This is a genomic window from Burkholderia sp. MSMB2157WGS, from assembly GCF_001532755.1.
Lineage (GTDB): Bacteria > Pseudomonadota > Gammaproteobacteria > Burkholderiales > Burkholderiaceae > Burkholderia.
Genome location: NZ_LPJG01000014.1, coordinates 55,788 through 113,458, shown reverse-complemented (window position 1 = coordinate 113,458; position 57,671 = coordinate 55,788). Strand labels below are relative to the sequence as shown.

The following is a 57,671-nucleotide window of genomic DNA, read 5'->3' as shown; positions in this document are numbered from 1 at the left end:
TGGCTGTACGTCGATGTCGTGCAGCCGCTCCTCTTCAAGTTCAACCTGATGGACTATGACGAGGACACCTACGACGCGCTGTACTGGGTGATCATCGGCGCGCTGCAGATGGTGCTGATGTTCGCGCTGCTGCGCCCGCTCGAGGCGCTGCTGCCGGTCGAGCGCTGGAAGAACCGCCGCGCGGTCCGGGTCGACGTGATCTACACGGCGATCTCGAAGCTCGGCATCTACACGCTGTTCTTCTTCTTCGCGCTGCAGCCGGTGTTCGACAGCTTCCAGGCGTGGCTGCGCCTGCATGGCGTCGCGAACGTCAACCTCGACTATCTGTGGCCGGGCGTGACTTCGCAGCCGATCGTCGCGTTCGCGATCTACCTCGTCGTGCTCGACTTCGCCGGCTACTGGTATCACCGCTGGCAGCACAAGTTCGGCGTCTGGTGGGAGCTGCACGCGGTCCATCACAGCCAGCGGCAGATGTCGCTGTGGTGCGACGACCGCAACCACCTGCTCGACGACGTGCTCCAGTCGTGCTTTTTCGCGGCGATCGCGCTCGTGATCGGCGTGACGCCGTCGCAGTTCGTCGTGCTGACCGCGGTCACCAACTTCCTGCAGAGCATCCAGCATACGAATGCGCGGCTGTCGTACGGCCGCATCGGCGAGCGCCTGCTCGTCAGCCCGATCTTCCACCGCCGGCACCATGCGGTCGGTTACGGCCACGAAGGCACCAAGTACGGCTGCAACTTCGGCGTGCTGTTTCCGTGGTGGGACATGATGTTCGGCACCGCGTCGTGGAACCGCACGGTCGAGCCGACCGGCATCCGCGAGCAGGTCGAGGGCGTGTCCTATGGCGACGGCTTCTGGTCGCAGCACGGCCTCGCGTTCGTGCGGATCTTCCGGCGCCTGTTCCCCGCGAAGCGCGGCGCAGCGTCGGCCTGATCCCGATCCGTCCGCTCTCCCGTTGAACGACGCTTGCACGCGGCCCGCATGCGCTTTGGCGCATGCGGGCCGTGTGGTTTATCCTTTCCCCGTTTTTCTCCGTCAATCCAGACTCCCCAGGCTCGCATGAACGATTTGCTGCGTTCCTTCGTCCGGGCGCTCGCCAGCGCGCTGCACCCGCGCATGCTGTGGCTCACCCTGATGCCGTTCGTCGTGTCGGCGCTGCTGTGGGGCGCCGTGCTGTGGTTCTCGTGGCAGACATTGCTGGACCTCGCGCGCGGCGCGCTCGACGGCTTCGTGCTGACGGCCGCGCTGTATCGCGCGTTCGATGCGATCGGCATGTCGCAGTTGCATGCGGTCGTCGCGCCGTTCGTGGTCGTGTCGCTCGCCATTCCGCTGATCGTGCTGACCGTGCTGCTGCTGATCGCGACGATCTCGATGCCGGTCGTGATCAAGCACCTGTCGAACCGGCAGTTCGCGGCGCTCGAGCCGAAGCGGGGCGGCACCTTCTTCGGCAGCGTGTTCAATTCGCTCGGCGCGGCGATCGTCGGCGTCGTGCTGCTCGTCGTGACGATCCCGCTGTGGCTGATTCCGCCGTTCTTCGCGTTGCTGCCGCCGCTGATCTGGGGCTGGCTCACGTATCGCGTGATGACTTACGATGCGCTCGCGCTGCATGCGAGCCGCGACGAGCGCCGCGCGCTCGTGCGCCGGCACCGCTGGCCGCTGATCGGCATCGGCGTCGCGACCGGGCTGCTCGGCACCGTGCCGACCTTCGTGTGGGTGTCGTCGGTCTGGATGATGGTGCTGTTCCCGTTCGTCGCGGCCGCCATGATCTGGGTTTACGCTTTCATCCTCGTCTTCTCGGCGCTGTGGTTCGGGCACTACTGCCTGCGCGCGCTCGAAGACCTGCGCGCGAGTGCGCGCGCCACCGCAATCGACATGGGGCAGGCATGAGCATCGGGATCATCATCATCGGCGACGAAATCCTGTCGGGCCGCCGGCAGGACAAGCATCTGGCGAAGGTCATCGAGCTGCTCGGCGCGCGCGGCCTCGCGCTCGACTGGGCCGAATACGTCGGCGACGATCCGGCGCGCATCACGGCGACGCTCGCGCGCGCGATCGCGTCGGGCGACATCGTGTTCTCGACGGGCGGGATCGGCGCGACGCCGGACGACCACACGCGCCAGTGCGCGGCGGCCGCGCTCGGCGTGCCGCTCGAGCTGCATCCGGAAGCGAAGGCGCTGATTGCGGAGCGGATCCGCGAGATGCACGCGGATCCGGCCGCACCGGTCGATTTCGAATCGCCGGAAAACCAGCACCGTTTCAACATGGGCGTGTTCCCGGCCGGGGCGACGATCATCCCGAACGGCTACAACCGGATTCCCGGCTTCTCGGTCGGCCATCTCCATTTCGTGCCGGGCTTTCCGGTGATGGCGTGGCCGATGATCGAATGGGTGCTCGATACGAAGTACGCGCATCTGCATCATGCGACGCCGCATGCCGAGCGTTCGCTGTACGTGTTCGAGCTGCCGGAATCGACGCTCACGCCGTTGATGGAGAGGATCGAGCGGGATTTCCCGGGCGTGCGCGTGTTCAGCCTGCCGAGCGTCGGCGACGCGGAGCGCGGCGGCATCTACGCGCGCCGTCACATCGATCTCGGCGTGAAGGGCGAACCGGAAGCGGTCGCAGCCGCGTTCGTGAAGCTGCGCGAAGGCGTGCATCTGCTCGGCGGCGACGTCGTCGAGCCCGATGCGCCGCACGCCTGAGCGGCCTGCCACGCTGTCGTACCAAAAGCAACGGGCCGCGCAACGCGGCCCGTCATCGGCATGTCATCGCCCGGCTCGACGATGAGGCTGTCGCAACCGGTGGCCTCGGCGCGCCGTCAGGCGCCGATCCACGGCAGTTTGCGGAAGCACCAGCCGTCGACGGTCTTGCGGTGGCCTTCGGCGTCCTTCGCGCCCTCGAAGCCTTCGAGCAGGTCGAACGCCTTCGTGTAGCCGGCCTGCGCGGACGCGACCGCGGCGAGCTTCGAGCGCGCGGCGCTGCGGCACAGGAACAGGATCGGCGTATCGGCCGGCAGGGCCGCCTTCAGTTCGTTGACGAATTCGGTGTTCGGCACGCCGCCCGGGTAGCGCGTCCATTCGATGTGCAGGTACTGGCCGTCGCCGACGAGCGGGCGGCCGATCCAGTCGAGCTCGGCGCGCGTGCGCACGTCGACGAGGCGCGCCGACGGGTCGAGCTGCAGCAGTTCGAATGCCTCGACCGGCAGCAGCGCGCCGGCGTAGTCGAGCGCGCCCTGGGCGCGGCGTTCGTCGGCCTTCGCGTAAAGCTGGTCCAGCGTACTCATGGCAGGGAGTCTCCGTATCGGTCAAACGATCATTCTAGCGCGGCGGGGCGGTACGGACGTTCGCGCGACCTGCGCCGCATGCACGGACCACGGATTCACCAAAAGAGTGCAGAATGGCGCGCATGCACCAGAATAACCCGGCTGCGCCGCCGCATCCCGAAGATTGCACCACGGAGGTGCGATCCGGTCGGCGGCGGTGCGGCCCCGAGCCCTGCAATTGCGCAGGCGAGCCCCGCTGCGGCGCGGGCCGGCGCGATCCGCGTCGGTTTTGCGATGGTTGGCACGGAAGCTGCTATATAGAATTCGGTCGAATCGGGGCGCGCTGCGCCAAAGCAAGACCCCGGTCAGCTCGATAAACGAGGCGGTTCCCAGTCCGCCGGAATTGTTCAATCAGGAGAAGAGGTTATGAGTAAAACCGTCGCCGACGTCATGCAGCTCGTGAAGGACGAGGACGTCAAGTTCGTCGATTTCCGCTTCACGGATACGCGCGGCAAGGAACAGCACGTGTCGGTGCCGGTTTCGGCGTTTGACGAAGACAAGTTCGAAAGCGGTCATGCATTCGACGGTTCGTCGATCGCGGGCTGGAAGGGCATCGAGGCGTCGGACATGCTGCTCATGCCGGATCCGAGCGCTGCGTTCATCGACCCGTTCTATGAAGAATCGACGCTGGTGCTGACCTGCGACGTGGTCGAGCCGGCCGACGGCAAGGGCTACGAGCGCGACCCGCGTTCGCTCGCGAAGCGCGCGGAAGCCTACCTGAAGAGCACGGGCATCGGCGACACGGCCTACTTCGGTCCGGAGCCGGAATTCTTCATTTTCGACTCGGTCCAGTGGAACACGGACATGTCGGGCTGCTTCGTGAAGATCAACTCGGAAGAAGCGCCGTGGTCGGCAGGCAAGGAATTCGAAGGCGGCAACACGGGCCACCGTCCGGGCACGAAGGGCGGCTACTTCCCGGTCGCGCCGGTCGACACGTTCCAGGACATGCGCTCGGAAATGTGCCTGCTGCTCGAACAGCTCGGCATCCCGGTCGAAGTGCACCACCACGAAGTGGCGGGCCAGGGCCAGAACGAAATCGGCACGAAGTTCTCGACGCTCGTGCAGCGCGCGGACTGGACGCAATGGTCGAAGTACATCATCCATAACGTCGCGCATTCGTACGGCAAGACGGCGACGTTCATGCCGAAGCCGGTCGTCGGCGACAACGGTTCGGGCATGCACGTTCACCAGTCGATCTGGAAGGACGGCCAGAACCTGTTCGCGGGCAACGGCTATGCCGGCCTGTCGGAACTGGCGCTGTTCTACATCGGCGGCATCATCAAGCACGCTCGCGCGCTGAACGCGATCACGAACCCGACGACGAACTCGTACAAGCGTCTGGTCCCGCACTTCGAAGCACCGGTCAAGCTCGCGTACTCGGCACGCAACCGGTCGGCATCGATCCGCATTCCGCACGTGTCGAACCCGAAGGGCCGCCGTATCGAAACGCGCTTCCCGGACCCGATGGCGAACCCGTACCTGTTGTTCTCGGCGCTGATGATGGCCGGCCTCGACGGGATCCAGAACAAGATCCATCCGGGCGAAGCAGCGGACAAGAACCTGTACGACCTGCCGCCGGAAGAGGATGCAAAGATCCCGACCGTGTGCGCGGGTCTCGACCAGGCACTCGAGGCACTCGACAAGGATCGCGAGTTCCTGACGCGCGGCGGCGTGTTCACGGACGGCATGATCGACGCGTACCTCGGGCTGAAGGAGCAGGAGCTGGCGAAGTTCCGCATGACGACGCACCCGATCGAGTTCGAGATGTACTACTCGCTCTAATCGGCGATGGCGCTTCGATTCGGCGCCGTCATGCCGGTTCGTTCCCGTCGCGCGGTGTGCGGCGGGAGCGGCGGAGTCTGAAAGGGGACGGCGTCCGGCCGTCCCTTTTTTGTTCCGACGATTTTCATTTTCTGCCCGGTGAGGCGCGACAAGCACGCAGATGGTTCTGAAGAATCTGATCAAGGCGAAAACGGGGCAGCCCGAACGGCTGACGGACGACGAGCGGCTCTCGCGCTCGGGTCTGCTGGCGGGGCTCGAAGCGCTGCCGACGGTCGTGCTCGTGCTCGACCGCAAGACGCTGCGGATCGCGTTCGCGAACCCGTCCGCGGAGGCGATGCTCGACATCTCGCGGCGGCAGCTCGCGCAGCGGCCGTGGGGCGAAATTTTCCCGAACGCGAACGAGCTGGCATCGACGATCACCGCGATCGGCCAGGAACGCTTTCACGCGACGCACCTCGATACCGTGCTCGACCGGCCCGGCCGGGAGCCGCTGCATGTGCACGCGATCGTCGGCTTCCTCGAGACCGCGCCCGATTTCGTGCTCGTCGAGCTGTTCGAGAACGAACGGCAGTCGCGCACCGATCGGGAAGAGCGCATCCACGACCTGACCGCGGTCAACAAGCAACTGATCCGCAACCTCGCGCACGAGATCAAGAACCCGCTCGGCGGCATTCGCGGCGCAGCCCAGCTGCTCGAATTCGAACTGGGCGAGCGCGAGCGCGGCGAGTTGCGCGAATACACGCAGGTGATCATCAAGGAGTCCGACCGCCTGCAGACGCTCGTCGACCGGTTGCTGGAGCCGCACCGGCATCCGCATATCGTCGGCGACGTGAACATTCATGAAGTGTGCGAACGCGTACGCGCGGTGATGCTCGCGGAATTCCCGCGCGGGCTCACGATCGAGCGCGATTACGACGTGAGCGTGCCGGACCTGCGCGGCGACAAGGAGCAACTGATCCAGGCGCTGCTGAACATCGTGCGCAACGCCGCGCAGGCGCTGCGCGAACGGATCGCGCAGGGCGACGCGAAGATCGAGCTGCGCACGCGCATCGCGCGCAAGGTGACGATCGCCAAGCGCCTGTACCGGCTGGCACTGGACTTGCACGTGATCGACAACGGGCCCGGCATTCCGGAAGAGATCCGCGACCGGATCTTCTACCCGCTCGTGTCCGGACGCGACGACGGCAGCGGCCTCGGCCTCACGCTCGCGCAGACGTTCGTGCAGCAGCACGACGGGATGATCGAGGTCGAAAGCCGGCCCGGACGTACCGAATTTCAGATTCTGCTGCCGCTCGACCATTGAGCGGCGACAGTGCGATTCACCGGATTTCCCCATATCTGACCGACCTATGAAGCCGATCTGGATAGTAGACGACGACCAATCGATCCGCTGGGTGCTCGAAAAGGCACTCGCCCGGGACAGCTTCGCGACGAAGAGCTTCGCGAACGTGCGCGACGCGCTGGCCGCGCTCGACCACGAGACGCCGCAGGTACTCGTGTCCGACATCCGGATGCCGGGCGGCTCGGGCCTCGAGTTGCTGCAGGCGATGCACGAGCGGCTGCCGGGCCTGCCCGTCATCATCATGACGGCGTTCTCCGATCTCGACAGCGCCGTCGCGGCGTTCCAGGGCGGCGCGTTCGAATACCTCGCGAAGCCGTTCGACGTCGACAAGGCGGTCGAGCTGATCCGCCGCGCGGTGGAAGAAAGCCTGCGCGGCGGCGCGCCGCAGGACGAGCGCGTGGCCGACGCGCCCGAGATGCTCGGCCAGGCGCCCGCGATGCAGGACATGTTCCGTGCGATCGGCCGGCTGTCGCATTCGGCCGCGACCGTGCTGATCACCGGCGAGTCGGGCACCGGCAAGGAGCTCGTCGCGCGGGCGCTGCACCGTCACAGCCCGCGCGCGAACGGGCCGTTCATCGCGCTGAACACGGCGGCGATTCCGAAGGACCTGCTCGAATCCGAACTGTTCGGCCACGAGCGCGGCGCGTTCACCGGCGCGCAGACGACGCGGCAGGGCCGCTTCGAGCAGGCCGAGAACGGCACGCTGTTCCTCGACGAAATCGGCGACATGCCGTTCGACCTGCAGACGCGCCTGTTGCGCGTGCTGTCGGACGGGCAGTTCTATCGGGTCGGCGGGCACAACCCGCTGCGCGCGAACGTGCGCGTGATCGCCGCGACGCACCAGAATCTCGAGTCGCGCGTGCGGCAGGGGCTGTTCCGCGAGGACCTTTACCACCGGCTCAACGTGATCCGGCTGCGCCTGCCGCCGCTGCGCGAACGTAGCGAGGACATCGCGCTGCTCACGCGCCACTTCCTGCAGAAGAGTGCACGCGATCTCGGCGTCGAGCCGAAACGCGTGTCCGACGACGCGCTCGCGTATCTCACGTCGCTGCCGTTTCCCGGCAACGTACGGCAGCTCGAGAACCTCGCGAACTGGCTGACCGTGATGGCGCCCGCGCAGACGGTCGAGATCAAGGACCTGCCGCCCGACCTCGTGCCGGCCGGGGCGCCGGTCGTCGCGTCGGGCGACGGCGCGGACGTGCACGGCAGCGGCGGCCACGCGGCGGCAGCGCCTGCCGCGATCGGCGCGGCGCCGCCCGCCGCCGTGCCCGTCGCGAGCACGGCGAACGGCAGCGCGCCGGCCGGCTACCCGCTGTGGGAGCACGGGCTGCGCACCGAGGTCGCGCGGTTGTTGCGCGAGAACTCGGCCGACGTGATGGACGAGCTCGCGCGTCGCTTCGAAGCGGCCGTGATCCGCGAGGCGCTCGACTTCACGCGCGGCCGCAAGGTCGAGGCCGCGGAGCGGCTCGGCATCGGTCGCAACACGATCACGCGCAAGATCCAGGAACTCCATCTGGAGCCCTGATCGGGCACGATGCGCGGCATGCGCGGGTTCGCGCATGCCGCGATCGGACATAATCGCGGTTTGCACGCAGCTTGCCATTCCGTCGATCCACCATGTCCGATTCCTTCCGCTGGCCCGCCGGGGCCGACCCGTTCCGTTTCCTCGAAGCGCTCGACAGCAAGCGCGCCCGCACGTGGGTCGACGAGCAGAATGCGCGCACGCACGCCGCGCTGCGCGACGACGACGCGTATCGCGCGCTGACCGCGCGTCTCGCGAAAGCGTATCTGCCGCGCGAACGCCCGGTGATTCCGACCCGCTGGCGCGACTGGGCGTACGACCTGTGGCAGGACGATCTCCATCCGAAGGGACTGTGGCGCCGCACGCGCTGGGCCGACTGGCGGGCCGGCCAGCCGGCCTGGGAAACGCTGCTCGACGTCGACGCGCTCGGCGTCGAAGAGGGCGAGTCGTGGGTGTTCGAGCAGGAGGCGATCCTGTATCCGGACGGCGATCGCGTGCTGTTGTCGCTGTCGCCGGGCGGCGCCGACGCAGTCGTCGTGCGCGAATTCGACCTCGTCGCGCGCCGTTTCGTCGACGGCGGTTTCACGATCGACGCGCCGGGCCATCACACGGTCGGCTGGATCGATCGCGACACCGTCTACGTGAGCTGGGATCGCGGCGAAGCACATGCGACCGCCGCCGGTTATCCGTATGAAGCGCGGCGCTGGGTGCGCGGCACGCCGCTCGCCGACGCGCCCGTCGTGTTTCGCGGCGAGCCGGACGACATCAGTGCGGGTGCATGGTACGACCCGATCGACCGCCGTCACGTCGCGTGGCGCAGCGTCGATTTCTTCGACGCGCACGCGTATCGGCTGACCGACGCCGGCGAGTGGGCGCGCTACGACGTGCCGACGCATGTCGAGGTCGGGTTCTGGGAAGGCTGGCTCGTGCTGGAGCCGCGCCTCGACTGGGATTGCGACGGCGTGCGCCACGCCGGCGGCTCGCTGCTCGCGATCCGCGAGCAGGCGTTCCTCGCCGGCGCGCGCGAATTCACGACGTTGTTCGCGCCGCGGCCGACGACGTCCGCCTGTACGTGGACGCACACGCGCACGACGCTGATCGCGAGCTGGCTCGACGACGTGCACAACCGCACGATGCTGTGGCAGCCGCGGCAGGCCGACGACGGTGCGTGGACGTGGGACGCGCGGCCGTTCGACTGGCCGGGCGAGGCGCAGATCGACATCGAGCCCGTCGAATCGACGCTGAACGACGAGGTGTACGTCGATGTCGACACGTATCTCGATCCGCCCGAATGCTGGCTGGCCGATCTTGCCGATCGCGCGGACGATGCGCGGTCGCGCCGCGTGCTGCTCGACCGGCCGCCGGTGCAGTTCGACGCGGCCGGGCTCGTCGTACGCCGCGCGAGCGCGCGTTCGCGCGACGGCACGGTGGTGCCGTACACGCTGATCGGGCCGCGCGATGCGCTCGACGTGCCGCAAGGCGGCGCGCGCGTCGCGCGGCCGTGCCTGCTGTCCGGCTATGGCGGCTTTGCGATCCCGAATCTGCCGGGCTACAGCGATGCGTTCGGCATCGGCTGGCTCGAACGCGGCGGCGTGATGGCGTTCGCGCACATCCGCGGCGGAGGCGAATTCGGGCCGCGCTGGCACGTCGACGCGCAGCGCGAACACCGGCAGCGTTCGTTCGACGATTTCATCGCGGTCGCCGAGGATCTGGCCGCGACCGGCGTGACGACCGCCGCGCAACTCGGGATCGAGGGCGGCAGCAACGGCGGACTACTGGTCGCCGCGTGCATGATGCAGCGGCCGGAGCTGTTCGGCGCGGTGCTGTGCCGCGTGCCGTTGCTCGACATGCAGCGCTATCCGAAGCTGCACGCGGGCGCCGCCTGGCTCGACGAATACGGCGACCCCGACGATCCGCGCGAAGGCGCGGCGCTGGCCGCGTATTCGCCGTATCACCGCGTGCGTGAAGGCGTCGTGTATCCGCCGTTGTTGCTGACGACGTCGACCCGCGACGATCGCGTGCATCCCGCGCATGCGCGCAAGATGGCCGCGCGCATGCAGGCGCTCGGTCACGAGCGGGTGTGGTACTGGGAGAACACCGACGGCGGCCACGGCAGCGCCGACGATCTCGAGCGCGCGGAAGCCGACGCAGCCGAATTCGGCTTCCTGTGGGCCCATCTCGGGCCGGCGCCCGCGCGGCGCTGATCGCGCGCGGGCGCTTGCGCGATCAGCCGACGATCGCGACGACCGGCGTGTGGTCGGACGGCTGTTCCCACGTGCGCGGCGTGCGATCGACTTCGCACGACGCGCAGGTCGCCGCGAGCGCCGGCGACAGCAGGATGTGGTCGATGCGCAGCCCCGCGTTGCGGCGGAACGCCATCATCCGGTAGTCCCACCACGTGAAGGTCTTCTCGGGCTGCTCGAAGCGGCGGAACGCATCGACGAAGCCGAGTTCGATCAGTTGCGCGAAGTGTGCGCGCTCCTGCGGCGACACGAGGTTCTGGCCTTCCCATTTCGCGGGATCGTGCACGTCGCGGTCTTCCGGTGCAATGTTGTAGTCGCCGAGCAGCGCGAGCTTCGGGTAGCGCTGCAACTCGGTGCGCAGCCACGCTTGCAGCGCGTCGAGCCACTGCATCTTGTAGACGAACTTGTCGGAGTCGAGCGCCTGGCCGTTCGGGAAGTAGGCGGACACGATGCGCACGCCGTCGACCGTCGCGGCGATCACGCGCTGCTGCGGATCGTCGAAGCCCGGGATGTTGCGCACGACGTCCGACTCGTCGACGGCGAGCGTGTCGCGCACGAGGATCGCGACGCCGTTGTAGGTCTTCTGGCCCGTGAACCAGCTGCGGTAGCCGGCTGCCTCGAGATCGGCGCGCGGGAATTTCTCGTCCGGCAGCTTCAGTTCCTGCAGGCACAGCACGTCGGCTCCGCTTTGCGCGAGCCAGTCGAGCACATGCTGTTTGCGGACATTGAGCGAGTTGACGTTCCAGGTGGCGATTTTCATGAACGGAAGGGTGTGTGCGGCGTGAATGCGAAGGCCGCCATCTTACCGCGAGCATGGGGTGCGAACGCGCGCGTCATGCAGCGTCGCGCACGTGTCCCGCGTCGGCGCCCGGGCAGTGGATGCAGAAATTGTGACAAAAGTATTGACGTGAGTACTTCCTCACCCTATAATTTATTTCTCTGACGCGGGGTGGAGCAGTCTGGCAGCTCGTCGGGCTCATAACCCGAAGGTCACAGGTTCAAATCCTGTCCCCGCAACCAAGCACACCAGACGATGTGCAGCGCAATTGACCGATGCGCACTTCGTCGACAAAAACCCGGCTCCATGCCGGGTTTTTTGTTTTCAGCGCCCGCCCGTTATTTCCGCGCGCCCGCGCGCCCGCGCGCCCGGGTTCCCGGGCAGGAAGCCGTTCTCGAGCGGATAGAGCGTCGTGCCGACCCGCGTGGCCGTTGCGTTCGGCGTGCCCGACCGCACCGCGCACTGGTCCTTGCCCGTATTCAGCCGCATCCGGCGGCGATGGCGATACGCGGCGGCGCGCGTCGTTCAGCGCGCCGCCCACTCGACGGCCGCCTTCGCATGCAACGCGGTCGTATCGAATACCGGCAGCGGCGAATCATCCGCGCCGATCAGCAGCGTGATTTCCGTGCAGCCCAGGATCACGGCCTGGGCGCCGCGCGCGGCCAGTCGGTCGATGATCGACACATACGTCGCGCGCGATGGCGCCGAGACGACGCCGTGGCACAGCTCGTCGTAGATGATCCGGTGCACGTCGTCGCGCTCGCGTTCGTCCGGCACCAGCACGTCGAGCCCGAACTTCCCGCGCAGCCGCTCCGCGTAGAACGGCAACTCCATCGTGTAGCGCGTGCCGAGCAGGGCGACGCGCTCGACGCCCGCGTCGCGCAGCGCGTTGCCGGTCGGATCGGCGATGTGCAGGAACGGCAGCTTCACCGCGGCTTCGATCGCGTCGTGCACGCGATGCATCGTATTGGTCGTGAGGACGACGAGATCGGCGCCGGCCGCTTCGAGCTGGCGCGCGGCATCGGCCATCCGTTCGCCGAGTGCGACCCAGTCGTGCGTGCGCTGCAGCGCTTCGATTTCGGCGAAGTCGACCGTGACCAGCACGCTTTTCGCGTTGTGATGCCCGCCGTGCAATGCCTTCGAGTGCCGGTTGATCATCCGGTAGTACTCGGCCGACGATTCCCAGCTCATGCCGCCGATCAGTCCGATCGTCTTCATCCGTCACCTTTGCGTTTCGTGTGTCGCGGCAGACGAGTATAGGCGCCGCTGCCCGAACCCGGCCGATACGATCCGCGCAAATCGGGCCGGTACGGCGCAGCCGGCAGTGGACGTACGCGGCAGTTGAAACCGGCACTGTGTTTTTGTACAGTATCGGCACCGTGAGCCCGACCATCATTTCGCCAGCCTATCCGCACGCGCCGCCGCCGGGCGACGCGCTGCCGCGCGCGCGCAAGATCATTCACTGCGATTGCGACTGCTTCTACGCGTCGGTCGAGATGCGCGACGACCCGTCGCTGCGCAACCGGCCGCTCGCGGTCGGCGGCCGGCCCGACCAGCGCGGTGTGATCGCGACCTGCAACTACGAGGCGCGGCGCTACGGCGTGCATTCGGCGATGTCGTCGGCGCTGGCGATGCGCAAGTGTCCGGACCTGCTGATCCTGCCGTCCGCCATGGACAAGTACCGTGCGGCATCGCGGCAGATCATGGCGATCTATCGAGACTACACGCCGGACGTCGAGCCGCTGTCGCTCGACGAGGCGTACCTCGACGTCAGCGGGTCGGAACGTTGCCAGGGCAGTGCGACGCTGATTGCGCGCGAGATCCGCGAGCGGGTGCGCGACACGGTCGGCGTGACCGTATCGGCGGGCGTCGCGCCGAACAAGTTCATCGCGAAGATCGCATCCGACTGGAACAAGCCCGACGGACTGTTCGTCGTGCGGCCGCACGAGATCGACGCGTTCGTCGCGGCGTTGCCGGTGCGCAAGCTGCACGGCGTCGGCAAGGTGACGGCCACGCGGCTCGATCGGCTCGGCATCCAGACTTGCGCGCAGTTGCGCGACTGGCCGCTGATCGACCTGCACCGCGAGTTCGGCGCGTTCGGGCGGCGGCTGTACGAACTGTCGCGCGGGATCGACGAGCGGCCCGTGCAGGCCGATCAGGAGCGCAAGTCGGTCAGCGTCGAGACGACCTACGTGACCGACCTGACGACGCTTGAGCAATGCGCGGACGAAATCCGCCGCCTCGTCGTGCAACTCGACGCGCGGATCGAGCGCGCGGGCGCCGCGCGTTCGATCCGCAAGCTGTACGTGAAGATTCGCTTCGCCGATTTCCAGCGCACGACGGTCGAGTGCGTGGCCGACGCGACGAATGCCGAGACGGCCGTCACGCTGCTCGCGAAGGGGTTGTTGCGGCGCGCGCAGCCGGTGCGGCTGCTCGGCGTCGGCGTGCGTATCGACGAGGACACGGCCGAGCGCCACGGGCAATTCCTGCTGTTCGACGACGAAGCCGACCACGTGGAGGTTCCCGGCCAAGCGGGCAGCACGAGCGAGCCAGACAACGCGGCCGACGCCAGGGACGGGTCAGCGCCATGAAAAAAGGCACCGCCGAAGCGGTGCCCGTCGATGCTGCCGGCGCGGCCGGGCGGCGCGCTCAGTGCGCGGGCGCGGCCATCCCGTTGTGGCGCAGCAGCGCGTCGATCCGCGGCTCGCGGCCGCGGAACGCCTTGAACGACTCCATCGCCGGACGGCTGCCGCCGACCTCGAGGATTTCGCGGCGATAGCGCGTGCCGGTTGCCGCGTCGAGCACGCTGCCGCTGGCGGCGGCCGCTTCCTCGAACGCCGCGTACGCATCGGCCGACAGCACTTCGGCCCACTTGTAGCTGTAGTAGCCGGCCGCATAGCCGCCCGCGAAGATGTGGCTGAACGTGTTCGGCCAGCGCGAGAACGCGGCCTGCGGGATCACGTGGTAGCGCTCGTTGATCTCGCGCGCGAACGCGGTCACACCGGTCGCGCCGGCCGGATCGAAGTCGACGTGCAGCAGCATGTCGAACATCGAGAACACGATCTGGCGCAGCGTGCCGAGCCCGCTCTGGAAGTTCTTCGCGGCGATCATCTTGTCGAACAGCTCGCGCGGCAGCGCGGCGCCCGTATCGACGTGCGACGACATCGACGACAGCACGTCCCATTCCCAGCAGAAGTTTTCCATGAACTGCGACGGCAGTTCGACCGCATCCCACTCGACGCCGTTGATGCCCGACACGCCGAGTTCGTCGACGCGCGTCAGCATGTGATGCAGCCCGTGGCCGAATTCATGGAACAGCGTGATGACCTCGTCGTGCGTGAAGCACGCGGGCTTGCCGCCGACCGGCGCGGAGAAGTTGCAGGTCAGGTACGCGACCGGCGTCTGCACGTCGCTGCCGCGCTTCGCGCGCGAACGGGCGTCGTCCATCCACGCGCCGCCGCGCTTGCCTTCGCGCGCGTACAGGTCGAGATAGAACTGTGCGACGAGCGAGCCGTCGCAATTCTCGACGCGGAAGAAGCGCACGTCCTTGTGCCATACCGGCGCGTCGTCCGGCTTGATACGCACGCCGAACAGCGTTTCGGTGACGGTGAACAGGCCCTTCAGCGCGGCGGGTTCCGGGAAGTACTGCTTGACCTCGTTTTCCGAGAACGCATAGCGCTGCTGGCGGAGCTTTTCGGCCGCGTACGCGACGTCCCACGGCGCGAGTTCGGCGAGGCCGAGTTCCTTCGCGGCGAACGTGCGCAGCTCGTCCCAGTCTTTCTCCGCGTGCGGGCGTGCGCGCGTCGCGAGATCCTCGAGGAACGCGATCACCTGCTGCGGCGATTCGGCCATCTTCGGCGCGAGCGAGACTTCGGCGAAGTTGCGATAGCCGAGCATCTGCGCCTCTTCGCGGCGCAGCTTCAGCGCGTCGGCGACGATCGCCGTGTTGTCCCATTCGGCCTTGCCGTCGCCGTACTGCGGCCCGAGTTCCGACGCGCGGGTCGCATAGGCGCGGTAGAGCGTCTCGCGCAGCGCGCGGTCGTCGGCGTACTGCAGCACCGGGAAATACGACGGGAAATGCAGTGTGAATTTCCAGCCTTCCTTGCCGTCCTTCTGCGCGGCTTCGCGGGCGGCCTCGATCGCGTCGCCGGGCAGGCCGGCCAGCTCGGCTTCGTTCTTCGCGAAATATGCGTACGCGTTGGTCGCGTCGAGCACGTGATCGGAGAACGCCTTCGACAGCGCGGCCTGCTGTTCCTGCAGTTCCGCGAAGCGCGGCTTCTGGTCCTCGGGCAGCTCGGCGCCCGACAGGCGGAAGTCGCGCAGCGCATTGTCGAGGATCTTCTTGCGCTCGGCGGACAGCGTCGCGTATTCGGCGCTCGCGGCGATCGCCTTGTACTTTTCGTACAGCGCGAGATTCTGGCCGACGCTCGACCAGAACTCGGTCACGCGCGGCAGGTTTTCACCGTAGGCAGCCCGCAGTTCGGGCGTGTCGGCGACCGCGTTCAGGTGGCCGACGATGCCCCACGCACGGCCGAGCGGCTCCGTGGCCTGCTCGACCGTCTCGACGACGGCGGCCCAGGTCGACGGCGTGTCGCTCGCGCTCGCCGCTTCGACCGCGCGGCTGGCGGCGTCGAGCAGCGTGTCGAGCGCGGGCGTCACGTGCTCCGGGCGGATCTCGCCGAAACGGGGCAGGCCGGAGAAGTCGAGGAGCGGATTGGTATTGGCGCTGGCGGACATAAGACTCCCTGTCTGTTGCCGGATGAACCGGGATGAAAAGGGTAACGGCGGCTGGGCGCGAGCGCGCCCGATACCGACATTATTGGGGCGCATCGCGCGCTTTCCAATCGTTAGTTTCTAACGACGCGATTGACGCAGGGTCGGATGCGCGGCGTCGGACGTGCCGGCTGGCGCGATGCAGCCGCGCGACTGCGGCTGGCGAGGCGCCGGCGCACGGAATCGCGCGCCGGCTGAGCGAGTGGAGCGTCAGGCTGCGGCGGCAGCGGCGCGTTCGGCGGATTCGATCGTGTTGATCAGCAGCATCGTGATGGTCATCGGGCCGACGCCGCCCGGCACCGGCGTGATGTAGCCGGCGACTTCCTTCACGCCCGCGAAATCGACGTCGCCGCACAGCTTGCCCGCGTCGTCGCGGTTCATGCCGACGTCGATCACCGTCGCACCAGGCTTCACCATGTCGGCGGTCAGGATGTTGCGCTTGCCGACCGCGGCGACCACGATGTCGGCCTGGCGCGTATGCGCGGCGAGGTCGCGCGTCTTGCTGTGGCAGATCGTCACGGTCGCGCCGGCGTCGAGCAGCATCATCGCCATCGGCTTGCCGACGATGTTCGAGCGGCCGATCACGACCGCGTTCGCGCCTTGCAGCGCAATGCCGTGCGCTTCGAACATCTTCATCACGCCGTACGGCGTGCACGGGCGGAACAGCGGCTTGCCGGTCATCAGCGCACCGGCGTTCGCGACGTGAAAGCCGTCGACGTCCTTCTCCGGCGCGATCGCCTCGATCACCTTGTGACTGTCGATATGCGCGGGCAGCGGCAACTGGACCAGGATGCCGTGGATCTTCGGATCGCGGTTCAGTTCGTCGATGCGCGCAAGCAGGTCGGCTTCCGACAGCGTGGCCGGGTACGCATCCTTCAGCGAGAAGAAGCCGTTGTCCTCGCATGCCTTGATCTTGTTGCGCACGTAGACTTCGCTCGCCGGGTTGGCGCCGACGAGGATCACCGCGAGACCGGGCTGGTGGCCGCGGGCGGTCAGCGCGGCGGCGCGTTCGGCGGCCTGACCGCGCAGGGTCTTCGAAAGGGCGTTGCCGTCGATGAGGAGGGCTGTCATGGTGGTGGGTCCTGCCGGGAAGTTGGAATGCGGGCGTACGGCGCCCGAAGCGCCGTAGCAAAGCACGTAATTATACCGTTCGCCTGCTGCCGTCCGACAGCGAATCAACGGGAAGCGTCATGGCCGCGGCGCGCGTGCGCCGGGAGGAGCGGCCGCCGCCGCGCGAGTGGGCCGCATCGCGCGGGGCGGCAAACACCGATTGCGGGCCGGGCGGCCGCGGTGGCGCGTGCCGCCGGAAAACGCGCTCAGGCCTGTTTCTTCGACAGCGCGAGGCGCAGCAGGTCGGCCACCGTGTTGACGTTGAGCTTTTCCATGATGTTCGCGCGGTGCGCCTCGACCGTCTTGATGCTAATGCCGAGGTCGTCGGCGATCTGCTTGTTCAGGCGGCCCGCGATGATCCGCTCGAGCACCTGCTGCTCGCGCGCGGTCAGCTTCGACAGGCGTTCGCTCGCGGCACGCTGCTCCTGCACGCTCTTGCTTTCGCTTCGGGCCTTGTCGAGCATCCGCTCGACGAGCTTGCGCAGCTCGGCTTCGTCGAACGGTTTCTCGATAAAGTCCATCGCTCCCTTTTTCATCGTCGACACGGCCATCGGCACGTCGCCGTGACCGGTGACGAAGATGATCGGCAGCGCGGCGTTGTCGGCGATCAGGCGTTCCTGCAATTCGAGGCCGCTCATGCCCGACATCCGCACGTCGAGGATCAGGCACGCGATCTGGCCGGCCTGCTGCGCCGGCTGGTACGCATCGAGGAACTGCTCGGCGCTCGAGAAGCATTGAACGCGATAGCCGTTCGCCTCCAGCAGCCAGCGCAGCGAGTCCCGTACGGCCTCGTCGTCGTCGACGACGAAGACGGTTTCCTGAGTGGTGGTGACAGGGCTATTCATAGTTCTCCCGTAACGGTATGTGATGCCGATGCCTCGCGCCCCCCTTGGCCGAGATCAGCGGGTTCCCCAATGGGCAGGCTGCAGTGGAACGTCGCGCCGGAAATGCGGCCATCCGGCTCGACGTTGTTGACCACCCACAGACGCCCCCGATGCGATTCGATGATCGAACGGCAGATGTTCAGCCCCATGCCCATGCCGTCGGACTTGGTGCTGTAAAACGGTTCGAACAGGCGCTCGGCCGTCGCTTCGTCGACGCCCGGGCCCTGGTCGATCACGCGGATGTCGACGAAGCCCGCATCGATGTCGGCGACGACGCGGATCACGCCGTCCGCCGACGCCGGCTTCACGTCGGCCATCGCCTCGGCTGCGTTCTTCATCAGGTTCATCAGCACCTGTTCGATCAGCACGGGGTCGACATAAATAATAGGCATTCTTGCGAGGATTTCCGTGACGATCCGGATCCTGCGCTTTCTGGCCTCGATTTCGGCGAGCCCGACCGCGTCGGCGACGATGTCCGCGACCCGCGCCGGCTGGCGCTTCGGCTCGCTGCGCTTCACGAATTCGCGGATCCGCTTGACGATCATCCCCGCGCGCAGCGCCTGCTGCGCGGTCTTTTCCAGCGCGGGCTGCAGCGTCTCGGGCGTGCCGCGGCCGCTCTTCACGAGCGCGAGCGTGCCCGAGCAGTAGTTGTTGATCGCGGCGAGCGGCTGATTCAATTCGTGAGCAATCGACGACGCCATTTCACCCATCGTCATCAATCGGCTCGTGAACTGCAGCTTTTCTTCCTGCTGGTGCGCGAGTTCCTGTGCCTTCTTGCGGGTCGTGATGTCGGTCGCGATCTGCATCTGCGCGAGGTGGCCGTCCACCCACTGGATGTACTGGCGACGCACTTCGAACCACTTCTGGATGCTCTCGACGTACACCTCCTGCGCATCGGCCGTGCTGCTGGTCAGCGCGGAGGCCGGCAGGCCCGCGAACGCGTCGACCATGTCGATCGAGTCGGACGATGCCTGCGCGCGGTCGAAGCCGCCGCCGGACAATTCGAGGTGGCCGTCCGGGCGAATGCCGAACAGGTGGCGGTAGTAGCGGTTCGCGAACAGCAGCTCGGCTTCGTCGGCGGCGAGCACCGACACCGCGGCGTCGAGGCTTTCGAGCACCGTCGTGAAGCGTTCGTGCGCGGCCGCCAGCTCTTCCCGCGCGCGCTTCGGCTCGGTGATGTCGGTCATCGACGACATCCAGCCGGTCTGGCGGCCCGAACTGTCGATCAGCGGCGATACGTACAGGCGCGCATGGAACAGCGTGCCGTTCTTGCGGCGCACGCGCAGCTCGAAGCCCGAACTCGGCGCCTTGCCGCGCAGCGTCATGTCGAGTTGGCGCTGCATTTCCGGGTAGGCGTCGCGCGGCCAGTACGGGAACGGCGCAACCTTGCCGACGAGATCCGTTTCGTCCCAGCCCGTCATCCGGCAGAACGCCGGGTTCACGTGCGTGATGCGGCCGTGCATGTCGAGCACGCGCATGCCGATCAGCACCGAGTTCTCCATCGCGCGGCGGAAGAATGCTTCCGCGTACAGCGCCTGCTGCGCCTCGAAGCGCTGGCGCGTGTGCTTCCACAGGCTCCAGAGGCTCCACAGCACGAAGCACGACAGGCCGGCGACCAGCCACACGAGCGTGTTGTTGGTCAGGTTCGTGAGCTGCGGGAACGCATACACGCGCACCGTCAGCCCCTGGCCGGGCGGGTCGAGCGGGAGGTCGTAGTGCGAGTCGCGCGGCAGGCGCGGGCGCGTCGACGTGGACGACAGTTCGCGGTTGTTCGAGTCGGTGATCGAAATCTTGTACTTCGACGACAGTTCCTGCGGGATGTCGTGCTTCAGGATGCCCTCGACCGAGAACACCGCGGCGATCGAGCCGAGATATTCGCGGTCGCCGCGCATCACCGGCGTCTGCAACGTGATGAAGCCGTTGCCGAAGTCGTCGTAGATCAGCGGCGAATAGGCCTGGCGGCGCGTGTTGCGCGCCTCGTCGTACGCACCGCGCACGGCGTCCTGCATCTGCGCGTCGCCGGGCTTCGCGAGCCGCTGGCCGAGCAGCGGCGGATGCACGGTCGGCCAGCGCTGCACGCCCGGCGCCGTGTACCAGTTCAGGTAGAGGATTTCCGGATGCGTCTGCATCACGTCCGCAACGGCCATCTGGAACGCGTTCTGGTCGAGGCGGCCGGACGCGAGGTCGCGCGACAGCGCCTGCAGTTGTTCCTGCGCGCCCGTCATCGACAGGCGGATCTGCTGCTGGGCCCACGCGACGTTGCGAAACAGGGTGTCTTCCTGCTGCTGCTGTTCGCGCCGGTTGAGGCTCCACAGGATGAGGCTCATCACGACGAGGAACACCAGAATCGACAGCAGCGGCGTCAGCAAATAGGAGTTGGACCACCACGGTCCGTGGTGCCAACGGGACGGCTGCGACTCCGCCGGCGGGCCCGGCGGTCGCGCCGAGCGTGCGAAAAGCCGATCGGTCAACATGGCAGGATTGTAGCGCAGCGCAATACATGGAAAACCGATACCGGATATGTTGAACGGAAACGGTTTTGTTCCGACGAGACGGGCCGCGGAGCCCCGAAATATGGGTGCAGCGCAGCAATATTTCGCATGACGAGAAAAGATCTCATAATTCGAAAATTTTGTTGCGCAGGCCTGTCCACGCTCATTACAATCCGTCGGAGCTTGCCCGCAGCCGGTCGCGTCGCGTCGTCTGCACGAGAGCGATCCTCACATTCCAGGACCCAGGAGACGAGAATGTCCGCTGTACCGAACGAAGTGATGAAATATGTCGCCGCCGAACGTGACGACGACCCGCAAGAAACCGTCGAGTGGCTCGAGTCGCTCGATGGCGTGATCTCCTCCGTGGGCACCGGCCGTGCGCATTACCTGATCGAAAAGCAGATCGAATTCGCCCGCATGCACGGCGAGCACCTGCCGTTCTCCGCCAATACCCCGTACATCAACACGATTCCGCTCGAAGCCCAGGCGAAGATTCCGGGCGACCAGGACATCGAGCACCGCATCCGTTCGTACACGCGCTGGAACGCGCTGGCGATGGTGCTGCGGGCAGGCAAGGACACGAACGTCGGCGGCCACATCGCGTCGTTCGCGTCGGCCGCGACGCTCTATGACGTCGGCTACAACCACTTCTGGCACGCGGCGTCCGACCAGCACGGCGGCGATCTCGTGTTCGTGCAGGGCCACTCGTCGCCGGGCGTGTACTCGCGCGCATTCCTGCTCGGCCGCCTGTCGGAAGAGCAGCTCGACAACTTCCGCCAGGAAGTCGACGGCAAGGGCATCTCGTCGTATCCGCACCCGTGGCTGATGCCGGACTTCTGGCAGTTCCCGACCGTGTCGATGGGTCTCGGCCCGATCATGGCGATCTACCAGGCGCGCTTCATGAAGTACCTGGAATCGCGCGGCATCGCGAAGACGGAAGGCCGCAAGGTCTGGGCGTTCCTCGGCGACGGCGAGACGGACGAACCGGAATCGCTCGGCGCGATCGGCATGGCGAGCCGCGAGAAGCTCGACAATCTCGTGTTCGTGATCAACTGCAACCTGCAGCGTCTCGACGGTCCGGTGCGCGGCAACGGCAAGATCATCCAGGAACTCGAATCGGAATTCCGCGGCGCCGGCTGGAACGTGATCAAGGTCATCTGGGGCAGCCGCTGGGATGCGCTGTTCGCGCGCGACAAGACGGGCGCGCTGATGCGCCGGATGATGGAGTGCGTCGACGGCGAATACCAGACGTACAAGTCGGAGTCGGGCGCGTACGTGCGCGAGCACTTCTTCAACACGCCTGAACTGAAGGCGCTCGTCGCCGACTGGTCGGACGACGACATCTGGGCGCTGAACCGCGGCGGCCACGATCCGCACAAGATCTACGCGGCGTTCCACGAAGCCACGAACACGAAGGGCGCGCCGACCGTCATCCTCGCGAAGACCATCAAGGGCTACGGGATGGGCGAGTCGGGCCAGGCGATGAACATCACGCATCAGCAGAAGAAGCTGCCGGTCGAGCAACTGAAGAAGTTCCGCGACCAGTTCCGCCTGCCGATCACCGACGAGCAGATCGCCGACGTGCCGTACCTGAAGTTCGAGGAAGGCTCGAAGGAACTCGAATACATGCGCCAGAAGCGCATGGACCTCGGCGGCTACCTGCCGCACCGCCGCGAGAAGGCGACGTCGCTGCCGGTGCCGGCGCTCGACGCGTTCGAGCCGCTGTTGAAGGGCACGGGCGAAGGCCGCGAGATCTCGACGACGATGGCGTTCGTGCGGATCCTGAACATCCTGCTGAAGGACAAGGCGCTCGGCAAGCGCGTCGTGCCGATCGTCCCGGACGAGTCGCGTACGTTCGGCATGGAAGGCCTGTTCCGCCAGATCGGTATCTGGAACCAGGAAGGCCAGAAGTACGTGCCGGAAGATTCCGACCAGCTGATGTTCTACAAGGAATCGCAGACCGGCCAGATCCTGCAGGAAGGCATCAACGAAGCGGGCGGCATGTGCGACTGGATCGCGGCGGCGACGTCGTATTCGACGCACGGCGAGATCATGGTGCCGTTCTACATCTTCTACTCGATGTTCGGCTTCCAGCGGATCGGCGACCTCGCCTGGGCCGCAGGCGACATGCGTTCGCGCGGTTTCCTGCTGGGCGGCACGGCGGGCCGTACGACGCTGAACGGCGAAGGCCTGCAACACGAAGACGGTCATTCGCTGCTGTGGGCGGCATCGGTGCCGAACTGCGTGAGCTACGACCCGACGTTCGGCTACGAACTCGCGGTGATCATCCAGGACGGCCTGCGCCGCATGGTGCAGGACCAGGAAGACGTGTACTACTACATCACGGTGATGAACGAGAACTACGAGCACCCGGCGATTCCGCAGGGCGAGCACGTGGCGGCCGACATCATCAAGGGCATGTACTCGTTCAAGAAGGCCGACGCCGACAAGAAGGCGCCGCGCGTGCAGCTGCTCGGCGCGGGCACGATCTTCAACGAAGTGATCGCCGCCGCCGACCTGCTGAAGAACGACTGGGGCGTCGCCGCCGATCTGTGGAGCGTGCCGAGCTTCACCGAACTCGCGCGCGAAGGCCACGACGTCGAACGCTGGAACCTGCTCCATCCGACCGAGGAGCGCCGTCTGTCGCACGTGCAGAAGTGCCTGAAGGACACGCAGGGCCCGGTCATCGCATCGACCGACTACGTGCGTGCGCTGGTCGACCAGATCCGCGGCCAGATCGATCGCCGCTTCGTCGTGCTGGGCACCGACGGCTTCGGCCGTTCGGACACCCGCGAGAAGCTGCGTCACTTCTTCGAGGTCGACCGTCACTGGGTCACCGTCGCCGCGCTCAACGCGCTGGCCGACGAAGGCACGATCGAGCGCAAGGTGGTCGCGGACGCGATCGCCAAGTACAACCTCGATCCGTCGAAGCCCAACCCGATGACCGTTTAACGCACACGCCCGTGTGATGCCGCGCGCCGCTTCCGGGAGGGGCGCGCGCGGCCATGGAGACAGAAACAGATGAGTCAAGCGATCGAAGTGAAGGTGCCGGATATCGGCGATTACAAGGACGTGCCGGTCATCGAGATCGGCGTGAAGGTCGGCGATACGGTCGAGCCGGAGCAGTCGCTCGTCACGCTCGAGTCGGACAAGGCGACGATGGACGTGCCGAGCCCGGTGGGCGGCGTCGTGAAGGAAATCAAGGTCAAGGTCGGCGATTCCGTGTCGGAAGGCTCGCTGATCGTCCTGCTCGAAGGCGGCGCGGCCGCCCAGGCGAACGGCGCGGCTGCGCCGGCCGCGGCGCCTGCTCCTGCGGCAGCGCCGGCCCCGGCCCCGGCCGCGGCGCCCGCTGCCGCACCGGCTGCACCGGCTGCACCGGCTGCACCGGCTGCACCGGCCGCGTCCGGCGGCACGCTCGAAGTGAAGGTGCCGGATATCGGCGACTACAAGGACGTGCCGGTGATCGAGATCGGCGTGAAGGTCGGCGACACGGTCGAGAAGGAACAGTCGCTCGTCACGCTCGAGTCGGACAAGGCGACGATGGACGTGCCGAGCCCGGCTGCCGGCGTCGTGAAGGACATCAAGGTGAAAGTGGGCGATTCGGTGTCGGAAGGCACGCTGATCGTGCTGCTCGAAGCCGCCGGCGCACCGGCTGCCGCGGCACCGCAGGCGAGCGCACCGGCTCCGGCCGCGGCTGCTGCGGCGCCCGCTGCCGCCGCACCGGCACCCGCGCCCGCGAAGGCTGCGCCGGCACCGGCCGCCGCGCCGTCGGGCGAATACCGCGCGAGCCACGCATCGCCGTCGGTCCGCAAGTTCGCGCGTGAACTCGGCGTCGACGTGTCGCGCGTGCAGGGTTCGGGTCCGAAGGGCCGCATCACGAAGGAAGACGTCACGGGTTTCGTGAAGGGCGTGATGACGGGCCAGCGCGCGGCGCCGGCCGCGGCAGCCGCGCCGGCAGGCGGCGGCGAGCTGAACCTGCTGCCGTGGCCGAAGGTCGACTTCTCGAAGTTCGGCCCGTTCGAGGCGAAGCCGCTGTCGCGCATCAAGAAGATCTCGGGCGCGAACCTGCATCGCAACTGGGTGATGATCCCGCACGTCACGAACAACGACGAAGCGGACATCACCGAGCTCGAAGCGCTGCGCGTCCAGCTGAACAAGGAACACGAAAAGGCGGGCGTGAAGTTCACGATGCTCGCGTTCGTGATCAAGGCGGTCGTCGCCGCGCTGAAGAAATTCCCGACCTTCAACGCGAGCCTCGACGGCGACAACCTCGTGTTCAAGCAGTACTTCCACATCGGTTTCGCGGCCGATACGCCGAACGGCCTCGTCGTGCCGGTGATCCGCGATGCGGACAAGAAGGGCCTCGTCGACATCGCGAAGGAAATGAGCGACCTGTCGAAGGCCGCGCGCGAAGGCAAGCTGAAGCCGGACCAGATGCAGGGTGGCTGCTTCTCGATCTCGTCGCTCGGCGGGATCGGCGGGACGAACTTCACGCCGATCATCAACGCGCCGGAAGTGGCGATCCTCGGGTTGTCGCGCGGCCAGATGAAGCCGGTGTGGGACGGCAAGCAGTTCGTGCCGCGGCTCATGCTGCCGCTGTCGCTGTCGTATGACCATCGCGTCATCGATGGCGCGGAAGCCGCGCGGTTCAATGCGTATCTCGGGGCGTTGCTCGGGGATTTCCGTCGCATCATTCTTTGATGAGATGAGGGGCTCGCGGGGGCGTGGTTTTGTGTCGATTCTTCACGCCCTTGTCGTTGAACCTGTTTTGCCAACGGTCTGCTGGCGTCGCCCCTGCGCGGGGCGGCGGTCACTTTTCTTTGTCTTCCAAAGAAAAGTAACCAAAAGAAAGGCGCGTCCTTGGGCGGACGGCAAAGGTGGTCCTGCCCAACGTCGCGTTCTCTTGCCAGGCCGCATGTAGTCAGGTTCCGTCTTTCCGCCAGTCCCTCCCTCTCTCTCTGCAGCCAATCAAGAAGGGGACAGTCATGAGTCTCATCGAAGTCAAGGTTCCGGATATCGGCGATTTCAGCGGCGTCGATGTCATCGAAGTCAACGTGAAACCCGGCGACGTGATCGAAAAAGAGCAAACGCTCATCACGCTCGAATCCGATAAAGCCTCCATGGAAGTGCCCAGCGACGTCGCCGGCACCGTCAAGGAAGTCAAGGTCAAGGCCGGCGAGAAAGTCTCGCAAGGCACCGTCATCGCCATCGTCGAAGCATCGGCAGGCGCAGCCGCACCCGCGAAAGCGCCCGAAGCGCCGAAGCCCGCAGCGGCTGCACCGGCTCCGGCCGCAGCCGCTCCGGCGCCCGCGCCGCAAGCCGGCAGCTACAGCGGCGCCGCCGACATCGAATGCGACATGCTCGTGCTCGGCGCCGGCCCCGGCGGCTACTCGGCCGCGTTCCGCGCAGCCGATCTCGGCATGAAGACGGTGCTCGTCGAACGCTACTCGACGCTCGGCGGCGTGTGCCTGAACGTCGGCTGCATCCCGTCGAAGGCGCTGCTGCATACGTCGCTCGTCGTCGAGGAAGCCGCGGCGCTCGCGTCGCACGGCATCACGTTCGGCAAGCCGCAGGTCGACCTCGACAAGCTGCGCGACTTCAAGGGCGGCGTCGTCAAGAAGCTGACGACGGGCCTCGCCGGCATGGCCAAGGCACGCAAGGTCGAAGTGGTCACCGGCGTCGGCGCGTTCGTCGACCCGTTCCACATGGAAGTGCAGGGCGACAACGGCAAGAAGGTCGTCAAGTTCAAGCAGGCGATCATCGCCGCGGGCTCGCAGGCCGTGAAGCTGCCGTTCATGCCGGAAGACCCGCGCGTCGTCGATTCGACCGGCGCGCTCGAACTGCGCCAACTGCCCAAGCGTATGCTCGTGATCGGCGGTGGCATCATCGGCCTCGAAATGGCAACGGTCTACTCGACGCTCGGCGCCGAGATCGACGTCGTCGAAATGATGGACGGCCTGATGATGGGCGCCGACCGCGATCTCGTGAAGGTCTGGGAAAAGTACAACGCGAAGCGCTTCGGCAACGTGATGCTGAAGACCAAGACGGTCGGCGCGGAAGCGAAGGAAGACGGCATCTACGTGAAGTTCGAGGGCGAAAAGGCGCCGGCGGAAGCGCAGCGCTACGACCTCGTGCTCGTCGCGGTGGGCCGCAGCCCGAACGGCAAGAAGATCGGTGCCGACAAGGCCGGCGTCGCGGTCACCGACCGCGGCTTCATCGAGGTCGACAAGCAGATGCGCACGAACGTGCCGCACATCTTCGCGATCGGTGACGTCGTCGGCCAGCCGATGCTCGCGCACAAGGCCGTCCATGAAGGCCACGTCGCCGCGGAAGCCGCGCACGGCGAGAAAGCGTACTTCGACGCGCTGCAGATCCCGTCGGTCGCCTACACCGATCCGGAAGTGGCGTGGGCCGGCAAGACGGAAGACCAGTGCAAGGCCGAGGGCATCAAGTACGGCAAGGCCGTGTTCCCGTGGGCCGCATCGGGCCGCGCGATCGCGAACGGCCGCGACGAAGGCTTCACGAAGCTGATCTTCGACGAGGAAACCCATCGCGTGATCGGCGGCGGCATCGTCGGCCTGAACGCGGGCGACCTGATCAGCGAAGTGTGCCTCGCCGTCGAGATGGGCGCGGACGCGGAAGACATCGGCAAGACGATCCATCCGCATCCGACGCTCGGCGAATCGGTCGGCATGGCCGCCGAGCTGTACGAAGGCGTCTGCACGGACCTGCCGCCGCAGCGCAAGAAGTAACGGAATCGGCACGGCGCCCCCGGGTGCCGGCCACGTAAAAACGCCGCCGCCCGGACAAACCGGGCGGCGGCGTTTTCTTTTGCGCAGCGCGCGACAGACTCGATCGGGGCGGGCAGTTTGCGCCCGCGCGCGCTTTGGCGCCGGAAACGAAAAAGCCGCGCTGGGCGCGGCTCTTTCAGGAGCAGGGGACGCTTACGCGGCCGGCTTGCTCGAACGACGTGCGGCAGCGGCGGTTGCAGCCTTCGTGGCGACGGCAGCAGCGGCGTTGAAGTTCGTTTCGGCGATTTCGACCGCTTGCTTCGTGGCCTTCTGAACCGTTTCGTACGTGGTGTTCGCGGCGTTCAGTGCCGACTTCAGCGCGGCGACAGCCGTTTCCGAACCGGCCGGGGCGTTCTTCGCGACGTTGTCGACGAGTGCCTGGACCTTCTTGTTCTGCTCTTCGAATTGCGCTTCGGCGACCTTCGCGAACTCGGCTTGCGTCGACGATGCGATTTCGTACAGGTGACGGCCGTACGACAGCACCTTTTCCGCGACCGGCTGCGACAGGCTCGCCTGCAGCGCGATCAGTTCCTGCGCGTCCTTCACCGACAGCAGACGCTGTGCGTTCTCCTGGCCCTCGGCCAGCGTCGACTTCACGACCTGCAGGTTGAGTTCGATCAGCTTCTCGACGCCTTCGAACGCCTTGGTCGTCAGACCGAACAGGCTTTCGAGGTTGGCTTTCTGGGCGGCGGCGATTTGCTCGGGGGTCAGCAAGGACATGTCAGGCTCCTGAAAAGCGATCGCGTCGATCGCAGGATAAAGGGCACTACACTGGGGAACTTCGGCGATGCGTGCTTTGTGCAACGCAGCAATGAGGCCTATTTTAGGGCAGAGAGAACGGATGTCAAGTCTTTTTTGTGCGTTGCACAATCGCGACAAATTATCGATAAAACAACGAGTTATCGCAGCCGTTCGGAATCGGTTTCAGGCGCGTTCCCACATGGTGCGCACGGCGATGGGGCAAGCGCGCCGCACCATGATCACGCGCAGGTAAACCTGACAGGCCCATGGAACGTTATCCTTCTGTTCCTGTCGAAAAACGCGCCGTTTCGATGCGCGTGCCGTGGCGACGTGCCGCCGCCACGGTCGAGACCGGCGCCTTTGGCATGCCGAGCACCGGATACGTACTTTCCCCGCTTTAAATCGCCTCCGAAGTGACGTTATCTCAATTAACCGTGTGGTAATCGGGAGACGGGCGCTGTCGGGCAGGGCATCTCATCGATTTTTTCGATGGGAGCGCAAGGGTCGATTGGCCGGAGGTTGGCCGACTCTTACATTCCGGTTTAAAGACGATCGGTAAGTGCCTAATATTGCTCTTTTTTTCAGCTTTAACTACACTTGCGGAAACCTCCCGCCCGCTTTGTCCAGACCCCAATGAAAGCCGAATCGTTTTCACCGCGCAGATTGTTGCAGAGCATGACGCTCGGCACCGCTGTGTCGGTCGCAGTCGCGTTGTTGGCGACCACCGCGTCCGTCCTGCCTGCCGACGCCTTCGCCGCCACTGCGAAGACCCAAGCCGCCAAGAAAAAAGCCGTCGCTCCTGCTTCGTCAGCGAAGAAGAAGTCGGCCAAGGCGAGCGCCGACAAATCCGCGAAGGTCGCCGAGGCCGATGCGCCGCGCGCGAAAGCGTCGCGAAAGCGCGTGACGCTCGCGGCGAATAGCCTGCATGGCGGCCATCGCGGCGCGGTGCGCAAGGTCGCGTTCCAGCCGCGCCGGCCGACGGTCGGCCAGGCGTTCGGCCTGCACGACACGCCCGATGCGCTCGCGCTGCGCTCGAGCGTCGCGTACGTCGTCGACCAGAATTCCGGCGAGCCGCTGTTCGACAAGAATTCGCACGCGGTCGTGCCGATCGCGTCGATCTCGAAGCTGATGACGGCCATGGTCGTGCTCGACTCGAAGTCGCCGATGACCGACCAGCTCGAAGTCACCGACGAAGACCGCGACTACGAGAAGGGCACGGGCTCGCGCCTGTCGGTCGGCTCGGTGCTGTCGCGCGAGGACATGCTGCACATCGCGCTGATGGCGTCGGAAAACCGCGCGGCCGCCGCGCTGTCGCGTTACTACCCGGGCGGCCGTCCGGCGTTCATCGCGGCGATGAACGCGAAGGCGAAGTCGCTCGGCATGACCGATACGCACTTCGAGAATTCGACCGGCCTGTCGAGCTCGAACGTGTCGAGCGCGCGCGACCTCGTGAAGATGGTCAATGCGGCGTACCAGTACCCGTTGATCCGCCAGTTCTCGACCGATCGCACTTACGAGGTGTACACGGGCAAGCGCAATCTGGTCTACAACAGCACCAACGCGCTGATCCGCGGCAACGGTTCGTGGGACATCGGCCTGCAGAAGACGGGCTTCATCAACGAAGCGGGCGAATGCCTGGTGATGCAGGCGACGATCCACGGCCGGCCGATGGTGATGGTCTTGCTCGATTCGTTCGGCAAGTACTCGCGCTTCGCCGACGCGTCGCGCCTGCGCAACTGGCTCGATGCCGGCGGCGGCGAACGCCTGACGGCGGCCAACACGCCGAGCGGCGGTACCTGATCGTGTGCGGCGGTTCGCCGCCGTACCGGTCGCCGCAACGAAGAAGCCCCGCAATCGCGGGGCTTTTTTGTCCGGTGAAACCGGAGTCGGAACCGGGTCGATGCCGCGGCTTACGCCTGCCGCTGCAGCCCGTCCATGTCCTTCGCGGGCGCCGGCCGGTAGCCGAGCGATTCCGAGATGGTGAGCGCCGTCCGGCTCAACTGGCCGAGCCACGCATCCTGCAGGCGGTCGGCCGGTGCCGACAGCGACAGACCCGCGACGAGCTTGCCCGAATCGTCGTAGATGCCGGCCGCGATACAGCGCACGCCGAGTTCGAGCTCCTCGTTGTCGCGCGCGCACGATTGCTGGCGGACGAGGGTCAGTTCGCGCTCGAGCTTCGCGATATCGGTGATGCTGTTCTGGGTATGGCCGGACAGCCCCGTGCGCGTCGCATAGGCGCGCACGCGCGACGTTTCGTCGGCCGCGAGGAACAGCTTGCCGACCGACGTGAGGTGCAGCGGTGCGCGGCCGCCGATCGCGCGGACGACCTGCATCCCCGAGCGCTCCGAGTACGCGCGCTCGATGTAGACGATCTCGTCGCCCTGGCGTACCGACAGGTTCACGGTCTGCCCGGTGAGGCGGTGCAACTCGCGCATCGGCATCAGCGCCGCGTCGCGCACCGACAGGCGCGCCTTCACGAGATTGCCCAGCTCGAGCAGCCGCATGCCGAGGCGGTAGGTGCCGGGATCGGAGCGGTCGACGAGGCGGCACGTCACCATGTCGTTGAGGATGCGGTGCGCGGTCGACGGATGCAGCTCGGTGCGCTGCGCGAGTTCCTTCAGGCTGACAGGGTCGCTGTGCGCGGCGAGCGCGTCCAGCAACCGCATCATGCGTTCGATCACCTGGATCGATGTTTTGGAATCCGGGGTGGGTTGGCTCATGTCGGGGGAGGAATCGGTTGACGCGTCAAGCGGTGTTGGATCGATTGTATCTCGTATCGTGAAAAAAGCGAACGCCGTTCGAGGAAGTCCTCGCTTCGCGCGCGGCGGGCTTGCGCGCGGGCCGGCGTTGGTCTTGCCGGCCAAACGTCGGATAATGAGGGCCGTTTTCCCGAAGGAGCACGTATGCGAGTCGGTTTGTTCGTGACCTGCCTGGTCGACCTGATGCGCCCCGAAATCGGTTTTTCGGCGCTCAAGCTGATTCGCGACGCCGGCTACGAAGTGATCGTGCCGCCCACGCAAACGTGCTGCGGCCAGCCGGCCTACAACTCGGGCGACCGCGCGCTCGCGCGCGACCTCGCGGAAAAGACGCTGCGCGAGTTTGAGCAGTTCGATTACGTCGTCGCGCCGTCGGGCTCGTGCGGCGGGATGATCCGCGCGCACTACGGCGACCTGTTCCGCGACGATCCCGAACTGATGGGGCGCTACGTGCGGTTCCAGCAGAAAGTCCACGAACTGACCGATTTCCTCGCGAACGTCGCGAAGGTGTCGCTCGCGCCGGGTGAATTCACCGGGCCGGTCACCTATCACGACGCGTGCTCGGGCCTGCGCGAGCTCGGCGTGAAGGCGCAGCCGCGCGCGCTGCTCGCGCAGCGCGGCGTGACCGTCACCGAGATGAAGGACTGCGAGCATTGCTGCGGCTTCGGCGGCACGTTCGCGGTGAAATACGGCGACATCTCGGCGGCCATCGCGGACGAAAAATGCGCGAACGTGCGCGGGTCCGGCGCGGGCGCCGTCGTGCTCGGCGATCTCGGCTGCATGCTGAACATCGAAGGGCGGTTGCGTCGCACCGGCGACCGCGACACGCGCGTGCTGCACGTCGCGCAGGTGCTGGCGGGCGATGTCTGACGCCCGGTTCCGCTCACATTTCCCCCGATACCGCGATGCAAGTCCAATCGATGCATTTCAAGGCGCGCGCCGGCCAGAAGCTGGCCGACCAGCGCCTGCAGCAGAACCTGAAGAAGCTGTCGACGAAGTTCGTGCCCGCGCGCGCCGATGCGATGACCCTGATCGACTTCCCGGCCACGCGCGCTGCTCTCAAGGCGCGCCGCAACCGTGCGCTGGAGAATCTCGACGTGTGGCTCGAGGCGTTCGAGCGCGAGGCGACGCGGCGCGGCACGACGGTGCTGTTCGCCGAAACGACCGCGGACGCCGCCCGGCTCGTGGCCGACATCGCACGCCGGCACGACGTGAAGAAGGTCATCAAGACCAAGTCGATGGTGTCCGAGGAAATGCGCCTGAACGCGGTGCTCGCCGAGATGGGCGTGCAGTCGATCGAGACGGACCTCGGCGAATACATCCTGCAGATCAACGACAACGAGCCGCCCAGCCACATCATTGCGCCCGTCGTGCACAAGGACAAGGACGAGATCGCCGATCTGTTCGCGCGTACGCACCAGCGCGAGCGGCTCACCGAGATTCCGGACATGACGCGCGAGGCACGCGAGGTGCTGCGCCCGCATTTCATGTCGGCCGACATGGGCGTGACCGGCGGCAACTTCGTGATCGCGGAAACGGGCTCGGTCGCCATCGTGACGAACGAAGGGAACGAAGGCATGTGCACGGTCATGCCGCGCGTGCACGTCGCGGTGACGGGCATCGAGAAGGTGCTGCCCACGCTCGAGGATCTCGCGACCGCGATGCGGCTGCTGCCGCGTTCCGCGACGGGGCAGAAGACGTCGAACTATTTCTCGCTGCTGACCGGGCCGCGCGGGCCGGGCGACGAGGACGGCCCCGAGCACAACTACGTGGTGCTCGTCGACGGCGGCCGCACCGGCCTGATCGGCGGCGAATTCCAGGAGATGCTGCGCTGCATCCGCTGCGGCGCGTGCATGAACCATTGCCCGGTGTACCAGAAGGTCGGCGGTCATGCGTACGGCTGGGTCTATCCGGGCCCGATGGGATCGGTGCTGACGCCGAGCTACGTCGGGCTCGACCGCGCGCTCGACCTGCCGCAGGCGGCGACGCTGTGCGGCGAATGCGACAGCGTATGCCCGGCCGGGATTCCGTTGTCGCACCTGTTGCGCACGCTGCGCGAGAAGCAGGTCGAGCGCCACCTGCGGCCGTGGCGCGAGCGGGCGGCGCTCGCCGCGTGGGGCTTCGTCGCACGGCGGCCGATGCTGTATGCGCTGACGACGAAGCTCGCGGTGCGCATTCTCGAGCGGCTGGGCGGCGATGCCGGCACGCTGCGGCGCTTGCCGATGATGGGCGGCTGGATGGATACGCGCGACATGCCGACGCCGACCGGGCGCACGTTCCGCGAACTGTACGCGGCGTCGCAAAGCCACCTCGGCTGACACTGTTCAGCGGGCGGCAACAGTGCGTTCGCTATTTGCATATTTATCTCGATAGATGCGATCTATAGAATCTCGTCTGTAGTCCCCGGAATCGGGTTTCGGGGTACGAGGTCAAGGAGGTCCGCATCATGAAAAAGACAATATCGATGTACTGGCCGCTGGCAATCGTGGTTCCGCTGGCAGCGGTTGCCTATCTGCATGCGATGGACGGTGCGCCGTCACGCGGCCCGCTCGCGGTTCACCAGGCGTCCGCCGAGCTGGCGCGCGCGGTGTCGTTCGGGCTGGTCGGCGACGCGGCGCAGCCGCTGCCGGCAGCATCCGGCGACATTGCGCTTGCTGCGCCGAAGGCGCTGTAAGGCAGGGCGCCGTCGCTTCGCGCGACGGCGCGATTTCGGCCCCCTTTGTATAATGTCGTGTTCTTCACCCACGCGGTCCGCCGCGGCTTTCCGATAGTGCGATGACCCGCGTTGCGATCTGTTTCGTCTGTCTCGGCAACATCTGCCGTTCGCCCACCGCGGAGGGCGTGATGCGTCATCAGGTCGACGCGGCCGCGCTGGCCGACCGGATCGCGATCGATTCGGCCGGCACCGGCGACTGGCACGTGGGCGAGCCGCCGGATTCGCGTGCGCAGGCGGCCGCCAGGAGCCGCGGCTACGATCTGTCGGCGCTGCGCGCGCGACAGGTGAGCGCGGCGGATTTCGAGCGGTTCGACCTGCTGCTCGCGATGGACGAAGCGAATCTCGCCGAACTGCGCCGCCGTTGCCCGCCGCAGCATCGCGACAAGGTGCGCCTGCTGATGGAGTTCGCGCCGGGCGCGACCGAAGCCGAAGTGGCGGATCCGTATTTCGGCGGCGCGCAGGGCTTCGAGCGAGTGCTCGATCAGGTCGAGCGCGCCTGCGCGGGCCTGCTGGAGACGCTCCGCGCACGTACGGCGCGCTGACCGCGCAATATTCAGCGGTTTGCGAATACCCTTTCAAAGACGTGGATACTTGACTAAAAACGTCAAATATTTATACTTGACCAAAATCGTCAAGATTGCAGTCCCCTAGACACCATGAGACTCACCACCAAAGGCCGTTTCGCCGTCACGGCGATGATTGACTTGGCGCTGCGCCAGGAGCAGGGCCCGGTGACGCTTGCAGGCATCAGTCAGCGCCAGCGGATTTCGCTCTCGTATCTCGAACAGCTGTTCGGCAAGCTGCGCAGGCATGAAATCGTCGAATCCGTGCGCGGCCCGGGCGGCGGCTACAACCTCGCGCGTCGCGCGCAGGACGTCACCGTTGCCGACATCATCATCGCGGTCGACGAACCGCTCGACGCCACGCAGTGCGGCGGCAAAGGCACGTGCGACGGCTCGAAGCAGCCCGACGGCCATTGCATGACGCACGAGCTGTGGTCGACGCTGAACCAGAAAATGGTCGAATACCTCGATTCGGTGTCGCTGCAGGATCTCGTCGATCAGCAGCGCGCACGCGAGGGCGCCCCGGCGGTGCTGCGCGACCGTCGCACGCCGGAGCCCGTCGCCGCACCGGCCGAGTCCGTGCGCACGATGCCGCTCGGCCCCAATTCGGTGTTCAACATCGCGAGTTCGTGAGCGCGAAGGCGCCGCCATACCCCATAACGCACATAGTCCCTGCACAGAATACCCGGAGCGACAGATGACCCAACAGACTCTCCACCTGCCCATCTATATGGATTACAGCGCGACGACGCCGGTCGATCCGCGCGTGGTCGACAAGATGGTGCCGTACCTGCGCGAGCAGTTCGGCAACCCGGCGTCGCGTAGCCATGCCTATGGCTGGGACGCGGAGCGTGCAGTCGAGGAAGCGCGCGAGCAGGTGGCCGCACTCGTGAACGCCGATCCGCGCGAAATCATCTGGACGTCGGGCGCCACGGAGTCGGACAACCTCGCGATCAAGGGCGCCGCGAACTTCTACAAGGGCAAGGGCAAGCACATCGTCACGGTGAAGACCGAGCACAAGGCCGTGCTCGACACGTGCCGCGAGCTCGAGCGGGACGGTTTCGAAGTCACCTACCTCGACGTGAAGGAAGACGGGCTGATCGACCTCGACGTGTTCAAGGCCGCGCTGCGCCCGGACACGATCCTCGTGTCGGTGATGCACGTGAACAACGAGATCGGCGTGATCCAGGACATCGAGACGATCGGCGAGATCTGCCGCGAGAAGGGCATCGTGTTCCACGTCGATGCCGCGCAGTCGACCGGCAAGGTCGGGATCGACCTCGCGAAGCTGAAGGTCGACCTGATGTCGTTCTCGGCGCACAAGACGTACGGTCCGAAGGGCATCGGCGCGTTGTACGTGCGTCGCAAGCCGCGCGTGCGCATCGAAGCGCAGATGCACGGCGGCGGCCACGAGCGCGGCATGCGCTCGGGCACGCTGCCGACGCATCAGATCGTCGGCATGGGCGAAGCGTTCCGCATCGCGCGCGAGGAAATGGCGACCGAGAACGAGCGTATCCGCATGCTGCGCGACAAGCTGCTGCGCGGCCTGTCGCAGATCGAGGAAACCTACGTGAACGGCGACATGGATCACCGTGTCCCGCACAACCTGAACATCAGCTTCAACTTCGTCGAAGGCGAGTCGCTGATCATGGCGATCAAGGACGTCGCGGTGTCGTCGGGTTCCGCGTGCACGTCGGCGTCGCTCGAGCCGTCGTACGTGCTGCGCGCGCTCGGCCGCAACGACGAGCTCGCGCACAGCTCGATCCGCTTCACGGTCGGCCGCTTCACGACGGAGCAGGAAGTCGACTTCGTGATCGATCTGCTGAACAGCAAGATCGCGAAGCTGCGCGAACTGTCGCCGCTCTGGGAGATGCACCAGGAAGGCATCGATCTGTCGACGATCGAATGGGCCGCACACTGATACCGCATTGAATGCAACCGCGCGCGGATTGACGCACGCAGACGTAACGAGTCAAGGAGTCTGAGTCATGTCTTACAGCAACAAGGTTCTGGATCACTACGAAAACCCGCGCAACGTCGGTTCGTTCGCGAAGGACGACGACGCGGTCGGCACGGGCATGGTCGGCGCGCCAGCCTGCGGCGACGTGATGAAGCTGCAGATCCGCGTCGGCGCGGACGGCGTGATCGAAGACGCGAAGTTCAAGACCTACGGTTGCGGCTCGGCGATCGCATCGAGCTCGCTCGTCACCGAATGGGTGAAGGGCAAGACGCTCGACGAGGCCCTGTCGATCAAGAACACGCAGATCGCCGAGGAACTCGCGCTGCCGCCGGTGAAGATTCACTGCTCGATCCTCGCGGAAGACGCGATCAAGGCAGCCGTGGCCGATTACAAGAAGCGCCACGACGCCAAGGAAAGCGATCAGGCAGCAGCCTGAGCGGCATCGAGAGCGGCTAGGGAAGGAAACGCGGCGGGCCCCGGTGGCGCGCCGCGGCAAGGACATCATGGCAATTACACTGACCGAAAAAGCAGCACAGCACGTCCAGAAATACCTCGTCCGTCGCGGCAAGGGGGTCGGCCTGCGGCTTGGCGTTCGCACGACCGGGTGCTCGGGGCTCGCGTACAAGCTCGAGTATGTCGACGAGCTCGCTCCCGAGGATCAGGTGTTCGAGAGCCATGGCGTGAAGGTGGTCGTCGATCCGAAGAGCCTCGCCTATATCGACGGCACCGAGCTCGACTTCGCCCGCGAAGGCCTGAACGAAGGGTTCAAGTTCAACAACCCGAACGTGAAGGACGAGTGCGGGTGCGGGGAATCGTTCCGCGTGTGACGCGGCTCCCTCCGCGCGATGCGGGCAAGAGGCGGCACGGGCCGCCTTTTTAATGTGCGGCGTTTGCCGCGCGACGAACCGGAATTCAACGCGACGATGGTTTCGCTGAAAGACAGCCATTTCGATCTGTTTCACCTGCCGGCGCAATTCGCGCTCGACGAGGCGGCGCTCGACGCCGCCTACCGGACGGTGCAGACGCAGGTGCACCCGGACCGCTTCGCGGCGGCCGGCGACGCGCAAAAGCGCATCGCGATGCAATGGGCCACCCGCGCGAACGAGGCGTACCGCACGCTGCGCGATCCGCTGAAGCGCGCGTCCTATCTGCTGTCGCTGCGCGGCGTCGACATCGGCGCGGAAAACAACACCGCGATGGAGCCTGCATTCCTGATGCAGCAGATGGAGTGGCGCGAGGGCATCGAGGATGCCGCGGCCGCCCGCAACGTCGACGCGCTCGACGCATTGCTCGCCGAGTTGCGCGACGAGAAGCGCGTGCGCGTCGAGCGCCTCGGCACGTTGCTCGACAGCGGTGCCGATCAGGCCGCCGCGGAAGCCGTGCGTCAGCTGATGTTCATCGAACGGGTCGCGTCGGAAGTGGGCGCGCAGATCGAGCGCCTCGAAACTTAACCGCGTGCCTTGCGGCACGCGCAGCAAACGGGCCAAGCGCCCGAACGAACCAAGATGGCTTTACTGCAAATTTCCGAACCGGGCATGGCGCCGGCGCCGCATCAGCGGCGGCTCGCCGTCGGGATCGATCTCGGCACGACGAACTCGCTCGTCGCCGCCGTGCGCAACAGCGTGCCTGAAGTACTGCCGGACGAAGCGGGCCGCGTGCTGCTGCCGTCGGTGGTCCGTTACCTCGAGAAGGGCGGCCGCCGCATCGGCCACGAAGCGAAGGAGCAGGCCGCGACCGATCCGCGCAACACGATCGTGTCGGTCAAGCGCTTCATGGGCCGCGGCAAGGCCGAAGTCGAAGGCGCGGCGAACGCGCCGTACGAATTCGTCGATGCGCCGGGCATGGTGCAGATCCGCACGGTCGACGGCGTGAAGAGCCCGGTCGAAGTATCGGCCGAAATTCTCGCGACGCTGCGGTATCGCGCTGAGGATTCGCTCGGCGACGAGTTGGTCGGCGCGGTGATCACGGTGCCCGCGTACTTCGACGACGCGCAGCGCCAGGCGACCAAGGATGCCGCGCGTCTCGCGGGCCTCAACGTGCTGCGCCTGCTGAACGAACCGACCGCCGCGGCGATCGCCTATGGTCTCGACAACGCGGCCGAAGGCCTTTACGCGGTGTACGACCTCGGCGGCGGCACGTTCGACCTGTCGATCCTGAAGCTGACGAAGGGCGTGTTCGAAGTGCTGGCGGCGGGCGGCGACTCCGCGCTGGGCGGCGACGATTTCGACCATGCGCTGTTCGATCACGTGCTCGCGCAGGCCGGTATCGACGCGAAGACGCTCGCGGCCGAAGACGTGCGCCTGCTGCTCGATCGCGTGCGGGGGCTGAAGGAGGCGCTGTCGTCCGCGCCGCAGGCAGCGCTCGACGTGACGCTGTCGAACGGTGCGCATCTGGTGCAGACGATTTCGCACGACACGTTCGCGTCGCTCGTCGAGCCGCTCGTGCAGCGCACGCTCGGGCCGACCCGCAAGGCGCTGCGCGATGCGCAGGTCACGCCGGCCGACATCAAGGGTGTCGTGCTCGTCGGCGGCGCGACGCGCATGCCGGTGATCCGCGATGCGGTTGCCAGGTATTTCGGCCAGCCGCCGCTCGTGAACCTCGATCCGGATCAGGTCGTCGCGCTCGGCGCGGCGATCCAGGCCGACCTGCTCGCGGGCAATCGCGGCACCGGCGACGACTGGCTGCTGCTCGACGTGATTCCGCTGTCGCTCGGTGTCGAGACGATGGGCGGCCTCGTCGAGAAGATCATTCCGCGCAACTCGACGATTCCGATCGCGCGTGCGCAGGAATTCACGACCTTCAAGGACGGCCAGACCGCGATGGCGATTCACGTCGTGCAGGGCGAGCGCGAGCTCGTCGCCGACTGCCGGTCGCTCGCGCGCTTCGAGCTGCGCGGCATTCCGCCGATGACGGCCGGGGCGGCGCGCATCCGCGTGACGTACCAGGTGGATGCGGACGGACTGCTGTCGGTGTTCGCGCGCGAGCAGCATTCGGGCGTCGAAGCGTCGGTCGTCGTGAAGCCGTCGTACGGCCTTGCCGACGACGACATCGCGAAGATGCTCGAGGACAGCTTCAAGACCGCCGAGATCGACATGCGCGCACGCGCGCTGCGCGAAGCGCAGGTCGAGGCCGAGCGGATGATCGAGGCGACGCAGGCGGCGCTGGCCGCCGACGGCGAGCTGCTCGACGACGCTGAACGCGCGCAGATCGACACGCTCGTCGCGGCGCTGCGCACGGTCGCGCAGGGCGACGATGCGGACGCGATTGAAACGGCGACGAAGACGCTCGCCGACGGCACCGACGAATTCGCCGCGCGCCGGATGGACAAGAGCATCAAGCGCGCGCTGTCGGGCCGGCGCCTCGACGAGATCTGAACGAACGACCTGCACGCGGGCCGGCGACGGCCCGCGCGATATTGAACCGTGCGGCGCCAGCCGCCGCACCCTGACTGACGGAACGGACATGCCTCAACTGGTGGTGCTGCCTCACGTCGAACTGTGCCCGGACGGCGCAGTGATCGACGCGACGCCCGGCAAGAGTATTTGCGACAACCTGCTCGACAACGGGATCGAGATCGAACATGCGTGCGAGAAGTCGTGCGCGTGCACGACGTGCCACGTGGTGATTCGCGAGGGTTTCAACGATCTCGAGCCGTCCGAAGAGGACGAAGACGATCTGCTCGACAAGGCGTGGGGTCTCGAGCCGACGTCGCGCCTGTCGTGCCAGGCGATCGTGAAGGAAGATTCGGACCTGGTGGTCGAGATTCCGAAGTACTCGATCAACCACGCGAAGGAAAATCACTGACAGGAACCGGAGGCAGGCGATGAAATGGACCGATTCGCGTGAAATAGCCATTGCGCTGGCGGAAAAGTACCCGGACATCGACCCGCAGCGAATCAACTTCGTCGATCTGCGCCAGTGGGTGCTCGAACTCGACGGCTTCGCCGACGATCCCGCGCACTCCGGCGAGAAGATCCTCGAGGCGATCCAGGCGCACTGGATCGACGAATCGGATTTCGACGACGAAGACTGACCGACCGGTCACGGCATGCGCTGCAACGGCGCACGCCGCGCCCATGAAAAACGGCTCGTGAGCGTTTGCTCGCGAGCCGTTTTCGTTTTGGGCGGACTGCCCGCGCACGATGCGCGGGCGGGGGCGTCGGCGATGACGCGCAGGTGCTTACGCGCCGACCAGCGTGCCGTTCTCGATCCGCACGCGCTGGCCCTGACCGAACGGCGGCGGGTTGTGGTACGTGAACGTGCGCGTTGCGCCGCTTTCCATCTGCACTTGCACTTGATAGTCCGTTTCCGCGCGCACCTGCTTCTCGACCTGGTTGCCGGCGAGACCGCCGCCGAGCGCGCCGATGATCGTCATCGCGGTGCGGCCGTTGCCGTGACCGAACTGGTTGCCGAGCAGGCCGCCGGCGGCCGCGCCGCCGACCGCACCGATCCCGGAGCTCTGGCCCGGCGTGCGCGTCTGCGTGATCGCGACGACCGTGCCGCAGCTCTGGCAGTAGGTTTGCGCGGGCGCCGACGGCTGCTGCGCGTATTGCGGCGGCTGCGGGGCGGCCGTGTGATGGCGATGCGGCGCAGCCGGGCGCGGCGCCGGCTTCGGTTCGGCTTGCGCGACGGCGGCCTTCTGCTGGGCGGCGGCCTGTTCTGCTGCCTGTCGCTGCGCTTGCGCGGCCAGTGCGGCGCTGGCAGCCGCGGCCGTGTCGACGGCCGGCTGCGACGCGATCAGCGCGGCCTGGGTCTGGCCGTTCTGTTCATTGCTGCTGCTGGCCTTCGGGAATACGCCCGTGATCGCTGCCGTCGCCGCGAGGCTGGCGACGATGACGGCGCCGGCCGCGGTGGCGATGAGCGGGTGGAGGCGTTGCTTTTGCGGCGTGGTCTGATTCTGGTTGTCCATTTTGTTCTCCAATGTCGATCCGGATCGGCACACTGCGCCGGAGCAGGATCCCACGCTCGGGAGCGAGCAGACTTGGCGTTCCGGCGCCTCGTTCTGGTCCCGTGGTCATGCGTGGTGACGCAACAGGAGTGTCGTCCACGGCCAAGCGGTGCGCCGTATCAAGGTGTAACGAATTGCAGCACGGGTGCGGCGGGCGCCATCGGGAAAACCCGGAGAAGGCCGGTGCGACGAGGGAATAAAACGGGGGAGGAGCGAAAGCCGGCGAACGCCGGCGGGCAGGATTTACGCGCGGTTACAAAGCCGCTCCGTATGCACCGCGTGGCGCGGCGCATACGGGGGCACGGCGTCAGTCTTCGCGGCGCAGATGCGGGAACAGCAGCACGTCGCGAATCGTCGGGCTGTCGGTCAGCAGCATCACGAGACGGTCGATGCCGATCCCGCAGCCGCCCGTCGGAGGCATCCCGTATTCGAGCGCGCGGATGTAATCGGCGTCGAAGAACATCGCTTCCTCGTCGCCTGCATCCTTTTGCTCGACCTGCTTCTTGAAGCGCGCGGCCTGGTCTTCCGGGTCGTTCAGCTCCGAGAAGCCGTTCGCGATCTCGCGGCCGGTCATGAAAAGCTCGAAACGCTCGGTGATGCCCGGCACCGTGTCCGATGCGCGCGCGAGCGGCGACACCTCGACCGGATAGTCGATGATGAACGTCGGTTCCCACAGCTGCGCTTCGGCCGTTTCCTCGAACAGCGCGAGCTGCAGCGCGCCGACGCCGGCGTTCAGGAACGCCGGCTGCGACACGTCGACGCCTAGGCGCTTCAGTTCGGTACGCAGGAACGCGTCGTCCGACAGCTGGCCGTCGGTGTAGTTCGGTGCGTACTTCTGGATGGCCTGGGTGATCGTCAGGCGATGGAACGGCTTCGCGAGGTCGAGCTCGCGGCCCTGGTACTGGATCGTCGCGGTGCCGAGCGCGTCGATCGCCGCCTGGCGGATCAGTTGCTCGGTGAAGTCCATCAGCCAGCGGTAGTCGGTGTACGCGGCGTAGAACTCCATCATCGTGAATTCCGGGTTGTGACGCGGCGACACGCCTTCGTTCCGGAAATTGCGGTTGATTTCGAACACGCGCTCGAAGCCGCCGACGATCAGGCGCTTCAGGTACAGCTCCGGCGCGATGCGCAGGAACATCTGCATGTCGAGCGCATTGTGATGCGTGACGAACGGCTTCGCGGCCGCGCCGCCCGGGATCGGGTGCAGCATCGGCGTCTCGACTTCCATGAACTCGGCGTTGTCCATGAACTTGCGGATCGACGCGATCGTCTTCGTGCGGGCGCGGAACGTGTCGCGCGTTTCCGGCGTGACGATCAGGTCGACGTAGCGCTGGCGGTAGCGCATTTCCTGGTCGGACAGGCCGTGGAACTTGTCCGGCAGCGGCCGCAGCGCCTTCGACAGCAGGCGCAGCTCCTTGCACTGGACCGACAGCTCGCCCTTGTTGGTGCGGAACAGCACGCCGCGCGCGGCGACGATGTCGCCGAGGTCCCACTTCTTGAACGCGTCGTAGGTGTCGGCGCCGACGTCGTTCGGCGTCACGAAGAACTGGATCTGGCCCGACCCGTCCTGCACCGTCGCGAAGCTCGCCTTGCCCATCACGCGCTTGAGCATCATGCGGCCGGCCACCGACACCTCGACCGGGTTCGCTTCGAGCGCGGCCTTGTCCGAATCGGCGAATTTGGCCTGCAGGTCGGCTGCGTGGTGCTCGGGCCGGAAGTCGTTCGGATAGGCGACGCCTTGCTCGCGCAACGCGCGCAGCTTCTCGCGGCGCTCGGCGATGATCTGGTTGTCGTCCGCCGTGACGGCGGGCTGCGTTTGGGTCGATTCGGTCATGATGGTCGGAATTCGGAGTGGGGTGCGGCAACGCGAACGGAAAGGGCGGCGCGGACAGGCCGCGCCGCGGCGCTTACACGCCCTGTTTGAGGCTCGCGCTGATGAAGTCGTCGAGGTCGCCGTCGAGCACCGCCCGCGTGTTGCTCATTTCGACGTTCGTGCGCAGGTCCTTCACGCGGCTCTGGTCGAGCACGTACGAGCGGATCTGGTGGCCCCAGCCCACATCGGTCTTGCTCGATTCGAGCTTGTCTTGCTCGGCCTGGCGCTTGCGCATTTCGACTTCGTACAGGCGCGACTTCAGCATCGCCATCGCTTCGGCGCGGTTGCGGTGCTGCGAGCGGTCGTTCTGGCACTGCACGACGATCCCCGTCGGCATGTGCGTGATCCGCACCGCGGAGTCGGTCTTGTTGATGTGCTGGCCACCCGCGCCCGACGCGCGGTACGTGTCGATGCGCAGGTCCGCCGGGTTGATCTCGACTTCGATCGAGTCGTCGATTTCCGGATAGACGAACACCGACGAGAACGACGTGTGACGGCCGCCCGACGAGTCGAACGGCGACTTGCGCACGAGGCGGTGGATGCCCGTTTCGGTACGCAGGAAGCCGTATGCGTATTCGCCCGTGACCTTGACCGTCGCGTTCTTGATGCCGGCGACGTCGCCGTCGGACTCTTCGAGTACCTCGGCCTTGAAGCCCTTGCGTTCGCAGTAGCGCAGGTACTGGCGCAGCAGCATCGACGCCCAGTCGCATGCCTCGGTGCCGCCGGCGCCGGCCTGGATGTCGATGAAGCAGTTGTTCGGATCGGCCGGGTTCGAGAACATCCGGCGGAACTCGATGTCGCCGACGCGCGCTTCGAGCTTCGCGGCGTCTTCCTCCGACGCGAGCAGCGTATCCTCGTCGCCTTCCTCGCGTGCCAGCTCGAACAGGTCGAGCGCGTCGCGCAGGTCGCTATCGAGCGCGGTGAGCGTCATGACGACGCCTTCGAGCAGCTTCTTCTCGCGGCCGAGCGCCTGGGCGTTCTTCGAATCGTTCCAGACGTTCGGGTCTTCGAGTTCCTTGTTGACTTCGGTCAGACGCGCAGCTTTGGCGTCGTAGTCAAAGATACCCCCGAAGCTCGCCCGCGCGATTGCGCAGGTCGAGCAGGGAGCTTTCGATCGCGTTGAGACGTTCCGCTTCCATGATCGTTCGCTGTTCCGGCTTCGTAAAAAAGCGGAATTATAGCCGATCGGCAGGGTTGCCCGGTGACGCAAACGGTGCCTGCACGCGTGTCGACGGCCCCGTCCGGCGCGGCGCGCACGTGTGCGGCGGCGCGTCGCGGGCCGGGCGGCGTGCTCAGCCGGCCGCGTGTTCGACGACCAACTGGACGCGCGTGACGCCGTTCCACGTATCGGCGACGAGCCGGTACGCGACCAGCGCGCTCGCCGGCAGCGGCTCGGTGTGGTTGAACCAGATCGCATTGAAGCGCTGGCGGCCGCGCGCAAGCTGCAGCTTCAGGTGCTTTTCCTTCACGAGCGACTGCGACACGACGTCGAATTCCCCCGAGAAAAGCGGGGCCGGAAACCCTTGTCCCCAGACGGCCTCGTCGAGCAGGCCGACGAACTGCGGCGTGAAGTACGCGTCCTCGAGTTCGCCGTCGGTCTCGATCACGCGGGCGAGCGCGTCGTCGGACAGCCATTCGCGCGCGACGGCTTCGAACGCGGCCGCGAAGCGCGGCACGTTTTCGGTGTCGAGCGTGAGGCCGGCCGCCATCGCATGGCCGCCGAACGCGACGATCAGGTCCGGTTCGCGTTTCGAGACGAGGTCGAGCGCGTCGCGCAGGTGAAAGCCCGCGATCGACCGGCCGGACCCCTTGACCCGCTTGCCTTCGTCGTCGGCATGCGCGAACGTGAACGACGGGCGGTGGAATTTTTCCTTGAGCCGGCCGGCGACGATGCCGATCACGCCCTGGTGCCACGCGGGATTGAACAGCGTGATCGTGCACGCGTCGGCCGGATCGACGTCGGCGAGATCGGCGAGCGCCTGCTGCTGCATGCCGGCCTCGATTTCGCGGCGCTCGCGGTTCATCGCGTCGAGCTGCTGCGCGAGGTCCCACGCGCGGCCGATGTCGTCGGTGATCAGGCATTCGATGCCGAGCGACATGTCGGACAGCCGTCCGGCGGCGTTCAGGCGCGGGCCGAGGCCGAAGCCGAGGTCGAAGCCCGACGCGGTGCGCGCGTCGCGCGCGGCGGCGCGGAACAGCGCGGCGACGCCCGGCTGCATGCGGCCGTTGCGGATGCGCTGCAGCCCCTGCGCGACGAGCACGCGGTTGTTGCCGTCGAGCCGCACGACGTCGGCGACGGTGCCGAGCGCGACGAGGTCGAGCAGGCCGTCGAGGCGCGGCTCGGCTTCCTTGCTCGCGAACGCGCCGCGGCGGCGCAGCTCGGCGCGCAGCGCGAGCAGCACGTAGAACATCACGCCGACGCCGGCGAGGTGCTTGCTCGGGAACGCGCAGCCCGGCTGGTTCGGGTTGACGATCGCGCGCGCGGCGGGCAGCGCGTCGCCGGGCAGGTGGTGATCCGTCACGAGCACGTCGATGCCGCGCGCGTTCGCGGCTTCGACGCCGGCGACGCTCGCGATCCCGTTGTCGACGGTGATCAGCAGGTCGGGCTTGCGCGCGGCCGCGAGCTCGACGATCTCGGGCGTGAGGCCGTAGCCGTATTCGAAGCGGTTCGGCACCAGGTAGTCGATCTGCGCGCCGAACATCCGCAGGCCGCGCACCGCGACCGCGCAGGCGGTCGCGCCGTCGCAGTCGTAGTCGGCGACGACCAGCAGGCGCCGCTTGTCGGCGATCGCGTCGGCGAGCAGCACCGCCGCATCGGCGCAGCCTTTCAGCTCGGTGGGCGGCACGAGGCGCGCGAGCGCGGTCTCGATGTCGACGGGCGACTGCACGCCGCGCGACGCGTACAGGCGCGCGAGGACAGGGTGCAGGCCGTGGCGCGCGAGCGCTTCGGCGTCGGCGGGCGCGACGGGGCGGGTAACGATCCGGGTCATACGGGTTGGCGTTGTTATTCGAACAGGGAGGCGAGCGCGCGGCGGCGCCAGAACTTGCGCAGATCGCCGCGGGTCGCATGCAGCGTCACGGAGCTCGTGTCGCCGCACAGCGTGAAATCGACGGCCGCCAACTCGCCGTTCTGCAGCGCGGCGAGCGCCGGCGCGAACCAGTCGCGCTCGAGCGCGGCGAGCCCGTCGTGCCAGCGCGCCCAGTCCTGCTCGATGAACGGGGTGGTCAGCGCCGGCAGCTCGACGAGCGTCGCGCCATCGGCGGCCGGCAGCGCGCCGAACGTCGCGGGCGGGCGGCCGGCTTCGGATTGCGCGGCGCGTGCGAGGCCGAGTGCGGCGGGCGACGCGGACAGCACGCGCGCGAACGGCTTGCCGACCGGCTTCAGCGTGCCCTGTGCATGGAACCAGATCGAATTGACGGCTGGCAGCCCGCGGGCCTCGCGGGCTTCGTTCACCGGATGCTGGAACCACGCCATCTGTACTTCGTTCTGCAGTTTCATCCACATCCGCGAGCGCTCGCCCGTATGTGCCTCGTGGGGCAGCCAGATCTCGATGTTGCGGCCGCTGGCGCGCAGCGGCGCGGCGCCGGCGAGGCGCGCAAGCTGGTCGCTCGACAGATACCAGCGCGCCGGGTTCGGCGCTTCGAGCCGCACGCCCATCTCCTCGATCAGCGGCCGCGCGACCGCGAGCAGCGCGGCTGCGTCGCCGTCGTCGAGCGCGAGGGCGGCCGGATCGACGAGCACCAGGTGATCGTGCGCGATTTCGACGTGCACGGGCTCGACGCACGCCCATGCATGCGCGCCGGGATCGCCGCCGTCGGCCAGCAGCATGTAGGGCGCGAGCGGCGCCTCGTCCGCGGCGTTGCCTTGCGTGGCGCCGAACCGGCTTGCCAGCCAGCGTTCGTGCGGCAGCGTGCGCTGGAAGTCCTCGCCGGCCACGCGCTCGACGAGGCTCGCGCGGGCGAGCAACTTTTGGAGCGCGGGGCTGTCCAGCGTGTGCAGGGACGAGGCCGCATCGGCCGCCGACGGCAGCGCGAACGGAACGAGAAAATGGAGGCGTCGGTCGTGCATGATGGTGCGCATTGTATGGCAAACTGCGCGCGTGATCGGGCCGGCCGACGGCCCGTTCGCGTCCGGCGACCGTTTTTTCGCTCGCGCCCGGGCGGCTGCCGCCGGATGGCGGTCCGGCCGCGGGCCGCCATCCCCGCCGTAACCAGCAGAAAGGATTCGCTTGAAACTTCCGTACGAATGGCAAATCGGCTGGCGCTACACGCGCGCCGGCAAACGCACGACCGGCAACGGCTTCATTTCCTTCATCGCGCTCGTCTCGATGCTCGGGATCGCGCTCGGCGTCGCGGCGCTGATCGTCGTGCTGTCGGTGATGAACGGCTTCCAGAAGGAAGTGCGCGACCGCATGCTGTCGGTGCTCGCGCACGTCGAGGTGTTCTCGCCGACGGGTTCGATGCCCGACTGGCAACTGACCGCGCAGGAAGCGCGCCGCAATCCGTCGGTGATCGGCGCGGCGCCGTACGTCGACGCGCAGGCGCTGCTCACGCGCCAGGACTCGGTGAGCGGCGTGATGCTGCGCGGGATCGAGCCGTCGCTCGAACCGCAGGTGTCGGACATCGGCAAGGACATGAAGGCAGGCAAGCTCGATGCGCTCGTGCCGGGCCAGTTCGGCATCGTGCTCGGCGACGCGCTCGCCGGCAACCTCGGCGTGACGGTCGGCGACAAGGTCACGCTCGTCGCGCCCGAAGGGTCGATCACGCCGGCCGGCATGATGCCGCGCCTGAAGCAGTTCACGGTCGTCGGCGTGTTCGAATCGGGCCACTACGAATACGACAGCACGCTCGCGATGATCAACATCCGCGACGCCGAGGCGTTGTTCCGGATGAGCGCGCCGACCGGCGTGCGGCTGCGGCTCACCGACATGCAGAAGGCGCCGCAGGTCGCGGTCGAGCTGTCGCATACGCTGTCGGGCAGCCTGTACATTCGCGACTGGACCCAGCAGAACAAGACCTGGTTCTCGGCCGTGCAGATCGAGAAGCGGATGATGTTCATCATCCTCACGCTGATCATCGCGGTGGCCGCGTTCAACCTCGTGTCGTCGCTCGTGATGACGGTGACCAACAAGCAGGCCGACATCGCGATCCTGCGCACGCTCGGCGCGCAGCCGGGGTCGATCATGAAGATCTTCGTCGTGCAGGGCGTGACGATCGGCTTCGTCGGCACCGCGTCCGGCGTCGCGCTCGGCTGCCTGATCGCATGGAGCATCCCGTGGCTGATCCCGATGATCGAGCACCTGTTCGGCGTGCAGTTCCTGCCGCCGTCCGTGTACTTCATCAGCGAACTGCCGTCCGAACTCGTCGCGAGCGACGTGATCCGGATCGGGTTGATCGCGTTCGCGCTGTCGGCCGTCGCCACGCTCTATCCGAGCTGGCGCGGCGCGAAGGTGAAGCCCGCGGAGGCGCTCCGCTATGAATGACCGCGCGACCGCATTCGCGGATTCACGACAACACAACAGACAGGATTCGGCAGGTATGCAGGAATACGTGCTTCAGGCGCGCGGGATCACGAAGGCGTTCGTGCAGGGCGGCTTCAACGTGCAGGTGCTCAACAACACCGAGCTGACGGTGCGGCGCGGCGAGAAGCTCGCGGTCGTCGGCGCGTCGGGCTCCGGCAAGAGCACGCTGCTGCACGTGCTGGGCGGGCTCGACGAGCCGAGCGCCGGCGAAGTGTCGCTGCTCGGCAAGCCGTTTACGCAACTCGCCGAGCGCGAGCGCAACGAGCTGCGCAACCGCGCGCTCGGCTTCGTCTACCAGTTCCATCATCTGCTGCCCGAGTTCACGGCGCTCGACAACGTCGCGATGCCGCTGCGCATCCGCCGGATGACGACCGAGGACGCGCGCGCGCAGGCACAGGCGATGCTCGAACGCGTCGGTCTCGGCCCGCGTGCGAAGCACCGGCCGGGCGAGCTGTCGGGCGGCGAGCGGCAGCGTGTCGCGATTGCGCGCGCACTGGTCACGAAGCCGGCGTGCGTGCTCGCCGACGAGCCGACCGGCAACCTCGACGGCACGACGGCCGACACGGTGTTCAACCTGATGCTAGAGCTGTCCGAGACGCTCGAAACGAGTTTCGTGATCGTCACGCACGATCCCGATCTCGCCGCGCGCTGCGACCGCATCATGCGGCTGCGCGACGGGGTGCTGCACGAGGAGCCGGCGCTGCCGGCGTAAGAAGCCACGCGCGTGCGGCCGGTCGCCGGCTCGTCCGGCACGGCGCAACGGCGCAGGACCGCTGCCATGTGGATCGACACGCACTGCCATCTCGATGCCGCCGAGTTCGACGCCGACCGCGACGCGGTCGCGCAGGCTGCGTGCGCGGCCGGCGTGTCGCGCATCGTGATCCCGAGCATCGGGCGCGACAACTTCACGACGGTGCGCGAACTCGCGCACCGCACGCCGGGCGCGGTGTACGCGCTCGGCATCCATCCGATGTATACGCCGCAAGCGCGCGATGCGGATCTCGACCGGCTGCGCATGGAGATCGAGGCGAGTCTCGACGATCCGCGTTTCGTCGCGATCGGCGAGATCGGGCTCGACTATTTCGTGCCGGGCCTCGACGAAGACCGGCAGCAGTTCTTCTACCAGGGCCAGCTCAGGCTGGCGCGGGAATTCGATCTGCCGGTGCTCTGCCACGTGCGCAAGTCGCAGGACCGCGTGCTGGCCGGGCTGCGCCGTTTCGGCGTACGGCGCGGCATCGCGCATGCGTTCAACGGCAGTTTCCAGCAGGCCGACGCGTATCTTGCGCAGGGGCTGCATCTCGGCTTCGGCGGCAACGTGACCTTCACGCGCGCGCGGCAGATCCGCCGGCTCGCCGCCGAATTGCCGCTCGACGCGCTCGTCGTCGAGACCGACGCGCCCGACATCGCGCCCGAATGGGCATACAAATCCCGCAATACGCCCGACCAGGTGCCGCGCATCGGCGGCGTGCTCGCCGAACTGCGCGGGCTCGATGCCGGCGAATTGTCCCTATGCACTTCGGCTAACGCGCTCGCCGCGCTGCCGCGACTCGCGCTTTCGTCCGCATAATCGTTGCCGGAAGGCGCCGCATGGGCAGGGGCGGCGCCGGGTCGACGAGGAGGCGGAATGCGCGTGTGGTGGATCGCGTTCGCGCTCGGCGTCGTCGTGCTGCAGCGGCAGGCGGCGTTGCCGGGGGCGATCGCATGGACGATCGGAGCGGCCGTGCTCGCGGCCTGCGCGGCGCTGGGCGCGTGGTGCGCGCGTCGTCGGCGCACGCGTGCGGTCGTCGTAGGCGGATGGATGTTGTGCGCGGTCGCGGCCTGCGTCGCGGGATTCGGCTATGCGGCCGCGCGGGCCGAATGGCGGCTGCGCGACAGTCTGCCCGTCGAGTGGGAAGGGCGCGACATCGTCGTCACGGGCGTGATCCGCGGGCTGCCCATCGTCGACGAGACAGGTGCGCGGCTGCTGTTCGCGGTCGAATCGAACGATGCGGGGCTCACCCGTTTTCCGCCGTTGATCCGGTTGTCGTGGCGCGCGTATGGCGCATCCGCGACACGCGATGCGCTTCCCGATTTGCGTGCGGCCCAGCGCTGGCGTTTCGTCGTGCGTCTCAAGCGTCCGCATGCCGAGGCCAATCCCGGCGTGCGCGACGGCGAGGCGGCGTGGCTCGCCGCGGGCATTCGCGCGATCGGCTATGTCAGTGCGCCGCGTCGGGCGGTATTGCTCGATGCGCGCGCATCGGGCTGGCGTGCATCGATCGATCGGGTGCGCGACATGCTGCGGGCACGCATCGGCGAGGGGCTCGGTACCGATGCGGCGCATCGCGGCATCGTCGCCGCGCTGGCGATCGGCGACCAGTCGGGCATCGGCGACGACGATTGGCGCGTGCTGCGCAACACGGGCACGAGCCATCTGGTCGCGATTTCCGGTCTCCATGTCGGGCTGGTCGGCGCGATCGCCGGCTGGCTCGTCTCGATGGTCTGGCGCCGCGTGCGCTGGCACGGACGGGCCGCGACGCTCGTGCTGCCGGCGCCGTACGCGGCCGCGCTCGCCGCGCTGGCTGCGGCGGCCGGCTACGCCGCGCTCGCCGGCTTCAACGTGCCGGCACAGCGCGCGTGGTGGATGATCGCGGGCGGCGGCATCGCGTATCTGGCCGGCCGCAGCGTGCCGACGTCGGCGGTGCTGTGCGTGGCGCTCGGCGGCGTGCTGCTCGCCGACCCGTGGGCCGTGCTGTCGGCCGGGTTCTGGCTGTCGTTCGGTGCGGTCGCGGTAATCCTGCTGGCCGTCGCCGGCTGGCGCGCGGTGCGCGAGGCCGACGAGCTCGACGAAGCGGGCGCGGAGAGCGGCGCGACCGGCTCGCGGAGCCGGTTGCATGCGTGGGCGACACGCTGCCGGCGCCGCGTCGCCGAGGCGACGCGCGTGCAGTACGCGGTGACGATCGGGCTCGCGCCGCTCACCGCCGCATGGTTCGCGCAGATTTCCCTGTCGGGGCCGTTCGGCAATGCGTTCGCGATTCCGTGGGTCAGCTCGGTCGTGACGCCGGTCGTGCTGGCCGGCATCGCGTTGCCGCCGCCGCTCGACGCGGCTGCCTTTCGGCTTGCGCATGCGGCGCTCGCGCCGATGATGACGCTGCTCGGGCACCTGGCCGATTGGCCGGCCGGCGTGTTCTGGCTGCGCATGCCCGACTGGCCGGTGCTGGTGCTGGCATGCGTGGGTGTCGCGTGGGCGCTGATGCCGCGCGGCTGGCCGCTGCGCTGGGCGGCGCCGCTGACGTGGCTGCCGCTCGTCGCGCCAGCGCCGGATGCGCCGCCGGCGGGCGGCTTCCGGCTGACCGTGCTCGACGTCGGGCAGGGCGCGGCGGTACTGGTCGAAACGGCGCGGCGGGCCTTGCTGTTCGATGCGGGGCCGGGTGCGGAGTCGTCCCACGCCGGTACGCGGATCGTCGCGCCGGCGTTGCGGGCGCGCGGCATCGCGACGATCGATTCGCTCGTGCTCAGTCATGCGGATGCCGATCATGCGGGCGGCGCAGCGGCCGTTTATGCGGCCGCCGACGTGCGCCAGTTGCTGGCCGGCATTGCGCCGCGGCACCGGCTGTGGCGCGATGCACAGGCGGCGGGCGTGGCCGATCGGCTGCCGTGCGCGGCCGGGCAGCGGTGGACCTGGGACGGCGTCGTCTTCACGATGCTGTGGCCGCCGGGCGGGGTGGGCACGGGTTCGTCGAACGGCCAATCGTGTGTGCTGCGCATCGATGCGGGCGGCACGTCGGCACTGCTGACGGGCGACATCGAGGCCGCCGCCGAGCGCCGGCTGGTGGCCGATGCGCGCGACGCGCTGGCCGCGCAGATCCTGGTCGTGCCGCACCACGGCAGCCGCACGTCGTCGGTCGAGCCTTTCCTCGATTCGGTCGGGCCGCGCGTCGCGGTATTTCCTGTAGGCTATCGCAATCGTTTCGGGCATCCGCACCGGACCGTGCTCGCCCGCTACGAGGCGCGTGGGATTCCGCTGCCGCGCACCGATCGCGACGGCGCCGTGCGGTTCGACGTCGCGCCGGCGGGCGCCGGGTTTACCTTCGCGCGCTATCGCGACGAACGGCGCCGGTACTGGATGGACCGGTAAGCGCGGAGAAGGCCGGCTTGTCCGGACGGAAGGCGCGGGGCCAGCGTAGCGTGCCGAAGCACGGTTCCGACAGAATACGAAGCACGGGATCGGCGCAAGCGCCGAAGCGCCCGCTTCCGTCGATCGCGAAGCATGGGACGGGAGCGCGTGCCGAAGCACCCGCTCCCGTCGACAAAGGAGACATCGGCATTTGAAGGACATCCTCCACTTCTCGCATGCGAACGGCTTCCCGGCGTCGACATACCGGACGATCTTCGCCGAACTGGCCGACGACTACGAGCTGCGCTACATCGAACGGATCGGTCACGACCGCCGCTACCCCGTGACGCGCGACTGGCCGCATCTCGTCGAGCAACTGCTCGACGACATCGGCAGCCGCTACGAGCGCCCGGTCTGGCTCGTCGGCCATTCGCTCGGCGGCTACCTGTCGTTGATGGCCGCGCTGAAGAAGCCGCAGTGGGTGCGCGGCGTCGTGATGATCGATTCGCCGATCATCGCGGGCTGGCGTGCCGGCGCGCTGCGCGCGAGCCAGTGGGCGGGGCTCGACGAGCGGCTGTCGCCGGCCGCGGCCACGCGCAACCGGCGCACACGCTGGACGAGCCGCGACGAAGTCTGGCGGCACTTTCGGGAGAAGCCCGCGTTCGCGCGCTGGGACGAACGGATGCTCGCCGACTATATCGACCACGGGATCCCGCAGGCCGGCGCCGACGGCGAACGCGCGCTGGCGTTCGACCGTCAGGTCGAGTACCTGATCTACAGGACGCTGCCGCACACGCTCGGCCCGCGGCTCGCGCACGGCGCGCCGGTGCCGCTCGGCTTTCTCGCCGGCACGCGCTCGCGCGAGGTCCGGCAGGTCGGGCTCGACGCGACGCGCCGCGCGACGCGCGGGCGCATCGAATGGATCGAAGGGAGCCACCTGTTCCCGATGGAGCGGCCGATCGAGACCGCCCGCGCATTGCAGCGGATGCTGAATTCGCTGAAGGCGGAAGAGGGTTGCGCTTCGCAGGCCGGCGCGCCGATCGCGAGGCGCGCCTGACGCTGGGTCCGGCGGACGGAACGACCGCCGGCGCATGCGCGCGGCGCCGGCGGGCCGGCCGGTTCGCGCCGTCGCGCACGGTTGGCGCGGGTCGGCACGAAAGGGCGCGATCATCGCGTCAATTGCTGAGAGAAGGGCGGGCTTTACGGTATAATCCGTTTTTCCCGCGAGCATCCAGCGATGACCAAATATGTTTTCGTCACCGGCGGCGTAGTTTCTTCCCTCGGCAAGGGTATTGCCGCCGCCTCTCTCGCCGCGATCCTCGAATCGCGCGGTCTGAAAGTCACCCTCCTCAAACTCGATCCCTACATCAACGTCGACCCCGGCACGATGAGCCCGTTCCAGCACGGCGAAGTGTTCGTGACGGAAGACGGAGCGGAGACCGACCTCGACCTCGGCCACTATGAGCGCTTCATCAGCACGAAGATGCGCAAGGCCAACAACTTCACGACCGGCCAGATCTACGAATCGGTGATCCGCAAGGAGCGCCGCGGCGACTATCTCGGCAAGACCGTGCAGGTGATTCCGCACATCACGAACGAAATCCAGGCGTTCATCGAGCGCGGGGCGGCATCGGCCACCTGCGGCGAGCCGGACGTCGCGATCGTCGAGATCGGTGGCACGGTCGGCGACATCGAGTCGCTGCCGTTCCTCGAGGCCGCGCGCCAGATGAGCCTGCGCCTCGGCCGCAACAGCGCGTGCTTCGTGCACCTGACGCTCGTGCCGTACGTCGCGACGGCCGGCGAGCTGAAGACGAAGCCGACCCAGCACAGCGTGCAGAAGCTGCGCGAGATCGGCATCCTGCCGCACGTGCTGCTGTGCCGTGCGGATCGCCGCATCCCCGACGACGAATCGAAGAAGATCTCGATGTTCTCGAACGTGCCCGAAGACGCGGTGATCTCGGTGTGGGACGCCGACAGCATCTACAAGATTCCGCAGATGCTGCACGACCAGGGCCTCGACCGGATCATCTGCGAAGAGCTGAAGCTGTCGCCGAAGGACGCCGACCTGAGCATGTGGTCGACGCTCGTCGAAAAGCTCGAGAACCCGCAGCACGAAGTGACGATCGGCATGGTCGGCAAGTACGTCGACCTGACCGAGTCGTACAAGTCGCTGATCGAGGCGCTGCGCCATGCGTCGATCCACACGTCGACCAGGGTCAACATCGAGTACATCGATTCGGAAGAGCTCGAGACGAACGGCGTCGACAGCCTGAAGCACCTCGACGCCGTGCTGGTGCCGGGCGGCTTCGGCCGTCGCGGCACGGAAGGCAAGATCGCGGCGGTCCGCTATGCGCGCGAGTCGAAGGTGCCGTACCTCGGCATCTGCCTCGGCATGCAGCTCGCGGTGATCGAATTCGCGCGCGACGTCGTCGGCCTGAAGCAGGCGAATAGCACGGAATTCGATCCGGACACGCCGGAGCGCGTGGTCGCGCTGATCACCGAATGGTACGACCGCGAAGGCAAGGTCGAGACGCGCACCGAGGAATCCGACCTCGGCGGCACGATGCGCCTGGGTTCGCAGCGCTGCCCGATCAAGCCGGGCACGATGGCGGAAGAAATCTACGGCAAGGACGTGAACGAGCGCCATCGCCACCGTTATGAAGTCAATAACCGCTTCGTGCCCCAGCTCGAAGCCGGCGGCCTTATCATCAGCGCCCGTACCCCGAGCGAGGATCTGCCGGAAATGATGGAGCTGCCGCGCTCGATGCACCCGTGGTTCGTCGGCGTCCAGTTCCACCCGGAATTCACGTCCACGCCGCGTGACGGTCATCCGCTGTTCAAGTCGTTCGTCGAAGCCGCGCTCGCCAACAAGCAAGCGCGCGGAGTGCAAGCATGAAGCTGTGCGATTTCGAGGTCGGTCTCGACAAGCCTTTCTTCCTGATCGCGGGTACCTGCGTCGTCGAATCGGAGCAAATGACGATCGACACGGCCGGCCGCCTGAAGGAGATCTGCGAGAAGCTGAACGTTCCGTTCATCTACAAGTCGTCCTACGACAAGGCAAACCGCAGCTCGGGCAAATCGTTTCGCGGCCTCGGAATGGACGAGGGCCTGCGGATCCTGTCCGAGGTGAAGCGCCAGCTCGGCCTGCCGGTGCTGACGGACGTGCATTCGATCGACGAGATCGAGCAGGTCGCGTCGGTCGTCGACGTGCTGCAGACGCCGGCGTTCCTGTGCCGTCAGACCGATTTCATCCATGCGTGCGCGCGCTCGGGCAAGCCCGTCAACATCAAGAAGGGCCAGTTCCTCGCGCCGCACGACATGAAGAACGTGATCGACAAGGCGCGCGACGCCGCACGTGAAGCCGGTCTGTCGGAAGACCGCTTCATGGCGTGCGAGCGCGGCGTCTCGTTCGGCTACAACAATCTCGTGTCGGACATGCGTTCGCTCGCGATCATGCGCGAGACGAACGCGCCGGTCGTGTTCGATGCGACCCACTCGGTGCAGTTGCCGGGCGGGCAGGGCACGAGCTCGGGCGGCCAGCGCGAATTCGTGCCGGTGCTCGCACGTGCGGCGGTCGCGACGGGCGTCGCGGGCCTCTTCATGGAAACGCATCCGAATCCGGCCGAGGCGAAGTCCGATGGCCCGAACGCGGTGCCGCTGAACCGGATGGGTGCGTTGCTGGAGACGCTCGTCACGCTCGACCAGGCGGTGAAGCGCAACCCGTTCCTGGAAAACGATTTCAATTAAAGATCGAATGAACCTTGCGACGGCTTTGCGCGTCTGTAGCGAAAGCGGTTCCGGCGCGCCCGCCGTCGCAGTTTGAAGAATCCATCGTCATTCTCAGAGGAAACCCATGAGTGCAATCGTAGATATCATCGGCCGCGAGATTCTGGATTCGCGCGGCAACCCCACCGTCGAATGCGACGTGCTGCTCGAATCGGGCACGATGGGCCGCGCGGCGGTGCCGTCGGGCGCGTCCACCGGCTCGCGTGAAGCGATCGAACTGCGCGACGGCGAAGCCGGCCGCTACAACGGCAAGGGCGTGCTGAAGGCGGTCGAGCACATCAACACCGAAATCTCCGAAGCCATCATGGGCCTCGACGCGTCGGAACAGGCGTTCCTCGACAAGACGCTGCTCGAGCTGGACGGCACCGACAACAAGTCGCGCCTCGGCGCGAACGCGATGCTGGCCGTGTCGATGGCCGTCGCGAAGGCCGCCGCCGAAGAAGCCGGCCTGCCGCTGTACCGCTACTTCGGCGGGTCGGGCGCGATGCAACTGCCGGTGCCGATGATGAACATCGTCAACGGCGGCGCGCACGCGAACAACAGCCTGGACATCCAGGAATTCATGATCGTCCCGGTCAGCCAGCCGACGTTCCGTGAAGCGCTGCGTTGCGGCGCGGAAGTGTTCCACGCGCTGAAGAAGATCCTGAGCGACCGCGGCATGAGCACGGCGGTTGGCGACGAAGGCGGTTTCGCACCGAACTTCGGCAGCAACGACGAGTGCCTGTCGACGATCCTGCAGGCGATCGAGAAGGCCGGCTACCGTGCGGGCGAAGACGTGCTGCTCGCGCTCGACTGCGCGGCATCCGAGTTCTACCACGACGGCAAGTACCAGCTCGCGGGCGAAGGCCTGCAACTGTCGTCGGCCGAATTCACCGACTACCTCGCGACGCTCGCCGACAAGTTCCCGATCGTGTCGATCGAGGACGGCATGCACGAAAGCGACTGGGACGGCTGGAAGCTGCTGACCGACCGCCTCGGCAAGAAGGTGCAACTCGTCGGCGACGACCTGTTCGTCACGAACACGCGCATCCTGAAGGAAGGCATCGAGAAGGGCATCGCGAACTCGATCCTCATCAAGATCAACCAGATCGGTACGCTGACCGAAACGTTCGCGGCGATCGAAATGGCGAAGCGCGCGGGCTACACGGCCGTGATCTCGCACCGCTCGGGCGAAACGGAAGATTCGACGATCGCGGACATCGCGGTCGGCCTGAACGCTGGTCAGATCAAGACGGGTTCGCTGTCGCGCAGCGACCGCATCTCGAAGTACAACCAGTTGCTGCGCATCGAGGAAGATCTCGGCGACATCGCGAGCTACCCGGGCAAATCGGCTTTCTATAACCTGCGCTAACGCGCTACTATCGGGTTCGTCATCTCGACGCCGCTCTGTGCCTGTGCGCGGAGCGGCGCTTCTTATATCTGCGTCTCTTACATGCGGCTTGTCACTGTCGTCCTGATTGCCTTGCTGGCGCTCATTCAGTACCCCCTATGGTGGGGACACGGCGGCTGGCTGCGGGTGCACGAATTGCGTCAGCAGCTCGACGACCAGCTCCAGAAGAACGCGGACGAGAAGCTGCGCAACGAGCGCACCGCCGGCGAAGTGCAGGATCTGCAGAGCGGCACCGCGGCGATCGAGGAGCGTGCGCGCTACGAGATGGGCATGGTGAAGGACGGCGA

The 57,671-nt window shown here is 67.0% G+C and carries 49 protein-coding genes and 1 tRNA gene (2 of these 50 cut by a window edge); 35 read left to right on the top strand and 15 right to left on the bottom strand.

Annotated features, from left to right (window positions below; genetic code table 11):
- From WT53_RS09820 to WT53_RS09810, 3 genes are all read left to right on the top strand, one after another.
- On the top strand, positions 1–933 hold the 3' portion of the coding sequence (locus tag WT53_RS09820) for a sterol desaturase family protein (protein ID WP_060259544.1). It extends 42 nt beyond the left edge of the window; the window shows 933 of its 975 coding nt (coding positions 43–975); the start codon falls outside the window, past its left edge; its stop codon occupies positions 931–933.
- A 126-nt stretch (positions 934–1,059) separates the two neighbouring features.
- Positions 1,060–1,887 carry an EI24 domain-containing protein gene (locus tag WT53_RS09815; RefSeq protein WP_060259540.1) on the top strand — a complete coding sequence of 276 codons (828 nt, stop codon included), beginning with the start codon at positions 1,060–1,062 and terminating at the stop codon, positions 1,885–1,887.
- Complete coding sequence (locus WT53_RS09810) at positions 1,884–2,699, top strand: molybdopterin-binding protein (protein WP_060259537.1); 816 nt, start codon at positions 1,884–1,886, stop codon at positions 2,697–2,699. Before WT53_RS09815 ends, WT53_RS09810 begins: the two co-directional genes overlap by 4 nt.
- A 116-nt stretch (positions 2,700–2,815) precedes the next feature.
- Here the strand turns inward: WT53_RS09810 and WT53_RS09805 are convergent, their stop codons facing one another.
- Positions 2,816–3,280 carry a rhodanese-like domain-containing protein gene (locus tag WT53_RS09805; RefSeq protein ID WP_034207772.1) on the bottom strand — a complete coding sequence of 155 codons (465 nt, stop codon included), beginning with the start codon at positions 3,278–3,280 and terminating at the stop codon, positions 2,816–2,818.
- A gap of 405 nt (positions 3,281–3,685) precedes the next feature.
- Here WT53_RS09805 and glnA point away from each other — a divergent pair, with 405 nt between their 5' ends.
- From glnA to WT53_RS09785, 4 genes are all read left to right on the top strand, one after another.
- On the top strand, positions 3,686–5,101 hold the full coding sequence (glnA, locus tag WT53_RS09800) for a type I glutamate--ammonia ligase (RefSeq protein ID WP_034207771.1): 1,416 nt from the start codon (positions 3,686–3,688) through the stop codon (positions 5,099–5,101).
- Between the two features lie 160 nt (positions 5,102–5,261).
- Positions 5,262–6,404 carry a nitrogen regulation protein NR(II) gene (gene glnL, locus WT53_RS09795; RefSeq protein WP_034207770.1) on the top strand — a complete coding sequence of 381 codons (1,143 nt, stop codon included), beginning with the start codon at positions 5,262–5,264 and terminating at the stop codon, positions 6,402–6,404.
- Positions 6,405–6,450: 46 nt separating this feature from the next.
- A complete protein-coding gene (gene ntrC / locus WT53_RS09790; RefSeq protein ID WP_034207769.1) occupies positions 6,451–7,968 on the top strand; it encodes a nitrogen regulation protein NR(I) in 1,518 nt (505 codons plus the stop codon).
- A gap of 92 nt (positions 7,969–8,060) precedes the next feature.
- Entirely contained in the window at positions 8,061–10,169 is a 2,109-nt protein-coding gene (locus WT53_RS09785; RefSeq protein WP_060259532.1) for a prolyl oligopeptidase family protein, read from the top strand.
- Positions 10,170–10,191: 22 nt separating this feature from the next.
- Here WT53_RS09785 and xth read toward each other — a convergent pair whose 3' ends face one another.
- On the bottom strand, positions 10,192–10,968 hold the full coding sequence (gene xth / locus WT53_RS09780; protein WP_034207767.1) for an exodeoxyribonuclease III: 777 nt from the start codon (positions 10,966–10,968) through the stop codon (positions 10,192–10,194).
- A 183-nt stretch (positions 10,969–11,151) separates the two neighbouring features.
- Between xth and WT53_RS09775 the strand changes: the two genes are divergently transcribed.
- Positions 11,152–11,228 (top strand) — tRNA-Met (locus WT53_RS09775).
- A gap of 82 nt (positions 11,229–11,310) precedes the next feature.
- Here the strand turns inward: WT53_RS09775 and WT53_RS33435 are convergent.
- Positions 11,311–11,475 (bottom strand): hypothetical protein, encoded by a 165-nt coding sequence (locus WT53_RS33435; protein ID WP_156447866.1) that lies wholly within the window; start codon positions 11,473–11,475, stop codon positions 11,311–11,313.
- A gap of 36 nt (positions 11,476–11,511) precedes the next feature.
- Positions 11,512–12,204, bottom strand: coding sequence for an aspartate/glutamate racemase family protein (locus WT53_RS09770; protein ID WP_060259529.1), 693 nt, complete (start codon positions 12,202–12,204; stop codon positions 11,512–11,514).
- Positions 12,205–12,341: 137 nt separating this feature from the next.
- On the opposite strand from WT53_RS09770, the gene dinB reads away from it, so the two are divergent.
- Complete coding sequence (gene dinB, locus WT53_RS09765) at positions 12,342–13,577, top strand: DNA polymerase IV (protein ID WP_082727482.1); 1,236 nt, start codon at positions 12,342–12,344, stop codon at positions 13,575–13,577.
- A gap of 58 nt (positions 13,578–13,635) precedes the next feature.
- Here the strand turns inward: dinB and WT53_RS09760 are convergent, their stop codons facing one another.
- The 4 genes from WT53_RS09760 to fixL all read right to left on the bottom strand — a co-directional run bounded on the left by WT53_RS09760 (position 13,636) and on the right by fixL (position 20,227).
- A complete protein-coding gene (locus tag WT53_RS09760) occupies positions 13,636–15,723 on the bottom strand; it encodes a M3 family metallopeptidase (RefSeq protein WP_060259526.1) in 2,088 nt (695 codons plus the stop codon).
- A 246-nt stretch (positions 15,724–15,969) separates the two neighbouring features.
- Positions 15,970–16,830, bottom strand: a complete 861-nt coding sequence (gene folD, locus WT53_RS09755) for a bifunctional methylenetetrahydrofolate dehydrogenase/methenyltetrahydrofolate cyclohydrolase FolD (RefSeq protein WP_034207764.1) — start codon at positions 16,828–16,830, stop codon at positions 15,970–15,972.
- A 245-nt stretch (positions 16,831–17,075) separates the two neighbouring features.
- Positions 17,076–17,714: an oxygen response regulator transcription factor FixJ gene (gene fixJ, locus WT53_RS09750; protein ID WP_006493245.1), complete on the bottom strand. Its 639-nt coding sequence runs from the start codon at positions 17,712–17,714 to the stop codon at positions 17,076–17,078.
- Positions 17,711–20,227: an oxygen sensor histidine kinase FixL gene (fixL, locus tag WT53_RS09745; RefSeq protein ID WP_059825986.1), complete on the bottom strand. Its 2,517-nt coding sequence runs from the start codon at positions 20,225–20,227 to the stop codon at positions 17,711–17,713. The genes fixJ and fixL overlap by 4 nt, the downstream gene beginning before the upstream one ends.
- A 273-nt stretch (positions 20,228–20,500) precedes the next feature.
- On the opposite strand from fixL, the gene aceE reads away from it, so the two are divergent.
- The 3 genes from aceE (at position 20,501) to lpdA (ending at position 26,997) form a co-directional block, all read left to right on the top strand.
- Complete coding sequence (aceE, locus tag WT53_RS09740; protein ID WP_034207762.1) at positions 20,501–23,197, top strand: pyruvate dehydrogenase (acetyl-transferring), homodimeric type; 2,697 nt, start codon at positions 20,501–20,503, stop codon at positions 23,195–23,197.
- Between the two features lie 69 nt (positions 23,198–23,266).
- Positions 23,267–24,946, top strand: a complete 1,680-nt coding sequence (gene aceF, locus WT53_RS09735; RefSeq protein ID WP_060259523.1) for a dihydrolipoyllysine-residue acetyltransferase — start codon at positions 23,267–23,269, stop codon at positions 24,944–24,946.
- 284 nt (positions 24,947–25,230) lie between these two features.
- Positions 25,231–26,997, top strand: coding sequence for a dihydrolipoyl dehydrogenase (gene lpdA, locus WT53_RS09730; protein ID WP_034207760.1), 1,767 nt, complete (start codon positions 25,231–25,233; stop codon positions 26,995–26,997).
- A 192-nt stretch (positions 26,998–27,189) separates the two neighbouring features.
- On the opposite strand, the gene WT53_RS09725 is transcribed toward lpdA, so the two are convergent.
- Positions 27,190–27,756 (bottom strand): phasin family protein, encoded by a 567-nt coding sequence (locus tag WT53_RS09725; RefSeq protein ID WP_006481973.1) that lies wholly within the window; start codon positions 27,754–27,756, stop codon positions 27,190–27,192.
- 287 nt (positions 27,757–28,043) lie between these two features.
- On the opposite strand from WT53_RS09725, the gene WT53_RS34065 reads away from it, so the two are divergent.
- Both WT53_RS34065 and pbpG read left to right on the top strand, forming a co-directional pair.
- A complete protein-coding gene (locus tag WT53_RS34065; RefSeq protein ID WP_257127825.1) occupies positions 28,044–28,178 on the top strand; it encodes a hypothetical protein in 135 nt (44 codons plus the stop codon).
- A 232-nt stretch (positions 28,179–28,410) separates the two neighbouring features.
- Positions 28,411–29,577 (top strand): D-alanyl-D-alanine endopeptidase, encoded by a 1,167-nt coding sequence (pbpG, locus tag WT53_RS09720; protein ID WP_034207759.1) that lies wholly within the window; start codon positions 28,411–28,413, stop codon positions 29,575–29,577.
- A 110-nt stretch (positions 29,578–29,687) separates the two neighbouring features.
- On the opposite strand, the gene WT53_RS09715 is transcribed toward pbpG, so the two are convergent.
- A complete protein-coding gene (locus WT53_RS09715) occupies positions 29,688–30,497 on the bottom strand; it encodes an IclR family transcriptional regulator (protein ID WP_034207758.1) in 810 nt (269 codons plus the stop codon).
- Between the two features lie 183 nt (positions 30,498–30,680).
- Between WT53_RS09715 and WT53_RS09710 the strand changes: the two genes are divergently transcribed.
- The 12 genes from WT53_RS09710 (at position 30,681) to iscX (ending at position 39,805) form a co-directional block, all read left to right on the top strand.
- Positions 30,681–31,403, top strand: coding sequence for a (Fe-S)-binding protein (locus tag WT53_RS09710; protein WP_034207757.1), 723 nt, complete (start codon positions 30,681–30,683; stop codon positions 31,401–31,403).
- 35 nt (positions 31,404–31,438) lie between these two features.
- Complete coding sequence (locus WT53_RS09705; protein WP_060259520.1) at positions 31,439–32,851, top strand: lactate utilization protein B; 1,413 nt, start codon at positions 31,439–31,441, stop codon at positions 32,849–32,851.
- 128 nt (positions 32,852–32,979) lie between these two features.
- Positions 32,980–33,207: a hypothetical protein gene (locus WT53_RS09700; RefSeq protein WP_034207755.1), complete on the top strand. Its 228-nt coding sequence runs from the start codon at positions 32,980–32,982 to the stop codon at positions 33,205–33,207.
- Positions 33,208–33,308: 101 nt separating this feature from the next.
- Entirely contained in the window at positions 33,309–33,791 is a 483-nt protein-coding gene (locus WT53_RS09695; RefSeq protein WP_060259517.1) for a low molecular weight protein-tyrosine-phosphatase, read from the top strand.
- Between the two features lie 114 nt (positions 33,792–33,905).
- Entirely contained in the window at positions 33,906–34,445 is a 540-nt protein-coding gene (gene iscR / locus WT53_RS09690; RefSeq protein ID WP_060259512.1) for a Fe-S cluster assembly transcriptional regulator IscR, read from the top strand.
- A 64-nt stretch (positions 34,446–34,509) separates the two neighbouring features.
- Complete coding sequence (locus WT53_RS09685) at positions 34,510–35,733, top strand: IscS subfamily cysteine desulfurase (protein WP_060259509.1); 1,224 nt, start codon at positions 34,510–34,512, stop codon at positions 35,731–35,733.
- 67 nt (positions 35,734–35,800) lie between these two features.
- Positions 35,801–36,208: a Fe-S cluster assembly scaffold IscU gene (iscU, locus tag WT53_RS09680; RefSeq protein WP_060259506.1), complete on the top strand. Its 408-nt coding sequence runs from the start codon at positions 35,801–35,803 to the stop codon at positions 36,206–36,208.
- 67 nt (positions 36,209–36,275) lie between these two features.
- Positions 36,276–36,599 (top strand): iron-sulfur cluster assembly protein IscA, encoded by a 324-nt coding sequence (gene iscA, locus WT53_RS09675; protein ID WP_011885413.1) that lies wholly within the window; start codon positions 36,276–36,278, stop codon positions 36,597–36,599.
- A 96-nt stretch (positions 36,600–36,695) separates the two neighbouring features.
- A complete protein-coding gene (gene hscB, locus WT53_RS09670; RefSeq protein WP_011549462.1) occupies positions 36,696–37,223 on the top strand; it encodes a Fe-S protein assembly co-chaperone HscB in 528 nt (175 codons plus the stop codon).
- A 54-nt stretch (positions 37,224–37,277) separates the two neighbouring features.
- The gene (hscA, locus tag WT53_RS09665) at positions 37,278–39,146 is read left to right on the top strand and encodes a Fe-S protein assembly chaperone HscA (RefSeq protein WP_060259562.1); all 1,869 of its coding nucleotides are present in this window, start codon (positions 37,278–37,280) and stop codon (positions 39,144–39,146) included.
- Between the two features lie 88 nt (positions 39,147–39,234).
- The gene (fdx, locus tag WT53_RS09660) at positions 39,235–39,576 is read left to right on the top strand and encodes an ISC system 2Fe-2S type ferredoxin (RefSeq protein WP_040144570.1); all 342 of its coding nucleotides are present in this window, start codon (positions 39,235–39,237) and stop codon (positions 39,574–39,576) included.
- Between the two features lie 19 nt (positions 39,577–39,595).
- The gene (gene iscX / locus WT53_RS09655) at positions 39,596–39,805 is read left to right on the top strand and encodes a Fe-S cluster assembly protein IscX (RefSeq protein WP_034207749.1); all 210 of its coding nucleotides are present in this window, start codon (positions 39,596–39,598) and stop codon (positions 39,803–39,805) included.
- Positions 39,806–39,952: 147 nt separating this feature from the next.
- Here iscX and WT53_RS09650 read toward each other — a convergent pair whose 3' ends face one another.
- From WT53_RS09650 to WT53_RS09635, 5 genes are all read right to left on the bottom strand, one after another.
- On the bottom strand, positions 39,953–40,681 hold the full coding sequence (locus tag WT53_RS09650) for a glycine zipper 2TM domain-containing protein (RefSeq protein ID WP_034207748.1): 729 nt from the start codon (positions 40,679–40,681) through the stop codon (positions 39,953–39,955).
- A gap of 346 nt (positions 40,682–41,027) precedes the next feature.
- Positions 41,028–42,554 (bottom strand): lysine--tRNA ligase, encoded by a 1,527-nt coding sequence (gene lysS / locus WT53_RS09645; RefSeq protein ID WP_034207747.1) that lies wholly within the window; start codon positions 42,552–42,554, stop codon positions 41,028–41,030.
- Positions 42,555–42,627: 73 nt separating this feature from the next.
- Positions 42,628–43,732 (bottom strand): peptide chain release factor 2 gene (gene prfB / locus WT53_RS32145; protein ID WP_108041952.1). Its coding sequence is split into 2 segments (ribosomal slippage): positions 42,628–43,650 and positions 43,652–43,732, totalling 1,104 coding nucleotides; the frame shifts between segments, so codons are not numbered across the junction.
- 153 nt (positions 43,733–43,885) lie between these two features.
- Positions 43,886–45,583 carry a single-stranded-DNA-specific exonuclease RecJ gene (gene recJ, locus WT53_RS09640; protein ID WP_059828271.1) on the bottom strand — a complete coding sequence of 566 codons (1,698 nt, stop codon included), beginning with the start codon at positions 45,581–45,583 and terminating at the stop codon, positions 43,886–43,888.
- Between the two features lie 14 nt (positions 45,584–45,597).
- Positions 45,598–46,674 carry a hypothetical protein gene (locus WT53_RS09635; RefSeq protein WP_059833148.1) on the bottom strand — a complete coding sequence of 359 codons (1,077 nt, stop codon included), beginning with the start codon at positions 46,672–46,674 and terminating at the stop codon, positions 45,598–45,600.
- Between the two features lie 148 nt (positions 46,675–46,822).
- Between WT53_RS09635 and WT53_RS09630 the strand changes: the two genes are divergently transcribed.
- The 9 genes from WT53_RS09630 to ftsB form a co-directional block, all read left to right on the top strand.
- The gene (locus tag WT53_RS09630; protein WP_034207744.1) at positions 46,823–48,076 is read left to right on the top strand and encodes a lipoprotein-releasing ABC transporter permease subunit; all 1,254 of its coding nucleotides are present in this window, start codon (positions 46,823–46,825) and stop codon (positions 48,074–48,076) included.
- On the top strand, positions 48,069–48,827 hold the full coding sequence (lolD, locus tag WT53_RS09625; protein WP_082727480.1) for a lipoprotein-releasing ABC transporter ATP-binding protein LolD: 759 nt from the start codon (positions 48,069–48,071) through the stop codon (positions 48,825–48,827). The genes WT53_RS09630 and lolD overlap by 8 nt, the downstream gene beginning before the upstream one ends.
- Positions 48,828–48,893: 66 nt before the next feature.
- The gene (locus WT53_RS09620) at positions 48,894–49,682 is read left to right on the top strand and encodes a TatD family hydrolase (RefSeq protein WP_060259503.1); all 789 of its coding nucleotides are present in this window, start codon (positions 48,894–48,896) and stop codon (positions 49,680–49,682) included.
- Positions 49,683–49,739: 57 nt separating this feature from the next.
- Positions 49,740–52,229 carry a DNA internalization-related competence protein ComEC/Rec2 gene (locus tag WT53_RS09615; protein WP_060259500.1) on the top strand — a complete coding sequence of 830 codons (2,490 nt, stop codon included), beginning with the start codon at positions 49,740–49,742 and terminating at the stop codon, positions 52,227–52,229.
- Positions 52,230–52,419: 190 nt separating this feature from the next.
- Positions 52,420–53,265 (top strand): alpha/beta fold hydrolase, encoded by an 846-nt coding sequence (locus tag WT53_RS09610; protein WP_034207740.1) that lies wholly within the window; start codon positions 52,420–52,422, stop codon positions 53,263–53,265.
- Between the two features lie 180 nt (positions 53,266–53,445).
- Complete coding sequence (locus WT53_RS09605; protein ID WP_060259498.1) at positions 53,446–55,104, top strand: CTP synthase; 1,659 nt, start codon at positions 53,446–53,448, stop codon at positions 55,102–55,104.
- Positions 55,101–55,955 (top strand): 3-deoxy-8-phosphooctulonate synthase, encoded by an 855-nt coding sequence (gene kdsA, locus WT53_RS09600; protein WP_047898480.1) that lies wholly within the window; start codon positions 55,101–55,103, stop codon positions 55,953–55,955. The genes WT53_RS09605 and kdsA overlap by 4 nt, the downstream gene beginning before the upstream one ends.
- A 106-nt stretch (positions 55,956–56,061) precedes the next feature.
- Positions 56,062–57,345: a phosphopyruvate hydratase gene (eno, locus tag WT53_RS09595; RefSeq protein ID WP_006478406.1), complete on the top strand. Its 1,284-nt coding sequence runs from the start codon at positions 56,062–56,064 to the stop codon at positions 57,343–57,345.
- A gap of 81 nt (positions 57,346–57,426) precedes the next feature.
- Positions 57,427–57,671 carry the 5' portion of a cell division protein FtsB gene (ftsB, locus tag WT53_RS09590; protein WP_034207737.1) on the top strand. The gene runs 181 nt beyond the window's last position, so the window shows 245 of its 426 coding nt (coding positions 1–245); its start codon is at positions 57,427–57,429; its stop codon lies off the right edge, out of view.

Bases quoted from the DNA above. Each gene is read 5' to 3' on its own strand.
- WT53_RS09815 (WP_060259540.1), top strand. From the start codon at position 1,060: ATGAACGATTTGCTGCGTTCCTTCGTCCGGGCGCTCGCCAGCGCGCTG.
- WT53_RS09810 (WP_060259537.1), top strand. From the start codon at position 1,884: ATGAGCATCGGGATCATCATCATCGGCGACGAAATCCTGTCGGGCCGC.
- WT53_RS09805 (WP_034207772.1), bottom strand. From the start codon at position 3,280: ATGAGTACGCTGGACCAGCTTTACGCGAAGGCCGACGAACGCCGCGCC.
- glnA (WP_034207771.1), top strand. From the start codon at position 3,686: ATGAGTAAAACCGTCGCCGACGTCATGCAGCTCGTGAAGGACGAGGAC.
- glnL (WP_034207770.1), top strand. From the start codon at position 5,262: ATGGTTCTGAAGAATCTGATCAAGGCGAAAACGGGGCAGCCCGAACGG.
- ntrC (WP_034207769.1), top strand. From the start codon at position 6,451: ATGAAGCCGATCTGGATAGTAGACGACGACCAATCGATCCGCTGGGTG.
- WT53_RS09785 (WP_060259532.1), top strand. From the start codon at position 8,061: ATGTCCGATTCCTTCCGCTGGCCCGCCGGGGCCGACCCGTTCCGTTTC.
- xth (WP_034207767.1), bottom strand. From the start codon at position 10,968: ATGAAAATCGCCACCTGGAACGTCAACTCGCTCAATGTCCGCAAACAG.
- WT53_RS33435 (WP_156447866.1), bottom strand. From the start codon at position 11,475: ATGCGGCTGAATACGGGCAAGGACCAGTGCGCGGTGCGGTCGGGCACG.
- WT53_RS09770 (WP_060259529.1), bottom strand. From the start codon at position 12,204: ATGAAGACGATCGGACTGATCGGCGGCATGAGCTGGGAATCGTCGGCC.
- WT53_RS09760 (WP_060259526.1), bottom strand. From the start codon at position 15,723: ATGTCCGCCAGCGCCAATACCAATCCGCTCCTCGACTTCTCCGGCCTG.
- folD (WP_034207764.1), bottom strand. From the start codon at position 16,830: ATGACAGCCCTCCTCATCGACGGCAACGCCCTTTCGAAGACCCTGCGC.
- fixJ (WP_006493245.1), bottom strand. From the start codon at position 17,714: ATGAATAGCCCTGTCACCACCACTCAGGAAACCGTCTTCGTCGTCGAC.
- fixL (WP_059825986.1), bottom strand. From the start codon at position 20,227: ATGTTGACCGATCGGCTTTTCGCACGCTCGGCGCGACCGCCGGGCCCG.
- aceE (WP_034207762.1), top strand. From the start codon at position 20,501: ATGTCCGCTGTACCGAACGAAGTGATGAAATATGTCGCCGCCGAACGT.
- aceF (WP_060259523.1), top strand. From the start codon at position 23,267: ATGAGTCAAGCGATCGAAGTGAAGGTGCCGGATATCGGCGATTACAAG.
- lpdA (WP_034207760.1), top strand. From the start codon at position 25,231: ATGAGTCTCATCGAAGTCAAGGTTCCGGATATCGGCGATTTCAGCGGC.
- WT53_RS09725 (WP_006481973.1), bottom strand. From the start codon at position 27,756: ATGTCCTTGCTGACCCCCGAGCAAATCGCCGCCGCCCAGAAAGCCAAC.
- WT53_RS34065 (WP_257127825.1), top strand. From the start codon at position 28,044: ATGGAACGTTATCCTTCTGTTCCTGTCGAAAAACGCGCCGTTTCGATG.
- pbpG (WP_034207759.1), top strand. From the start codon at position 28,411: ATGAAAGCCGAATCGTTTTCACCGCGCAGATTGTTGCAGAGCATGACG.
- WT53_RS09715 (WP_034207758.1), bottom strand. From the start codon at position 30,497: ATGAGCCAACCCACCCCGGATTCCAAAACATCGATCCAGGTGATCGAA.
- WT53_RS09710 (WP_034207757.1), top strand. From the start codon at position 30,681: ATGCGAGTCGGTTTGTTCGTGACCTGCCTGGTCGACCTGATGCGCCCC.
- WT53_RS09705 (WP_060259520.1), top strand. From the start codon at position 31,439: ATGCAAGTCCAATCGATGCATTTCAAGGCGCGCGCCGGCCAGAAGCTG.
- WT53_RS09700 (WP_034207755.1), top strand. From the start codon at position 32,980: ATGAAAAAGACAATATCGATGTACTGGCCGCTGGCAATCGTGGTTCCG.
- WT53_RS09695 (WP_060259517.1), top strand. From the start codon at position 33,309: ATGACCCGCGTTGCGATCTGTTTCGTCTGTCTCGGCAACATCTGCCGT.
- iscR (WP_060259512.1), top strand. From the start codon at position 33,906: ATGAGACTCACCACCAAAGGCCGTTTCGCCGTCACGGCGATGATTGAC.
- WT53_RS09685 (WP_060259509.1), top strand. From the start codon at position 34,510: ATGACCCAACAGACTCTCCACCTGCCCATCTATATGGATTACAGCGCG.
- iscU (WP_060259506.1), top strand. From the start codon at position 35,801: ATGTCTTACAGCAACAAGGTTCTGGATCACTACGAAAACCCGCGCAAC.
- iscA (WP_011885413.1), top strand. From the start codon at position 36,276: ATGGCAATTACACTGACCGAAAAAGCAGCACAGCACGTCCAGAAATAC.
- hscB (WP_011549462.1), top strand. From the start codon at position 36,696: ATGGTTTCGCTGAAAGACAGCCATTTCGATCTGTTTCACCTGCCGGCG.
- hscA (WP_060259562.1), top strand. From the start codon at position 37,278: ATGGCTTTACTGCAAATTTCCGAACCGGGCATGGCGCCGGCGCCGCAT.
- fdx (WP_040144570.1), top strand. From the start codon at position 39,235: ATGCCTCAACTGGTGGTGCTGCCTCACGTCGAACTGTGCCCGGACGGC.
- iscX (WP_034207749.1), top strand. From the start codon at position 39,596: ATGAAATGGACCGATTCGCGTGAAATAGCCATTGCGCTGGCGGAAAAG.
- WT53_RS09650 (WP_034207748.1), bottom strand. From the start codon at position 40,681: ATGGACAACCAGAATCAGACCACGCCGCAAAAGCAACGCCTCCACCCG.
- lysS (WP_034207747.1), bottom strand. From the start codon at position 42,554: ATGACCGAATCGACCCAAACGCAGCCCGCCGTCACGGCGGACGACAAC.
- recJ (WP_059828271.1), bottom strand. From the start codon at position 45,583: ATGACCCGGATCGTTACCCGCCCCGTCGCGCCCGCCGACGCCGAAGCG.
- WT53_RS09635 (WP_059833148.1), bottom strand. From the start codon at position 46,674: ATGCGCACCATCATGCACGACCGACGCCTCCATTTTCTCGTTCCGTTC.
- lolD (WP_082727480.1), top strand. From the start codon at position 48,069: ATGAATGACCGCGCGACCGCATTCGCGGATTCACGACAACACAACAGA.
- WT53_RS09620 (WP_060259503.1), top strand. From the start codon at position 48,894: ATGTGGATCGACACGCACTGCCATCTCGATGCCGCCGAGTTCGACGCC.
- WT53_RS09615 (WP_060259500.1), top strand. From the start codon at position 49,740: ATGCGCGTGTGGTGGATCGCGTTCGCGCTCGGCGTCGTCGTGCTGCAG.
- WT53_RS09605 (WP_060259498.1), top strand. From the start codon at position 53,446: ATGACCAAATATGTTTTCGTCACCGGCGGCGTAGTTTCTTCCCTCGGC.
- kdsA (WP_047898480.1), top strand. From the start codon at position 55,101: ATGAAGCTGTGCGATTTCGAGGTCGGTCTCGACAAGCCTTTCTTCCTG.
- eno (WP_006478406.1), top strand. From the start codon at position 56,062: ATGAGTGCAATCGTAGATATCATCGGCCGCGAGATTCTGGATTCGCGC.